The sequence below is a fragment of the Streptomyces sp. LE64 genome (assembly GCF_052606915.1).
Map to the genome: position 1 here is coordinate 2,238,290 of NZ_CP199708.1, position 51,841 is coordinate 2,290,130.

At 72.1% G+C, this 51,841-nt stretch carries 68 protein-coding genes and 1 pseudogene (2 of these 69 cut by a window edge); 15 read left to right on the plus strand and 54 right to left on the minus strand.

Annotated elements, in window-relative coordinates:
* From guaB to ACSMX9_RS09890, 3 genes are all read right to left on the minus strand, one after another.
* Positions 1–905: the 5' portion of an IMP dehydrogenase gene (gene guaB / locus ACSMX9_RS09880; protein ID WP_445401699.1), read on the minus strand. Its footprint begins 601 nt before the window's first position; 905 of the gene's 1,506 nt are visible here — the first part of the coding sequence; its start codon is at positions 903–905; its stop codon lies beyond the left edge, outside the window.
* A gap of 128 nt (positions 906–1,033) precedes the next feature.
* Positions 1,034–1,609 (minus strand): sigma-70 family RNA polymerase sigma factor, encoded by a 576-nt coding sequence (locus tag ACSMX9_RS09885; protein WP_351244396.1) that lies wholly within the window; start codon positions 1,607–1,609, stop codon positions 1,034–1,036.
* A gap of 406 nt (positions 1,610–2,015) precedes the next feature.
* Positions 2,016–2,627 carry a response regulator transcription factor gene (locus tag ACSMX9_RS09890; protein WP_003948568.1) on the minus strand — a complete coding sequence of 204 codons (612 nt, stop codon included), beginning with the start codon at positions 2,625–2,627 and terminating at the stop codon, positions 2,016–2,018.
* A 398-nt stretch (positions 2,628–3,025) separates the two neighbouring features.
* Here ACSMX9_RS09890 and ACSMX9_RS09895 point away from each other — a divergent pair, with 398 nt between their 5' ends.
* The gene (locus ACSMX9_RS09895; protein ID WP_445401701.1) at positions 3,026–3,370 is read left to right on the plus strand and encodes a WhiB family transcriptional regulator; all 345 of its coding nucleotides are present in this window, start codon (positions 3,026–3,028) and stop codon (positions 3,368–3,370) included.
* Positions 3,371–3,426: 56 nt separating this feature from the next.
* On the opposite strand, the gene ACSMX9_RS09900 is transcribed toward ACSMX9_RS09895, so the two are convergent.
* On the minus strand, positions 3,427–4,341 hold the full coding sequence (locus tag ACSMX9_RS09900; RefSeq protein WP_445401703.1) for a LysR family transcriptional regulator: 915 nt from the start codon (positions 4,339–4,341) through the stop codon (positions 3,427–3,429).
* 115 nt (positions 4,342–4,456) lie between these two features.
* Between ACSMX9_RS09900 and ACSMX9_RS09905 the strand changes: the two genes are divergently transcribed.
* On the plus strand, positions 4,457–5,230 hold the full coding sequence (locus ACSMX9_RS09905) for an SDR family NAD(P)-dependent oxidoreductase (protein ID WP_445401705.1): 774 nt from the start codon (positions 4,457–4,459) through the stop codon (positions 5,228–5,230).
* 89 nt (positions 5,231–5,319) lie between these two features.
* Here ACSMX9_RS09905 and groL read toward each other — a convergent pair whose 3' ends face one another.
* From groL to ACSMX9_RS09920, 3 genes are all read right to left on the minus strand, one after another.
* Positions 5,320–6,945 (minus strand): chaperonin GroEL, encoded by a 1,626-nt coding sequence (gene groL / locus ACSMX9_RS09910; RefSeq protein WP_445401707.1) that lies wholly within the window; start codon positions 6,943–6,945, stop codon positions 5,320–5,322.
* Positions 6,946–7,070: 125 nt separating this feature from the next.
* Complete coding sequence (gene groES, locus ACSMX9_RS09915; RefSeq protein WP_351244406.1) at positions 7,071–7,379, minus strand: co-chaperone GroES; 309 nt, start codon at positions 7,377–7,379, stop codon at positions 7,071–7,073.
* Positions 7,380–7,649: 270 nt separating this feature from the next.
* Positions 7,650–8,633 (minus strand): polysaccharide deacetylase family protein, encoded by a 984-nt coding sequence (locus ACSMX9_RS09920; protein WP_445401709.1) that lies wholly within the window; start codon positions 8,631–8,633, stop codon positions 7,650–7,652.
* A 195-nt stretch (positions 8,634–8,828) separates the two neighbouring features.
* Between ACSMX9_RS09920 and ACSMX9_RS09925 the strand changes: the two genes are divergently transcribed.
* Positions 8,829–10,037, plus strand: coding sequence for a THUMP-like domain-containing protein (locus ACSMX9_RS09925; protein WP_445401711.1), 1,209 nt, complete (start codon positions 8,829–8,831; stop codon positions 10,035–10,037).
* A gap of 150 nt (positions 10,038–10,187) precedes the next feature.
* Here the strand turns inward: ACSMX9_RS09925 and ACSMX9_RS09930 are convergent, their stop codons facing one another.
* The 3 genes from ACSMX9_RS09930 to ACSMX9_RS09940 form a co-directional block, all read right to left on the minus strand.
* Positions 10,188–10,619 (minus strand): hypothetical protein, encoded by a 432-nt coding sequence (locus ACSMX9_RS09930; RefSeq protein WP_445401713.1) that lies wholly within the window; start codon positions 10,617–10,619, stop codon positions 10,188–10,190.
* Positions 10,616–10,747 carry a hypothetical protein gene (locus ACSMX9_RS09935; protein ID WP_445401715.1) on the minus strand — a complete coding sequence of 44 codons (132 nt, stop codon included), beginning with the start codon at positions 10,745–10,747 and terminating at the stop codon, positions 10,616–10,618. Before ACSMX9_RS09935 ends, ACSMX9_RS09930 begins: the two co-directional genes overlap by 4 nt.
* Before the next feature lie 143 nt (positions 10,748–10,890).
* Positions 10,891–11,205 (minus strand): hypothetical protein, encoded by a 315-nt coding sequence (locus ACSMX9_RS09940; protein WP_445401717.1) that lies wholly within the window; start codon positions 11,203–11,205, stop codon positions 10,891–10,893.
* A gap of 771 nt (positions 11,206–11,976) precedes the next feature.
* On the opposite strand from ACSMX9_RS09940, the gene ACSMX9_RS09945 reads away from it, so the two are divergent.
* Genes ACSMX9_RS09945 through ACSMX9_RS09955 form a run of 3 tightly spaced genes read left to right on the plus strand, consistent with a single transcriptional unit; the run spans position 11,977 to position 13,150 of the window.
* On the plus strand, positions 11,977–12,651 hold the full coding sequence (locus ACSMX9_RS09945) for a hypothetical protein (RefSeq protein WP_445401719.1): 675 nt from the start codon (positions 11,977–11,979) through the stop codon (positions 12,649–12,651).
* Positions 12,651–12,995 (plus strand): 4a-hydroxytetrahydrobiopterin dehydratase, encoded by a 345-nt coding sequence (locus ACSMX9_RS09950; RefSeq protein ID WP_445401721.1) that lies wholly within the window; start codon positions 12,651–12,653, stop codon positions 12,993–12,995. The genes ACSMX9_RS09945 and ACSMX9_RS09950 overlap by 1 nt, the downstream gene beginning before the upstream one ends.
* A gap of 8 nt (positions 12,996–13,003) precedes the next feature.
* Positions 13,004–13,150 (plus strand): hypothetical protein, encoded by a 147-nt coding sequence (locus tag ACSMX9_RS09955; RefSeq protein WP_445401723.1) that lies wholly within the window; start codon positions 13,004–13,006, stop codon positions 13,148–13,150.
* A gap of 311 nt (positions 13,151–13,461) precedes the next feature.
* Here the strand turns inward: ACSMX9_RS09955 and ACSMX9_RS09960 are convergent, their stop codons facing one another.
* Positions 13,462–13,884: a hypothetical protein gene (locus ACSMX9_RS09960; RefSeq protein WP_445401725.1), complete on the minus strand. Its 423-nt coding sequence runs from the start codon at positions 13,882–13,884 to the stop codon at positions 13,462–13,464.
* 155 nt (positions 13,885–14,039) lie between these two features.
* On the opposite strand from ACSMX9_RS09960, the gene ACSMX9_RS09965 reads away from it, so the two are divergent.
* Both ACSMX9_RS09965 and ACSMX9_RS09970 read left to right on the plus strand, forming a co-directional pair.
* Positions 14,040–14,960, plus strand: coding sequence for an FAD-dependent oxidoreductase (locus ACSMX9_RS09965; protein WP_445401727.1), 921 nt, complete (start codon positions 14,040–14,042; stop codon positions 14,958–14,960).
* A gap of 64 nt (positions 14,961–15,024) precedes the next feature.
* The gene (locus ACSMX9_RS09970; protein ID WP_445401729.1) at positions 15,025–15,531 is read left to right on the plus strand and encodes a DinB family protein; all 507 of its coding nucleotides are present in this window, start codon (positions 15,025–15,027) and stop codon (positions 15,529–15,531) included.
* A 195-nt stretch (positions 15,532–15,726) separates the two neighbouring features.
* On the opposite strand, the gene cutA is transcribed toward ACSMX9_RS09970, so the two are convergent.
* Entirely contained in the window at positions 15,727–16,062 is a 336-nt protein-coding gene (cutA, locus tag ACSMX9_RS09975) for a divalent-cation tolerance protein CutA (RefSeq protein ID WP_445401731.1), read from the minus strand.
* A 31-nt stretch (positions 16,063–16,093) separates the two neighbouring features.
* Entirely contained in the window at positions 16,094–16,519 is a 426-nt protein-coding gene (locus ACSMX9_RS09980) for a CGNR zinc finger domain-containing protein (protein WP_445401733.1), read from the minus strand.
* Positions 16,520–16,584: 65 nt separating this feature from the next.
* Here ACSMX9_RS09980 and ACSMX9_RS09985 point away from each other — a divergent pair.
* Positions 16,585–17,178 (plus strand): annotated as a pseudogene (locus ACSMX9_RS09985) (MFS transporter); the annotation flags it as partial.
* 35 nt (positions 17,179–17,213) lie between these two features.
* Positions 17,214–17,528, plus strand: coding sequence for a hypothetical protein (locus ACSMX9_RS09990; RefSeq protein ID WP_445401735.1), 315 nt, complete (start codon positions 17,214–17,216; stop codon positions 17,526–17,528).
* Positions 17,529–17,553: 25 nt separating this feature from the next.
* Here ACSMX9_RS09990 and ACSMX9_RS09995 read toward each other — a convergent pair whose 3' ends face one another.
* From ACSMX9_RS09995 to tsaB, 5 genes are all read right to left on the minus strand, one after another.
* The gene (locus ACSMX9_RS09995; RefSeq protein ID WP_445401737.1) at positions 17,554–18,186 is read right to left on the minus strand and encodes an ATP-binding protein; all 633 of its coding nucleotides are present in this window, start codon (positions 18,184–18,186) and stop codon (positions 17,554–17,556) included.
* Between the two features lie 274 nt (positions 18,187–18,460).
* Positions 18,461–18,724, minus strand: coding sequence for a hypothetical protein (locus ACSMX9_RS10000; RefSeq protein WP_445401739.1), 264 nt, complete (start codon positions 18,722–18,724; stop codon positions 18,461–18,463).
* Positions 18,721–19,878 (minus strand): tRNA (adenosine(37)-N6)-threonylcarbamoyltransferase complex transferase subunit TsaD, encoded by a 1,158-nt coding sequence (gene tsaD / locus ACSMX9_RS10005; protein WP_445401741.1) that lies wholly within the window; start codon positions 19,876–19,878, stop codon positions 18,721–18,723. The genes ACSMX9_RS10000 and tsaD overlap by 4 nt, the downstream gene beginning before the upstream one ends.
* Positions 19,871–20,437, minus strand: a complete 567-nt coding sequence (gene rimI / locus ACSMX9_RS10010; RefSeq protein ID WP_445402948.1) for a ribosomal protein S18-alanine N-acetyltransferase — start codon at positions 20,435–20,437, stop codon at positions 19,871–19,873. The genes tsaD and rimI overlap by 8 nt, the downstream gene beginning before the upstream one ends.
* Positions 20,438–20,454: 17 nt before the next feature.
* A complete protein-coding gene (gene tsaB / locus ACSMX9_RS10015) occupies positions 20,455–21,108 on the minus strand; it encodes a tRNA (adenosine(37)-N6)-threonylcarbamoyltransferase complex dimerization subunit type 1 TsaB (protein ID WP_445401743.1) in 654 nt (217 codons plus the stop codon).
* Positions 21,109–21,245: 137 nt separating this feature from the next.
* On the opposite strand from tsaB, the gene ACSMX9_RS10020 reads away from it, so the two are divergent.
* Positions 21,246–21,800: a L,D-transpeptidase gene (locus tag ACSMX9_RS10020; protein ID WP_445401744.1), complete on the plus strand. Its 555-nt coding sequence runs from the start codon at positions 21,246–21,248 to the stop codon at positions 21,798–21,800.
* Positions 21,801–21,844: 44 nt separating this feature from the next.
* Here the strand turns inward: ACSMX9_RS10020 and ACSMX9_RS10025 are convergent, their stop codons facing one another.
* On the minus strand, positions 21,845–23,224 hold the full coding sequence (locus ACSMX9_RS10025; RefSeq protein ID WP_445401746.1) for an FAD-binding oxidoreductase: 1,380 nt from the start codon (positions 23,222–23,224) through the stop codon (positions 21,845–21,847).
* 87 nt (positions 23,225–23,311) lie between these two features.
* On the opposite strand from ACSMX9_RS10025, the gene ACSMX9_RS10030 reads away from it, so the two are divergent.
* A complete protein-coding gene (locus ACSMX9_RS10030; RefSeq protein ID WP_445401748.1) occupies positions 23,312–24,304 on the plus strand; it encodes a helix-turn-helix transcriptional regulator in 993 nt (330 codons plus the stop codon).
* Positions 24,305–24,361: 57 nt separating this feature from the next.
* Here ACSMX9_RS10030 and ACSMX9_RS10035 read toward each other — a convergent pair whose 3' ends face one another.
* The 6 genes from ACSMX9_RS10035 to ACSMX9_RS10060 form a co-directional block, all read right to left on the minus strand.
* Positions 24,362–24,529, minus strand: a complete 168-nt coding sequence (locus ACSMX9_RS10035) for a hypothetical protein (RefSeq protein ID WP_445401750.1) — start codon at positions 24,527–24,529, stop codon at positions 24,362–24,364.
* A 132-nt stretch (positions 24,530–24,661) separates the two neighbouring features.
* A complete protein-coding gene (tsaE, locus tag ACSMX9_RS10040; RefSeq protein WP_445401752.1) occupies positions 24,662–25,204 on the minus strand; it encodes a tRNA (adenosine(37)-N6)-threonylcarbamoyltransferase complex ATPase subunit type 1 TsaE in 543 nt (180 codons plus the stop codon).
* Positions 25,158–26,369: an alpha/beta fold hydrolase gene (locus ACSMX9_RS10045; RefSeq protein WP_445401754.1), complete on the minus strand. Its 1,212-nt coding sequence runs from the start codon at positions 26,367–26,369 to the stop codon at positions 25,158–25,160. The genes tsaE and ACSMX9_RS10045 overlap by 47 nt, the downstream gene beginning before the upstream one ends.
* A complete protein-coding gene (gene alr, locus ACSMX9_RS10050) occupies positions 26,366–27,517 on the minus strand; it encodes an alanine racemase (protein ID WP_445401756.1) in 1,152 nt (383 codons plus the stop codon). The genes ACSMX9_RS10045 and alr overlap by 4 nt, the downstream gene beginning before the upstream one ends.
* A 72-nt stretch (positions 27,518–27,589) precedes the next feature.
* Positions 27,590–29,050: an NAD(P)H-hydrate dehydratase gene (locus tag ACSMX9_RS10055; RefSeq protein WP_445401758.1), complete on the minus strand. Its 1,461-nt coding sequence runs from the start codon at positions 29,048–29,050 to the stop codon at positions 27,590–27,592.
* Between the two features lie 76 nt (positions 29,051–29,126).
* Positions 29,127–29,495, minus strand: a complete 369-nt coding sequence (locus ACSMX9_RS10060; RefSeq protein ID WP_351244472.1) for a holo-ACP synthase — start codon at positions 29,493–29,495, stop codon at positions 29,127–29,129.
* A gap of 197 nt (positions 29,496–29,692) precedes the next feature.
* Here ACSMX9_RS10060 and coaA point away from each other — a divergent pair, with 197 nt between their 5' ends.
* Both coaA and ACSMX9_RS10070 read left to right on the plus strand, forming a co-directional pair.
* Positions 29,693–30,682 (plus strand): type I pantothenate kinase, encoded by a 990-nt coding sequence (gene coaA / locus ACSMX9_RS10065; protein WP_351244474.1) that lies wholly within the window; start codon positions 29,693–29,695, stop codon positions 30,680–30,682.
* 42 nt (positions 30,683–30,724) lie between these two features.
* Positions 30,725–31,669 carry a DUF389 domain-containing protein gene (locus ACSMX9_RS10070; protein ID WP_445401760.1) on the plus strand — a complete coding sequence of 315 codons (945 nt, stop codon included), beginning with the start codon at positions 30,725–30,727 and terminating at the stop codon, positions 31,667–31,669.
* A 52-nt stretch (positions 31,670–31,721) separates the two neighbouring features.
* Here the strand turns inward: ACSMX9_RS10070 and ACSMX9_RS10075 are convergent, their stop codons facing one another.
* The 4 genes from ACSMX9_RS10075 to rplM form a co-directional block, all read right to left on the minus strand.
* Positions 31,722–33,635 carry a protein-arginine deiminase domain-containing protein gene (locus ACSMX9_RS10075; RefSeq protein WP_445401762.1) on the minus strand — a complete coding sequence of 638 codons (1,914 nt, stop codon included), beginning with the start codon at positions 33,633–33,635 and terminating at the stop codon, positions 31,722–31,724.
* A gap of 133 nt (positions 33,636–33,768) precedes the next feature.
* Entirely contained in the window at positions 33,769–35,118 is a 1,350-nt protein-coding gene (gene glmM / locus ACSMX9_RS10080) for a phosphoglucosamine mutase (protein ID WP_445401764.1), read from the minus strand.
* A gap of 292 nt (positions 35,119–35,410) precedes the next feature.
* Entirely contained in the window at positions 35,411–35,932 is a 522-nt protein-coding gene (gene rpsI, locus ACSMX9_RS10085) for a 30S ribosomal protein S9 (protein WP_351244482.1), read from the minus strand.
* Between the two features lie 44 nt (positions 35,933–35,976).
* Entirely contained in the window at positions 35,977–36,420 is a 444-nt protein-coding gene (gene rplM, locus ACSMX9_RS10090; protein WP_351244484.1) for a 50S ribosomal protein L13, read from the minus strand.
* A 305-nt stretch (positions 36,421–36,725) separates the two neighbouring features.
* Between rplM and ACSMX9_RS10095 the strand changes: the two genes are divergently transcribed.
* Positions 36,726–37,646, plus strand: coding sequence for a hypothetical protein (locus ACSMX9_RS10095; RefSeq protein WP_445401766.1), 921 nt, complete (start codon positions 36,726–36,728; stop codon positions 37,644–37,646).
* Between the two features lie 19 nt (positions 37,647–37,665).
* Here the strand turns inward: ACSMX9_RS10095 and truA are convergent, their stop codons facing one another.
* From truA to rplV, 25 genes are all read right to left on the minus strand, one after another.
* Positions 37,666–38,532: a tRNA pseudouridine(38-40) synthase TruA gene (gene truA / locus ACSMX9_RS10100; protein WP_445401768.1), complete on the minus strand. Its 867-nt coding sequence runs from the start codon at positions 38,530–38,532 to the stop codon at positions 37,666–37,668.
* A 103-nt stretch (positions 38,533–38,635) separates the two neighbouring features.
* Complete coding sequence (rplQ, locus tag ACSMX9_RS10105; protein ID WP_445401770.1) at positions 38,636–39,142, minus strand: 50S ribosomal protein L17; 507 nt, start codon at positions 39,140–39,142, stop codon at positions 38,636–38,638.
* A gap of 134 nt (positions 39,143–39,276) precedes the next feature.
* Positions 39,277–40,299, minus strand: coding sequence for a DNA-directed RNA polymerase subunit alpha (locus tag ACSMX9_RS10110; protein ID WP_073792859.1), 1,023 nt, complete (start codon positions 40,297–40,299; stop codon positions 39,277–39,279).
* A 148-nt stretch (positions 40,300–40,447) separates the two neighbouring features.
* Complete coding sequence (gene rpsK / locus ACSMX9_RS10115) at positions 40,448–40,852, minus strand: 30S ribosomal protein S11 (protein WP_003948617.1); 405 nt, start codon at positions 40,850–40,852, stop codon at positions 40,448–40,450.
* 64 nt (positions 40,853–40,916) lie between these two features.
* A complete protein-coding gene (rpsM, locus tag ACSMX9_RS10120) occupies positions 40,917–41,297 on the minus strand; it encodes a 30S ribosomal protein S13 (protein ID WP_351244492.1) in 381 nt (126 codons plus the stop codon).
* A gap of 192 nt (positions 41,298–41,489) precedes the next feature.
* Positions 41,490–41,603, minus strand: coding sequence for a 50S ribosomal protein L36 (gene rpmJ / locus ACSMX9_RS10125; protein WP_003974245.1), 114 nt, complete (start codon positions 41,601–41,603; stop codon positions 41,490–41,492).
* Positions 41,604–41,681: 78 nt separating this feature from the next.
* Positions 41,682–41,903, minus strand: coding sequence for a translation initiation factor IF-1 (gene infA / locus ACSMX9_RS10130; RefSeq protein ID WP_003948620.1), 222 nt, complete (start codon positions 41,901–41,903; stop codon positions 41,682–41,684).
* A 213-nt stretch (positions 41,904–42,116) separates the two neighbouring features.
* A complete protein-coding gene (gene map, locus ACSMX9_RS10135) occupies positions 42,117–42,953 on the minus strand; it encodes a type I methionyl aminopeptidase (RefSeq protein ID WP_351244494.1) in 837 nt (278 codons plus the stop codon).
* 213 nt (positions 42,954–43,166) lie between these two features.
* Positions 43,167–43,820 (minus strand): adenylate kinase, encoded by a 654-nt coding sequence (locus tag ACSMX9_RS10140; protein WP_445401772.1) that lies wholly within the window; start codon positions 43,818–43,820, stop codon positions 43,167–43,169.
* Positions 43,820–45,133 (minus strand): preprotein translocase subunit SecY, encoded by a 1,314-nt coding sequence (gene secY, locus ACSMX9_RS10145; RefSeq protein ID WP_445401774.1) that lies wholly within the window; start codon positions 45,131–45,133, stop codon positions 43,820–43,822. Before secY ends, ACSMX9_RS10140 begins: the two co-directional genes overlap by 1 nt.
* A 188-nt stretch (positions 45,134–45,321) precedes the next feature.
* On the minus strand, positions 45,322–45,777 hold the full coding sequence (gene rplO / locus ACSMX9_RS10150; RefSeq protein WP_351244500.1) for a 50S ribosomal protein L15: 456 nt from the start codon (positions 45,775–45,777) through the stop codon (positions 45,322–45,324).
* Positions 45,778–45,779: 2 nt separating this feature from the next.
* On the minus strand, positions 45,780–45,962 hold the full coding sequence (gene rpmD, locus ACSMX9_RS10155; RefSeq protein ID WP_005313525.1) for a 50S ribosomal protein L30: 183 nt from the start codon (positions 45,960–45,962) through the stop codon (positions 45,780–45,782).
* Entirely contained in the window at positions 45,962–46,567 is a 606-nt protein-coding gene (rpsE, locus tag ACSMX9_RS10160) for a 30S ribosomal protein S5 (protein WP_016645168.1), read from the minus strand. Before rpsE ends, rpmD begins: the two co-directional genes overlap by 1 nt.
* Positions 46,568–46,607: 40 nt before the next feature.
* Positions 46,608–46,991 (minus strand): 50S ribosomal protein L18, encoded by a 384-nt coding sequence (gene rplR / locus ACSMX9_RS10165; RefSeq protein ID WP_351244503.1) that lies wholly within the window; start codon positions 46,989–46,991, stop codon positions 46,608–46,610.
* Between the two features lie 3 nt (positions 46,992–46,994).
* Positions 46,995–47,534, minus strand: coding sequence for a 50S ribosomal protein L6 (gene rplF, locus ACSMX9_RS10170; RefSeq protein ID WP_351244505.1), 540 nt, complete (start codon positions 47,532–47,534; stop codon positions 46,995–46,997).
* A 24-nt stretch (positions 47,535–47,558) separates the two neighbouring features.
* Positions 47,559–47,957, minus strand: a complete 399-nt coding sequence (rpsH, locus tag ACSMX9_RS10175) for a 30S ribosomal protein S8 (RefSeq protein ID WP_043443042.1) — start codon at positions 47,955–47,957, stop codon at positions 47,559–47,561.
* A gap of 240 nt (positions 47,958–48,197) precedes the next feature.
* Positions 48,198–48,383, minus strand: coding sequence for a type Z 30S ribosomal protein S14 (locus ACSMX9_RS10180; protein ID WP_003956452.1), 186 nt, complete (start codon positions 48,381–48,383; stop codon positions 48,198–48,200).
* A gap of 5 nt (positions 48,384–48,388) precedes the next feature.
* On the minus strand, positions 48,389–48,946 hold the full coding sequence (gene rplE / locus ACSMX9_RS10185; protein WP_351244573.1) for a 50S ribosomal protein L5: 558 nt from the start codon (positions 48,944–48,946) through the stop codon (positions 48,389–48,391).
* Positions 48,943–49,266 carry a 50S ribosomal protein L24 gene (gene rplX, locus ACSMX9_RS10190; RefSeq protein ID WP_010036713.1) on the minus strand — a complete coding sequence of 108 codons (324 nt, stop codon included), beginning with the start codon at positions 49,264–49,266 and terminating at the stop codon, positions 48,943–48,945. The genes rplE and rplX overlap by 4 nt, the downstream gene beginning before the upstream one ends.
* A gap of 2 nt (positions 49,267–49,268) precedes the next feature.
* Positions 49,269–49,637 (minus strand): 50S ribosomal protein L14, encoded by a 369-nt coding sequence (rplN, locus tag ACSMX9_RS10195; RefSeq protein WP_003998823.1) that lies wholly within the window; start codon positions 49,635–49,637, stop codon positions 49,269–49,271.
* A gap of 98 nt (positions 49,638–49,735) precedes the next feature.
* The gene (rpsQ, locus tag ACSMX9_RS10200; protein ID WP_156722919.1) at positions 49,736–50,020 is read right to left on the minus strand and encodes a 30S ribosomal protein S17; all 285 of its coding nucleotides are present in this window, start codon (positions 50,018–50,020) and stop codon (positions 49,736–49,738) included.
* Positions 50,020–50,244, minus strand: a complete 225-nt coding sequence (rpmC, locus tag ACSMX9_RS10205; protein WP_059079052.1) for a 50S ribosomal protein L29 — start codon at positions 50,242–50,244, stop codon at positions 50,020–50,022. Before rpmC ends, rpsQ begins: the two co-directional genes overlap by 1 nt.
* Positions 50,244–50,663: a 50S ribosomal protein L16 gene (rplP, locus tag ACSMX9_RS10210; RefSeq protein ID WP_033319640.1), complete on the minus strand. Its 420-nt coding sequence runs from the start codon at positions 50,661–50,663 to the stop codon at positions 50,244–50,246. Before rplP ends, rpmC begins: the two co-directional genes overlap by 1 nt.
* Before the next feature lie 3 nt (positions 50,664–50,666).
* Complete coding sequence (gene rpsC, locus ACSMX9_RS10215) at positions 50,667–51,524, minus strand: 30S ribosomal protein S3 (RefSeq protein ID WP_445401776.1); 858 nt, start codon at positions 51,522–51,524, stop codon at positions 50,667–50,669.
* On the minus strand, positions 51,524–51,841 hold the 3' portion of the coding sequence (gene rplV / locus ACSMX9_RS10220) for a 50S ribosomal protein L22 (RefSeq protein ID WP_351244511.1). The gene runs 30 nt beyond the window's last position; the window shows 318 of its 348 coding nt (coding positions 31–348); its start codon lies off the right edge, out of view; the stop codon is at positions 51,524–51,526. Before rplV ends, rpsC begins: the two co-directional genes overlap by 1 nt.

A 51,841-nucleotide genomic window follows, 5' to 3' on the forward strand; every position in this document is an offset into this window, starting at 1 on the left:
ATGCCGTCCGCGCCGGCGTCGACCAGGGCCTGCGCCCCGTCGCGGGTGGCCACGTTGCCGCCGATCACGTCCACCCCGGAGGAGTTGGACTTGATCTTGGCGATCATGTCGCCGACCAGTCGGGAGTGACCGTGCGCGGTGTCCACCACGATGAAGTCCACGCCGACCTCGATGAGGGCCTGGGCGCGTTCGAAGGCGTCGCCGGCGACGCCCACCGCGGCACCGACGATGAGCCGGCCCTCGGCGTCCTTGGCGGCGTTCGGGTACTTCTCGGCCTTGACGAAGTCCTTGACGGTGATGAGTCCCTTGAGGACCCCGGCGTCGTCGACGAGCGGCAGCTTCTCGATCTTGTGGCGGCGCAGCAGCTCCATCGCGTCGGAGCCGGAGATGCCGACCTTGCCGGTGACCAGCGGCATCGGGGTCATGACCTCGCGCACCTGACGCGCGCGGTCCGACTCGAAGGCCATGTCACGGTTGGTGACGATGCCGAGCAGCTTGCCGCCGCCGTCGGTGACCGGGACGCCGCTGATCCGGAACTTGGCGCAGATCGCGTCGGCCTCGGCGAGGGTGGCGTCCGGGTGGACGGTGATCGGGTCGGTGACCATGCCCGACTCGGAGCGCTTCACCAGGTCCACCTGGTTGGCCTGGTCGGCGATCGACAGGTTGCGGTGCAGCACGCCGACGCCGCCCTGGCGAGCCATGGCGATGGCCATCCGGGACTCGGTGACCTTGTCCATCGCCGCGGAGAGCAGCGGGATGTTCACCCGTACGTTCTTGGAGACGTACGACGCGGTGTCGATCTGGTCGGGGGCCATGTCCGAGGCGCCTGGGAGCAGCAGCACATCGTCGTAGGTCAGCCCGAGCGTCGCGAACTTCTCGGGTACTCCGTCGACGTTGGCAGTCATGACACCTTCCAGATGGCCTTGTCCGTGCGGGGTGTCCATGCTAACGGGAAGCGGACGGCTCCCATTCCCCGTTCGCTCCCGGGCGACGCACCGCCGACGGAGGGTGACGGCCGGCGGGGGCTCGGACGCTACTGCTCGGCGAGGGCCCGCAGCCGGCTGAGCGCCCGGTGCTGGGCGACCCGGACCGCGCCCGGGGACATGCCCAGCATCTGTCCGGTCTCCTCCGCGGTGAGCCCCACGGCGATCCGCAGCAGCAGCAGCTCGCGCTGGTTCTCCGGGAGGTTGGCCAGCAACTGCTTGGCCCAGGCGGCGTCGCTGCTGAGCAGGGCGCGCTCCTCGGGGCCGAGGGAGTCGTCGGGCCGCTCGGGCATCTCGTCGGAGGGGACGGCGGTGGAGCCGGGGTGGCGCATCGCGGCGCGCTGGAGGTCGGCGACCTTGTGCGCGGCGATCGCGAAGACGAACGCCTCGAAGGGCCGTCCGGTGTCCTTGTAGCGGGGCAGGGCCAGCAGCACCGCGACGCAGACCTCCTGGGCGAGGTCCTCCACGAAGTGCCGGGCGTCGCCGGGCAGTCGGGACAGCCGGGTGCGGCAGTAGCGCAGGGCGAGCGGATGCACCCGGGCGAGCAGGTCGTGCGTGGCCTGCGCGTCTCCGTCGACGGCACGGTGGACGAGCGCACCGATCACCGTGGTCTCGTCTTCGCGCATCGGTCCATGGTGCCTTGCCGCCCGTTCGTCCGTGGCACCACGTCCGTCGTTGTGCGTCGAAGCGTTATGAGTAGGTGCGCCGGCACTCATACCCCGGTCCCTCCCCTTCCGCTGGGATTCCGCTCGGACCCGTCCCCGAGGAACTCCACACCCCCAAGGATGCGGCATCGGCCGGGAAACGCGGGAACCCGCGGTGTGCGAGGGGCCGCCGAACGGCACGGGACCTGCGGGGAACGACCGCTCGGAAGCGACGCGGGGACGGCCGTCGGGGGCGGGCCGGGGATGCACCGGGGGGCGTGCGGCACGCCCCCGGGCAACGGGGGTCGCCGCCCGTGCGCACGGCGCCCGCCCCGCCCGCCGCCGGCGGGCGGGGGTCGCCGTACCCCTGGGGCGGCACCCGGCGTTCCTAGCGGACCAGGCCCCACCGGAAGCCGAGCGCCACGGCGTGCGCGCGGTCCGAGGCGCCGAGCTTCTTGAACAGCCGCCGGGCGTGGGTCTTCACGGTGTCCTCGGAGAGGAAGAGTTCACGGCCGATCTCGGCGTTGGAGCGGCCGTGGCTCATGCCTTCGAGCACCTGGATCTCGCGGGCGGTGAGGGTGGGCGCGGCGCCCATCTCGGCCGACCGCAGGCGCCGGGGGGCCAGTCGCCAGGTGGGGTCGGCGAGCGCCTGGGTCACCGTGGCCCGCAGTTCGGCGCGCGAGGCGTCCTTGTGCAGGTATCCGCGGGCCCCGGCGGCGACCGCGAGGGCGACCCCGTCGAGGTCCTCCGCCACCGTGAGCATGATGATCCGGGCGCCGGGGTCCGCGGAAAGCAGTCGGCGGACGGTTTCCACGCCGCCCAAGCCGGGCATGCGCACGTCCATCAAAATCAAATCGGAGCGGTCGGCGCCCCAGCGGCGCAGGACCTCCTCGCCGTTGGCCGCCGTCGTGACCCGCTCGACGCCGGGCACGGTCGCGACCGCGCGGCGGAGCGCTTCTCGGGCAAGCGGGGAGTCGTCACAGACGAGGACGGACGTCATGACCGTCCTCCGCAACTGATGCGCGTCACCTTGAGCCTCCAGGCTGGTACGAATCGTCACCTGTGCGGTTGACGCTCCCGGACGTGTGCCCGAGTGCGCGTTTCCTCAACCGCTTCCGGACCTCTCAACGACGGTCACCCGAAAGAGTTACGGGTCGCTCAGGCACCTTCGGCACTCTATGTGAGGGGCCCGGCACTCGACCGCCACTCCGGGTCATCAGAAAGCTTTCGCCAAGATCCGTGCCCCATTTAGCGGCTTTTCTTCACTTTCGCCGGTGTCTGGAGCTAGATTCGCAAAGAGTCATATTTTCATCTTCTTCGACAGTATTTCCGAGCGTCGTGGGCACCGTCCGCGCCAGCACGTCCACCAGCCGTACGCACGCCGTAAGGGGACACGCAATGGCAGACTTCTCCCGCCTTCCCGGACCCAACGCCGACCTGTGGGACTGGCAGCTCCTCGCGGCCTGCCGCGGGGTGGACAGTTCGCTCTTCTTCCACCCGGAGGGGGAGCGCGGCGCGGCGCGCAGCGCACGCGAGCACTCCGCCAAGGAGGTCTGCATGCGGTGCCCGGTGCGGGCCGAGTGCGCCGCCCACGCCCTCCAGGTGCGCGAGCCCTACGGGGTGTGGGGCGGACTCACCGAGGACGAACGCGAGGAACTGATGGGGCGCGCCCGCAACCGGCTGGTCCCCGCGAACGCCGCGGCGGCTCCGACCCCGCCGGAGCGCCCCGACGCACCGCACTGAACCCGGATCACGGCCAGGAGGAACGTTTCGCCCCCGTATGCCCGCGGGCCGGGGCCTCAGCGGGCGGCGACCAGCGCCAGGTGCTCCAGGGTGGCCGCGACCGCCGGGACCCGGGCCAGGTCCGGCAGGGTGAGGGCGACGATCCGGCGCCGCACCGCGGGTTCCACCACCACGGTCCGCACCCCCTTGGGGCGGACCGACTCCAGCGCCAGCTCCGGCAGCACCGCCACCCCGAGCCCCGCCCCGACCAGGCCCGTCACCGCCGGGTAGTCGTCGGTGGCGAAGTCGATCCGGGGGGTGAACCCGGCGGAGGCGCAGACGTCCACCAGTTGGCGCCGGCAGCGCGGGCAGCCCGCGATCCAGGGGTCGTCGGCGAGGTCGTCGATCCGCACCGTCCCCGCGTCGGCCAGCGGATGGTCCTCGGGAACCAGACCGACCAGCCGGTCCGCGCAGAGCGACCGCACGGTCAGGTCGGACCACTCCTCGGGCACCCGCTCCTCCCCCGGCCCGGCGGGGTCGGCGTAGGAGAAGGCCAGCGCCACGTCGCAGTCGCCCTCGCGGAGCATCTCCACCGAGCGCGGCGGTTCGGCCTCCACCAGCGAGACCCGGGTGCCGGGGTGCGCGGAGCGCAGCGCGGCCAGGGCCGCGGGCACCAGGGTGGAACTACCGCTCGGGAAGGACACCAGCCGGACCCGGCCGGCGCGCAGCCCCGCGATCGCGGCGACCTCCTCCTCCGCGGCGGTGAGCCCGGCGAGGATGCCGGCGGCGTGCCGGACCAGGGCCCCGCCGGCCTGGGTCAGTCGCATCTCCCGACCGGCACGCACGATCAGCGGGGTGCCCGCGGAGGTCTCCAGCGCCTTCATCTGCTGGCTGACCGCGGGCTGGGTGCAGCCCAGTTCACGGGCCGCGGCGGAGAAGGAGCCGGTGGCGGCGACCGCGCGCAGGACGCGGAGATGGCGGGCTTCGATCACCCCACCATCGTACGGGAACATAAGATTTCCTTGGATATCGAGTGAAATGACCCCAGACGGCTTTGGTCCCGGGCAGCGGGACGTCCGGGCACCGACCGCGCCGTAACCTGACCCCATGACTACGGCTCTGATCACGGGTGCGACCGCCGGCATCGGGGCGGCCTTCGCCCGGCGCCTCGCCGCGGACGGCCACGACCTGGTGTTGGTGGCGCGCGACGCCGAGCGGCTGCGGGACCAGGCCACCGAACTGCACGACCGGCACGGGGTGGAGGCCGAGGTGCTCCGCGCGGACCTGGCCACCGACGAGGGGATCGAGGCGGTGGCCGCCCGGTTGGGCAACCGGCGCCGTCCGGTCGACCTGCTGGTCAACAACGCGGGGTTCGGGAACCGGGGCCGGTACCTGGAGGTGCCGCTCGCCGACGAGTTGACGATGCTGAAGGTGCACTGCGAAGCGGTGCTGCGGCTCACCTCGGCCGGCACGGAGGCGATGCGGGAGCGGGGCCGCGGGGGCGTGGTGAACGTGGCCTCCGTCGCCGCTTTCCTGCCGCGCGGGACCTACGGGGCGTCCAAGGCGTGGGTGGTGCAGTTCACCCAGGGCGTGGCCCGGGACCTGGCCGGCTCGGGGGTGCGGCTGATGGCGTTGTGCCCCGGGTTCGTGCGCACCGAGTTCCACGAGCGGGCCGGGATGGGCACCGACAACATCCCCGGGTGGATGTGGCTGGACGCGGACAAGGTGGTCGCCACCGGGCTGACCGACCTGAGCCGGGGGCGCACGGTCTCGGTCCCCGATCCCCGGTACAAGGCACTGATGGGGCTCGCCAAGCTGGCCCCGCGGCAGTTGCTGGGCGGGGTGACGTCCACCACCGGCCGCAAGTACGGGCCGCAGTAGCGCCTCCGACGACGCGGGCCCCGGCCCGGCCCCCGCGACGGGGGCCGGGCCGGGGCCCGTTCTTCAGCGCGTGCGCGCCGGTCGTCGGCTCAGTGCGAGTGACCGTGGCCGTGACCGGCCTCGGCGGCCTCCTCCTCGGCCGGCTTCTCGACGACGAGGGTCTCCGTCGTGAGCAGCAGGGAGGCGATGGAGGCGGCGTTCTCCAGCGCGGAGCGGGTCACCTTGACCGGGTCGATGACGCCGGCCTTGACCAGGTCGCCGTACTCCTCGGTGGCGGCGTTGTAGCCGTGGCCGGCCTCCAGGTCGGCGACCTTGGAGACGATGACGTAGCCCTCCAGGCCGGCGTTCTCGGCGATCCAGCGCAGCGGCTCGACCGCGGCGCGGCGGACCACGGAGACACCGGTGGCCTCGTCGCCCTCCTTGCCGAGGTTGCCCTCCAGCACCTTGGCGGCGTGCACCAGGGCGGAACCGCCACCGGAGACGATGCCCTCCTCGACCGCGGCGCGGGTCGCGGAGATGGCGTCCTCCAGACGGTGCTTCTTCTCCTTGAGCTCGACCTCGGTCGCGGCACCGACCTTGATCACGCAGACGCCGCCGGCGAGCTTGGCGAGGCGCTCCTGGAGCTTCTCGCGGTCCCAGTCGGAGTCGGTGTTCTCGATCTCGGCCTTGATCTGCGCCACGCGGCCGACGACGTCCTCGGAGTTGCCGGCGCCGTCGACGATGGTGGTGTCGTCCTTGGAGACGGTCACCCGGCGGGCGGAACCCAGCACCTCCAGGCCGACCTGGTCGAGCTTGAGGCCGACCTCCTCGGCGATGACCTGGGCACCGGTGAGGGTGGCCATGTCGCCGAGCATCGCCTTGCGGCGGTCACCGAAACCGGGGGCCTTCACCGCGACGGCGTTGAAGGTGCCGCGGATCTTGTTGACGACCAGGGTCGACAGGGCCTCGCCCTCGACGTCCTCGGCGATGATCAGCAGCGGCTTGGAGCCACCCGCCTGGATGACCTTCTCCAGCAGCGGCAGCAGGTCCTGGATGGAGGAGATCTTGCCCTGGTGGATGAGGATGTACGGGTCCTCCAGGACGGCTTCCATGCGCTCCTGGTCCGTCACGAAGTACGGCGACAGGTAGCCCTTGTCGAAGGCCATGCCCTCGGTGAAGTCCAGTTCGAGGCCGAAGGTGTTCGACTCCTCGACGGTGATGACACCGTCCTTGCCGACCTTGTCCATGGCCTCGGCGATCAGCTCGCCGACCTGCGGGTCCTGGGCGGAGAGACCGGCGACGGCGGCGATGTCCGACTTCTCGTCGATCGGGCGCGCGGTGGCGAGGAGCTCGTCCGAGACGGCCTTGACGGCGGCGTCGATGCCCTTCTTCAGGGCGGCCGGGGAGGCGCCGGCGGCCACGTTGCGCAGACCCTCCTTGACCAGGGCCTGGGCCAGCACGGTGGCGGTGGTGGTGCCGTCGCCCGCGATGTCGTTGGTCTTGGTCGCCACCTCCTTGACGAGCTGGGCGCCGAGGTTCTCGTACGGGTCCTCGACCTCTACCTCACGGGCGATGGTGACGCCGTCGTTGGTGATGGTCGGCGCGCCGAACTTCTTGTCGATGACGACGTTGCGCCCGCGGGGGCCGATCGTCACCTTGACGGTGTCGGCAAGCTTGTTGACGCCGCGCTCAAGGGCGCGACGGGCGTCTTCGTCGAACTTCAGGATCTTCGCCATGGGAGCGGTTCAGCCCTCTCAGAAACTGCTGGAAGCGGTGAAACGGAACGCGCCCCCGGCACCCGGCTTCGCGCGGGGCCAGGGGCACGTTCCACGAGCACGGGGCGTTTCGGGACGCCCGGTGACTACTTCTCGATGATCGCGAGCACGTCGCGGGCCGAGAGGACGAGGTACTCCTCGTTGTTGTACTTCACCTCGGTGCCGCCGTACTTGCTGTAGAGGACGACGTCGCCGACGGCGACGTCGAGCTCGACGCGCTTGCCGTCCTCGACCCGGCCCGGGCCCACGGCCAGGACGACGCCCTCCTGGGGCTTCTCCTTGGCGGTGTCCGGAATGACCAGGCCGGAGGCCGTGGTCTGCTCGGCGTCGAGCGGCTGGACCACGATGCGGTCCTCAAGCGGCTTGATGGCAACCTTGGAGCTGGTGGTCGTCACGATCCGACCTCCCCCTTCGGAGATCTCACGGGGTCAATTGTCTGGGGTGGCGACCGGGTCGATCCGTCGTCGCGGGTGCCGGACCTGCCTGTCGCATTGGCACTCGCCGGTGGAGAGTGCCAGGGCCGAGACTATGACCGGGATTAGCACTCGGTCAAGCGGAGTGCCAACGCGCCGTCCGTTCGGGCTCCGCCGCACGCTCCCCGCGCGGGGGCGGGCGGCCCGCTCGGCCGCGAGCGGGAGCCTCCTGGGGCCGGCGGTCCCGCCCCGTCAGAGGTAGTCCTCCAGCTTGGCCACGGCGTAGCCCTGGTCGGTGACGTGCTTCAGGAAGCGGCGCATGGCGTCGGGCATGCTGCCGCCCCAGTCCCCGCGGCCCCGGAAGTGGGTGAGCACGATGTCGCCGGGGTGCAGGCTGCGGTCCCACTCGCGGTACTCCCAGCGGTCGGCGAAGACCTCCTCGTTCCAGAGCGGCACGTGTCGGATGCCGCAGGACTCGGCGGCGCGCAGGGTGTCGGCGTTGTAGTTCCCGTACGGCGGCCGGAAGACGGTGGGCCGGGTCCCGTACTGCTTCTGGATCACGTCCTGCATGCCGCAGATCTGCTGCTTCTGCTGGGCGTAGGACAGGCCCGGCAGGTAGGGGTGGGTCAGGGTGTGGTTGTTGAGGGTGACCCCGGCGTCGCGCATGGCGCGGAAGTAGCCGTAGTCCTCCTTGACCAGGTAGTCGCTGAGGAACGCGGTGTACGGGACCTGGAGTTCCTCCATCATCCTGATCAGCGCCGGGTCCTTGTCGGCGCCGTCGTCGATGGTGAGGAAGACGACCTTGTCCCTGGTGGGGATGGTGGTGAAGACCGGCGGCAGGCCCTCCTGCCCCTCGACCTCGAACCCGTCCCGGGTGGTGATCCTCGGCTTCACCGCGGGCGGCGGCGGGGCGAGGAGCGGCGGCTTGGCGAGCCCCCAGCGCTTGGCGGTGGCGAGCCGGGCCGCCTCGACGGTGCGCTTGCGGACGACGGCGGGGTCCTCGACGGCCTCCTTCGCGCCCTTCGCGCCCTTCGCGCCGGGGGCGCCGCCCGGCTGCCCGGAGGCGGAGGCGGCGGGCTTCGCCGGCTCGGCCGGTCCCGTGCCGCAACCCGCGACGGTGGTGGCGGTGACGCCGAGGGCGAGGACGGCGACGAGCGCTCGGGCGAGCGCCCGGGGGCGAATCCGCCGGGGTGCGCCCGAGCCGGCGCGCGGGGACGCTTCCGGGCGCGGGGACACTTCGGCTCGGGCAGGCGCTTCGGGGCGCAGGGACCGGCGCTCCGCGCGACCGATGCGCCCGCGCATCTCGCGGGTAATTTGTTCGTTTTGTCTTACTAGTCGCATGGGGCCGCATCCTGTCAGCGGCCCCGGCGCACCCCGGGTCGACACCGCCACCGCCCCCGGACCATCCACCGACTGGCCCACAATGGCCCGGTGAGCACCACCGACCCCTGCCCCGCGCCCGAGGCGCAGTTCGCCGCGCTCCTCACCGACGAGGGCCGCGCCCTGCTGGACGAGGTCCGCGACACCGACCCCGCCCGGGAACTCGCCGTCGCCACCCGGCTGCGCCGCGACCACCCCGCCGAACTGGTGAACGCCGCACTCGCGCAGGCCCGGCTGCGGCAACGGGCGGTGGCCAAGTTCGGGGCCGAGGACGCGGCCCGGATGTTCTTCACCCCGGACGGGGTGGAACAGGCCACCCGCACCAGCGTGGCCGCCTACCGCGCCGGGCGGATGCGGGCCCTGGGCGTCACCTCAGTGGCCGACCTGTGCTGCGGCATCGGCGGCGACGCCCTGGCCCTGGCCCGGGCCGGCATCCGGGTGCTGGCCGTCGACCGATCCGCGCTGACCTGCGCAGTCGCCCGCGCCAACGCCCGCGCCCTGGGCCTCGCGGACCTCATCGAGGTCCGCGAGGCCGATGTGACCGAGGTGGCCGTGGACGGCTACGACGCGGTGTTCGTGGACCCGGCCCGCCGCGGCGGCCGTGGCCGGATCTTCGACCCCGAGGCGTACTCCCCGCCGCTGAGCCTGGCCGTCGACGCGGTGCGCAAGGCGGGCCGCGGAGCGCTGAAGATCGCCCCGGGCGTGCCGCACGAGGCGGTGCCCGAAGGCGTCGAGACGGAGTGGATCTCGGACCGGGGCGACCTCAAGGAGGCGGTGCTGTGGTTCGGCACCGACGCCCCCGACTCCCGCCGCTCCACCCTGCTGCCCGGCGGCGCCACCCTCACCGCCGCCCTGGACCGACTCCCCCCGGACCCCCCGGTGCGCCCGGTCGGCCGGTACCTGTACGAGCCCGATCCGGCGGTGATCCGGGCCCGTTTGGTGGCTTCGGTGGCCGAACGGGTCTCGGGCGGGCTGCTCGACGCGACCATCGCCTACGTCACCTCCGACGAACTGCGCCCCACCCCGTTCGCCACCGCCTACGAGGTGACCGACCACCTCCCCTTCCACGTCAAGCGGTTGAAGGCGCTGCTGCGGGAGCGCGGGGTGGGCACGCTCACCGTCAAGAAGCGGGGCTCCGCCGTGGAGCCCGAGGAGTTGCGGCGCAAGGTCCAGCCCCTCAAGGGTCCGCACGCGGCGACGGTGTTCCTGACCCGGGTGGCCGGCGCCCCCGCCATGCTGATCGGCCACCCGGTCGCCTGACCCCCGCTGCCCCCTTGTCACTCTCTCTGACGGCCAGCCGGCGGTGGGAGGGCTCGGCCCTGGTGGCTCAGTGACGGGCTGCTCCGAGGGCGAGTGCGGTGAGGAGTGCGGCGACGGTGAGCATGCAGAGGAGTTGGTCGGTGCGGGGATTCATCCCGCAGCCTTGAGAAGCAGCGCCGAGACCGCTTCGGGTGGGCAGAGTTGTTGGCCGTTCGGAGGGATGATCCAGTGGCAGCGGTGGTGGGTGGTGGGGTGGGTGAGGTCGGGGCGAGGGAGGCCGAGGTAGGCGTTGGTGCCGAGGTAGCGGGTGTGGGGGTGGCTTTCGATGGGTGGGGTGTGGGGTGGGACGAGGGCGTAGTGGTGGTGGGTGGTGCGGTCGGTGAGGACGGGGCCGTGGAGGGTGTGGGTGAGGTAGATGCGGACCTGTTCGGGTTCGCGGGTGCGGGCGGCGGTGTGGACGAGGTCGGTGGGCATCCGGATCGCGGCGAACGCGTGGCCGCAGGGCACCAGGGCGATGCTCCGCCGCAACCACTGCTCCTGCACCTCCCACGCCGACAACACCGCCGAGAGGGGGTGGTTCATGGGGTGGGGTGCTCCAGGGTGGCGAAGTGGGCCCGGTCCGCGGTCTTCCACTCCCGCCGCAGCCGCTTGCCCTCCGGGCAGCCGATCGGCTCCGGGAGACAGTCGTCACACGTCCCGACGTGACTCAAGTACGCACGCCAGGCTGCCCGTTCCACCGCTTCGGCGGCCCGGGCGGGCTCGGTGCACCGCCGATGGACCACCCCACCTCCCGGGCCCTCGTCGGAGAACTCCCGCACCCCGATCGGCCCACCACATCGGACGCAGGGGTTCATCACGCGCCCGCCCCCACCGACACCGTCACCGTGTCCGCCCCGGCCAGCGCGGCCAACGCCCGCAACACCACCACCAACCGCCGCACACCCAGATGCTCCACCTGCCACAACGGCACCAACCGCGGAAAGCTCACCGCCACCACGAAGTCCAGGAACGCCCGCTCACCCGCGTCCAACACCAACGAGTTGCGGTAACGGGCCTCGAACCGCGGCCAATCGCAGGAAGCTACCGCCCCGGTGTCCACGACGAGAAGGTCCCGCACGTCCTCCCGCGCCAGAACGTCACCCTCCTCCACCAACGCCGCGACCGCCACCCGCTCCGTGACGCCACGGGTGCTGGCCCAGACGGCGAGACGATCGGAGAGAAGCTGAGGCCCTGATGGAGGGGCAGATCTCGGGTTCTCTGTGTTTTCCATAGCCATGTATGGATGATGGAACCCACTTCGGACAGTAACCAGGCCATCGCGCGGCCACCTTCGGCCATCAGACGGCCATGCACGAGGACGGGCAATGCCCCAACGCAATGACGCACTGCGAGCAGCTCGACTCCGCGTGGGCTGGCGTACTGTGGAACAAGCGGCCGATCGGATCACAGCCCATGGCCAAGAGTTTCTGAGTGACCGCCAGTTCGCCGTCTCGTCGCGAACATGGAGGCGTTGGGAAGGGACCCATCCGGGTTGGCCACCCGAGGAGACGGCCATGGTTCTTCATGACGCACTCAGCCTCTGGCCGGAGGACCTCGGCTTCACCACTCCAGCAGGTTGGATCAGGCCCGAGCACCACGTGGAGGCGGACATGCGCCGTAGGGCCTTCAACTCCGTCACGGCACCAGCGCTCGTTCCCGGCCCTACTGCCTCCCAGCACGTGGACCCTCCTTGATCACCTACTTTCAAGAACAGTTGGAGGGACACTACCGAGCGGACATGTTCCTCGGTCCGCATGACCTGATCGGGTCGGTGTCGGCGCAGTAGCAACTCATCGACAAGCTCGTTCGTTCAGCCAAAGACGAGACGAGGCGTGGTCTTCTGCGTGTTGGCGCTGCGTACGCTGCACTTGTCGGGTGGCTCTACCAAGATGCCGGTGACATGGAGGGGGCATCCTTCTGGCGCGGCATGACTCAAGAGATGGCCATGCGCGCACGGGATCCTCACCTGATTGCCTACAGTCTCGTGAACCAGGCACAGGTCAGGACTGATCTGGGCGACGGGTGTGCGGTGATCGATCTTTGCGAGGCCGCCTTGGAGAACTCCGGGCGGCTGACTCCCAAGGTTCGGATCATGGCCATGCAACAACAAGCGCATGGAGCCAGCCTCACCAAGGACCGCGGAGCAGTGGACCGACTCCTGGACCACGCCACTGGCCTGCTAGTTCAGGTCGATGATGACCTGCCCTGGGGGAACGCCTGCCGGAGGACTCCTGGTTACCTGGAGGTGCAGCGTGCCACCTGCTACGGACGGCTTGGGCTCGGTTCCGAAGCAGTATCCCTGTGGGAGCAAGTACTTGAGGCTGTGCCAGAGACCGCGCGTCGAGACCGGGGCGTCTACCTTGCTCGACATGCAACCGCTGCGGCTCGCTCAGGAGACCCCGATCATGCCCTGGAGATTGCGCAGAACGCAGTGAACATCGCGGTGGAAACACAATCTGCTCGTATGGAGGCAGAGTTGCGGCAACTGACACGCGCGATGACGCCTTGGAAAGACGCGCCAGTGGGCCTTACTCTCACCCAGATTTTGTCCCCTGTTTGTGGAGAGGAACGATGATGGCGCAGGCCCCGGTACGTCTGACCGAGGACGAGATCGAAGCCGCTCTGCGGGCGGCCCCGGGCTGGCGGCGGGAGGGCCACGAGATCAGCCGCACCTTCCGCATCCGCTACCACGGCGGGGTGGCCCTCATCGTGCACGTCGCCGACGTCGAGCGGCTCATCGGTCACCACGCGGACATCGACCTGCGCTGGGACACCGTCCGCTTCGCCGTCACCACCCACGACGCCGGACACCGACTCACCGCCGCGGACTTCGACCTCGCCCACCGCATCGACGCCCTCGCCACCGCCCACGACGCCCAGCCCGTCGACACCGGCCCCCGTCCCCCGGCACGGCCATGAGTCGGGCCATGCGTCGGCTCGACTACTGGCAGGACCCGGGTGCCCCGAAGCCGACCAGCCGCACGACGTCCGCCGCGATGTTCGTGAGGGATGACCCGGGCCGTCTGCTCCTGCTGAAGCGGGTGGGCAACGGGCTGTGGACCTACCTGAAGTAGGGGCGGGACGGTGGGCCAGGCGGGGGTGCGGAAGGGCCGTGAAGAGACCGGGCTCGACGTCGAGGTGACCGGACTCGTGGGAGTGTTCTCCACCCCGGACCGCGTGATCGTCTCCTGCACGGAGACCGGGTGGACGAGGTCGGGCAGCGCGTCAACGTCGCCTGTGCGCCCGGGTGATCGGAGGAAAGTCGTCCCGGAGCCGTCCGGGGCGAGGGACGTGCGTCCCGTCGCGCCGAATCCCTGAAGCGGTACCCCGCCCATCCGGCCGGAACGGTTGGGCGGGGGCGAGCACGGCGGGGGCCCGGGGGTCCTCAGACACCGATGCGACGCATCCACCAGGGGAGGTCCGGGTGGGCCGAGGGGTTGTTGAGCGTGCGCCGGAGGACCCGTTCGTCCACGGGGTCGATCGCGGTGCGCAGTTCGCGGCGCGCCCTGGTGCGCAGGGCGTGGAGCGCGGCTTCCAGCAGGGTGCGGACGTGATACGAGTCGTGGTGGAAGTCCGCGTCCTCGCACGCGTAGAAGAGTTCGACGTTCCCACCACCCCGTCGAGCGGTGTCACTCCAGCGCCGGAACGCGTGCGCGACCTCGCCGGGCGGAAGACCACGGCGGCGCTCGAAGAGGGCGATCTGCCCGTTCGCGGAGGGGGACAGGCCGCGGATCACGGGGGGCCGCCGACGAAGCCGGCGGCGCAGCGGCAACTGCGCTCTGATCTCGCCCGGTGACCGGCGAGGCATGAACACTTCCGGAAGGAAGACGGCGGGACGCATCGGCCGGAGAGCTCGGCCACGGCCGGGACCACGTTACGTCGGAACCGGCCGACCCGTCACCGTCGACCGCGCGGTGGGAGGAATCGCCGCCCGCACCAGGGCTCCGGTGCTGGAATGGCCCCATGGCCGACACGACCACACCCCACGACACCGACCTGATCGTCATCGGGGGCGGGCCCGCCGGCTGCGCCGCCGCGCGGATGGCCGCGAGCGTCGGCATGCGCTCCGTCCTGGTCGAGCCCGAGGCGCTGTGCCGCAACCTGTACCGCGTTCCGGCCCTGAACAACGTCCTCGGCGGGCACACCGGCGGCCCCGAACTCGCCGAAGCCATCACCACGGAGCTGAGGGGCACCGCCCTCTGCCGCATCGAACTCGGCCGGCGCGTCACCGTCCTCCGCGCCGCCGAGGACCGCGTCACCGTCGTCCTCGACTCCGGCGCCCGTCTCACCGCCCCCTTCGCGGTCGTGGCCACCGGGGTCGGGCCCCTCCAGCCCGCCGCCGTCGCCTGGGTCACCGTCCCCGACTCCACCGTCCTGCCCCCGCTGTGGCGGGCCGGCGCGGAGGACACGGCGGGCCGGACCCTGCTCGTCCTCGGCGGCGACCGCCCCATCGGCACCTTCCTGCGCGCCCACCCCACCCTCGACACCCGCCTCCTCGTGGCGTACCCGGAGGCCGACGCCTACAAGGTCGAGGAGATCCGCGAAGACCCCCGGGTCGTGCTCCTCCCCGTCCGACACCTCACCCTGACCGGACGCCGGGGAGCCGCCCCGGCCGGGGAGGCCGTGGGGCCGGACGGCACCCGGCACCCGGTCACGGCGGACGCCGCCTACCTCAGCCTCGGCAACGCGCCCACCGCTCCGCCCGGCGACCTCGTCCGGTCCGCCGACGGCTACTGCCCGCCGACCGACCAGCACCCCCGGGTCATGGTGGCCGGCGACCTGCGGTCCGCCCGCTTCCAACGGATCATGACCGCGATGGGTTCGGGCAGCGAGGCCGCGCTCCGGGCGTACTACGCGTCCAGGGAACTGCCGCCCGGGGGGTGAGGTCGGCCGTGGCGCTCGACAAACCACTCGACGCGGCTCGTGGTCGTCGGGGAGGCTTCGCGCGATGACCAGAACCGATGACACCCCGCCCGCGTGGGACGAGCGCACCCAGCTCACCACCTTCCTCGACTACGCCCGGGACACCACCCGCGCCAAGTGCGACGGCGTCTTGGCGGAGGACGCGCGCAGGGCGCTCCTGCCCGGCTCGCCGCTGATGACGATGAGCGGGCTGGTCAACCACCTCCGCTGGGTCGAGTACCACTGGTTCCAGGTGGTCTTCCTCGGCGAGGAGGACCAGGGCCCCTGGACGGAGGAGGACCCCGACCGGGAGATGCGCATCGCCGTCGACTTCCCGCTGCCCCGGTTGCTCGACGAGTACGCCGAACAGAGCGCCCGCTACCGCGAACTGGTCGCCGGGCACGACTTGGACGAACGCGCCCGGCGCGCGGTCCGCGGAGGTCTCCACGTCGACCTGCGCTGGATCCTCCTGCACCTCGTCGAGGAGACGGCCCGTCACAACGGCCACCTGGACATCCTGCGCGAGATGCTCGACGGCACGACCGGGGACTGACCGGGGGGACGTGATCGCCCGACCCACCTCCTGGCCGGGTTCCGGCGGTGACGAGTCGGGCCGTGGGCCCTGGCGGCTTCCGCGGCGACCTGGGCCGCCGTCCGCGGGGAGCCCGCCCCGTAGCCGCCGCCCTACCGCCCGCTCCGCTCGGCGGGCGGGGGGCGGGGGGCGGGGGGCGGGGGGCGGGGCCGCGTCCTACGACGGGGACACCGGCGCGGTCTCCTCGGCCACCCACGCGAGGTACGCGTCCGAACCGCCCTCCACCGGGAGGACGATCCACTCCGGCACCTCGTAGGCGTGGGCGGTCGCCACCCAGGCCGCGAGCTCGGAGAGGCGGGCGCGGGTCGTCTTGTACGAGATCCGCCACTCCCGCTCCCGCACCACCTCCCCCTTCCACCGGTACACCGCGGTGAACAGCGCGTCGACGTGGGCGCACGCCGCCAGCCGCGCGTCCACGGCGCCCCGCGCCAACTCCTCGGCCCTGGCCTCGTCGTCGATCGTCGTCTGCGCGATCACCACATCGGTCGGCACGCCGTCTCCTTGCTCGGTCGGGACCGTGACCCTACCCGCGCCCGCTCCGCCCCGAACCGGGCGCGGGGTCCGGTGCGGCCTCCGCGGCACGGGAGCGCCGGTGGGCGGCGACCCGTTCGCGGGTGGCGCACCGGCGGGAGCAGTAGCGGCGTTCGGGGCCGCTGCCCCGGGTGAGGAAGACGTTCCGGCAGGAGGCCGAGGCGCAGATGCCGCCGGGCGGGCGTTGGCGGTCCCAGACCAGGACGGTCAACGCCATGCAGGACGAGGCGAGGAACCACTCGGCCCAGGGGGCGTCGTCGTCCCGGTCGAGGTGGGGGTGCCAGGGGGTGCCGTCGCCGTGCGCGGTCAGTCGGAGGGGGCCGGTGTGCTCCCTCAGCAGGCCGTTGAGGGCCGCCGCGGCGTCGTCGGTGTGCTCGGCGGCGAAGACGTGCCGCAGCAGGGCGGCGGCGGAGCGCATCGCGGCGATGTCGTGGCGGGAGAGGGCGTCTCCTCGCCGCGGCCCTCGCCCTGTACGCCGCGGGCCTGGGCGCGGTCCTCGCCGGACTGGGTCGGCTGCCGTTCGTCGTGACCCTCGTGATCGCGGTGCTGACCGGACTGGTGGGCCCCGCCCTGTCGGGCGGATGGACCGCCCGGCTTCCGGACGTGGTGCCGGACGACCGCCTGCCCCGGGCGAACGCGCTGGACGCCATGACCTTCGGCGTGGCGGCCCTCGCCGGTCCCGCTCTCGCGGGCGGCGTGGCGGAGGCGGCAGGGGCCCCGGCGGCCGTGGTGGTCTCCGTGGCGCTGGTCGTCCTGGCGCTGCCGGCCGCTTGGCGGTCGCCGGTCCGCCCCGGCCGGGTGCGGCCGGGACGGACGACTCCGGTGGTCGAGGACCTCGCCGCCGGAGTGCGGGTCGTCGTCGGACGGCCGGCGCTGGCCCGGGCGACCGTCACCTCGGTCGTCTCCTGCGTCGCACAGGGCATGCTGGCGGCGTGCGTCCCGCTCCTGGGCGAGCGGGTCCTGGGCGGGGCGGGCCACGGCGTGGTGCTGCTCTCCTGCGCGGCGGCCGCCGCCCTGGCCGCCACCGCGGTGCTCGCGCGGTTTCCGCGCGTGCTCGCCGCCGACACGTTCCTCTGGGCCGGTGCACTCGTGCAGGCCGGCGCGTTGGCCTGGTGTGGGGTCAACCCGCCGTGCTGGTGGCGGCCTTGTTCCTGGCGGGGTTCGGGGAGGGCCCCCAGTTGGCCGCCCTGTTCGCGATCCGCCACCGGGAGGCCCCCGAGCGCCTGCGGAGTCAGGTCTTCACCACCGGCGCCAGCCTGAAGGTCACCGGATTCGCCCTGGGGGCCGCGGCGGCCGGGCCGGTCGCGGCCTGGTCCCTGCCGGGCGCCCTGGCGCTCGCCGCGGCCACGGCGTTCCTCGCGGCCGGGCTCTTCTTCGCCGTCCCGTCGACGGGCACCGACCCCTCCGACCGCCCGTTGCCGACCTGAACGACGGGCAGCGGGCTGCGGGGGGTCAACGGGTGCGCAGATCGTGGACGTCGAGGACGAGGTGGGGCCAGACCGTCCCGCACCGGGCCAGGGCGTCGGCGAGCGGGGCGCCGGCGGTGCGCAGCGGGGCGAGGGGGAGGAAGTCGACGGTGGTTCCGGTGGTTCCGTCGTGGGGGATCGGGACCAGGCCCGTCACCGGGACGCCGTGTGCGTACCGTTGGGTCCACGCTCCGTCGCGACGGCGGTTGGTGTGGGTCAGTCGGCTGCTGAGCGCGGCCACGGTGGACATGCCGCGGCGGGGGTGTCCGTCCGGCAGTCGCTGCGCTTCGGGACGGTCGAAGAAGCGCAGGTCCTTGGTGGCCATGACCGGCTTCCTCACCGGTTCGCCCCGGTCGTCGAGGCGGGTGTCGGTGCCTCGCCCGTCGTCGGCGACCGTGAGCGAGCCGTCCGGGTGCAGGGTGACGCGGCAGCGTCCACCGCCCTGCGCGCACTCGGCTTCGTCCGCCGCGTAGGCGAGCACTTCGAGGACCAGGTGCGGGAGGCCGCCGGGGGCGAACAGGTCCGGGTTCCGGCGGATGTGTTCGAGGTGGCCGTGGTCGACCGTGCCCGCCCAGTCGTGCGTGGTGTTCCGCCACGTGCCGCTCGCGCGCTTCTCCATCCACGCAGTATCCGGGCCGGACCGCCCCGGAGGGACCGGCTGCCGGGCTCTCGGGAACCCGTGCCGGCGGTGCTCGGGTGCCGGGCGGCCGGCCTCCTGCGTACGTTCGAGTGGACTGCGGGGAGCCGGGCCGGCGGGAGGGGGCGGGACGGCGGGTTCCCAGCCCTACGTGGTCTGTGTGGACCAGTAGGGGCCGGTAACGATCGGTGGGGGCCGGCCCGGTGCGACCGGGGTCGCCCGCGACGGCTCCACCGCACCGCGGTTCACCGGAGGGTCAGTCGACGCCGACCGAGGTGAACCGCCAGCGGTGGACGGGCCGGCGGACCAGGTCGGCCGGCGGGTCGGGGAGTTCCGGGGGCGGCGGGGTGGAGCCGGAGTCGGCGGGCCACCAGGTGATGACCAGGACCCGGTCCCCGGGTGCGGTGAAGGTCTCCCGGCGCAGCGGCCGCCCGGTGGGCGACTGCTGCCGGGCCCAGGCGAGGAGGTCCTCGCCCCGGCCGGCGACGGCCGCCGCCTCCCACATCAGGGCGAGGCTCATGAGTACAGGTTGTCCTTCGCCAGTTCGTGCACGTGGTCGTGGTCGTGGGCGCCGTGCGCGTGGCCGTGACCGCCGTGCGCGTGCGGCTCCGGTGCGGCGGGGTCGTGGTCCCGGCCGGGCACGTGCGGGTCGGTGACGGGCAGCGAGGAGTCGGCGGAGAGGTCCCAGTCGGAGGTGGCCCGGCCGCGGGCGACCATCTCGGCGCCGAGGGCCGCGACCATCGCCCCGTTGTCGGTGCACAGTCCCGGGCGGGGCACCCGCAGGCGGATGCCCGCGGCCTCGCAGCGCTCGGCGGCGAGCGCCCGCAGCCGCGAGTTGGCGGCCACTCCCCCGCCGATCATGAGGTGGTCCACGCCCTGTTCCTTGCAGGCGCGCACCGCCTTGCGGGTCAACACGTCGACCACCGCTTCCTGGAAGGAGGCGGCCACGTCCCGGACCGGCACCTCCTCGCCGGCGGCCCGCTTGGCCTCGATCCAGCGGGCGACCGCGGTCTTCAGCCCGGAGAACGAGAAGTCGTAGGCGGGGTCGCGGGGGCCGGTGAGCCCGCGGGGGAAGGCGATGGCGTTCGGGTCGCCCTCGCGGGCGTAGCGGTCGATGACGGGGCCGCCGGGAAAGCCGAGGTTCAGCACCCGGGCGATCTTGTCGAACGCCTCGCCGGCGGCGTCGTCGATGGTGGCGCCCATCGGCCGGACGTCGGCGGTGATGTCCGCGGAGAGCAGCAGCGAGGAGTGGCCGCCGCTGACCAGCAGCGCCATCGTGGGCTCCGGCAGCGGACCGTGTTCGAGCTGGTCGACGCAGATGTGCGAGGCGAGGTGGTTGACCCCGTACAGCGGCTTGCCGAGGGCGTAGGCGTACGCCTTGGCGGCGGAGACGCCGACCAGCAGCGCGCCGGCGAGGCCCGGGCCTGCGGTGACCGCGATGCCGTCCAGGTCGGAGGCGGCGACGCCGGCCTCCTTCAGGGCCCGTTCGATGGTGGGGACCATGGCCTCCAGGTGGGCGCGGGAGGCGACCTCCGGGACGACCCCGCCGAACCGGGCGTGTTCGTCGACGCTGGAGGCGACGGCGTCCGCGAGCAGCGTGGTGCCCCGCACCACGCCCACCCCGGTCTCGTCGCAGGACGTCTCGATGCCGAGGACGAGGGGTTCGTCAGCCATGGGTGGTTCCGGTTTCCTTGGGTTCTGCCGTCGTGTCCGGTGCGCCCGGCGCGGCGGTGGTGTCGGTGGTGTCGGTGCCGTTCACGGCGAGCCGCATGACCAGGGCGTCGACGTTGCCCGGCTGGTAGTAGCCGCGGCGGAAGCCGATCGGGACGAAGCCGAAGCGCTCGTACAGCTTCTGGGCCCGTTCGTTGTCGACCCGGACCTCCAGCATCACCTCCCGGCACTCGAAGGCGGTGGCGTGCTTCAGCAGGTCGGTGAGGAGGCGGGCGCCGAGTCCGGTGCCCCACTGGTCGCGGGACACGGCGATGGTCTGCACGTCCCCGGTGGCCCCGGCGGGTCCCTCGGGCTCCTCGGCGCCCGGCTCGGTGCCGCCGGCGGCGGCGAGGCCCGCGTAGCCGACGAGGCGGCCCCCGTCCTCGGCGACCACGTAGCGGCGGGTGGCGCCGGGGCCCCGGGCGTGGGCCAGCTCGGACCAGAACATCCCCCGGGACCAGGCGTCGTCGGGGAACAGCTCCCGTTCGAGCAGGAGCACCGGGTCGATGTCCCACCAGCGCATCTCGCGCAGTTCGGCCGTCACCGGGGGGTGACCACCTTGTAGTTCTTGGGCACCTGCGCGTCGGGGCGGCGCAGGTAGCGGGGGCGGGGCTCGTCGAGGGGTAGTCCCGCGGCGAGCCGTTCGGCGGCCACCGCGGCGAGCGCCCCGGCGGCCACGTGCTCGGGGTCGCGGGCGTCCGGGAAGGCGTCCGGGTACAGCCGGGCGCCGGCGCCGACCACGGGCAGTCCGGCGAGTTCCCCGGCGATGTCGGCGGGCCGGTCGACGGCGGGCCCGGAGGTGCGGGTGCGGGGGTCGGCGTACCGGGCCCAGTAGACCTCCTTGCGGCGGGCGTCGGTGGCCACCGCGAAGGGGCCGTCGAGACCGGAGGCGCGGGCGAGCCCGTCGAGGGTGCACACCCCGTGCACGGGGACCCCGAGGGCCAGGCCCAGGGTGTCGGCGGTCATCAGTCCGACGCGGAGCCCGGTGTACGGGCCGGGGCCGGTGCCGACGACGATCGCGGTCACGGCCGCGAGGTCCGTTCCGGCGTCGGCAAGCACCCGGTCGACCGCGGGAAGCAGCAGTTCGCCGTGGCGGCGGGCGTCGACCCGGCCGGCGGAGGCGAGCACGCGGTCGCCGTCGTGCAGGGCGACCGTGACGGCGGGGGTGGCGGTATCGAGAGCGAGCAGCAGCACACAAACAGCCTACGGCTCCGACGACCGGCGCACGGTCGCCCCGGCTGGCCGGCCGCTTGCTGCTACGGTCGGCCGAGGACCCGTCACTCAGGGTGATCGGGCGGCCGGGTCGACGACGGCGACGAGAGGCGGGCGTGGTGGCGAGCAGCAGCGCGGGGATGGTGGCGGGGCTCACCGGGGCGGCGCTCACCGCCGTCGGGTTCCTCGCCTATCAGGCGTACGCGGGGGTGGCGGACGGCGCCGCCGACCGGGCGGCGGGCCGGGCGGCCACCACGGTCGTGTCGGCCGCGCCGCGCGACCCGGACCGGCCGACGGAGCTGCCTCGGGGCGCGGGCGCCGGGCCGCGGGTGGTCTACGCCCTGTCGGACCACCGGGTGTGGCTGGTGGGCGAACGGGACCGGGTGCGCCGCACGTACCGGGTGACGCCCAGCACGGTGGACCCGACGCCGGGCGCGTACCTGGTCACCTCCCGCACCGGGCACACCGCCGGCTCGGACGGGGTGGGCGTGGAGCACGTGGTGCGGTTCGCCTCGGAGGAGGGCGTGAGCATCGGGTTCAGCGCCGCCGTCGACGGTTCCACCGCCCCGCCCGACCCGCGGAAGCGGACCGGTGGCATCCGGTCCAGCCGGGCGGACGGGAACGCGCTCTGGGAGTTCGCGGTGATCAACACCCCGGTGGTGGTCATCGACTGACGGCACCGGGGGCGCGACCGGCGCCGCGCCCCGCGGAGCGCCGGTCAGCGGGGGGCGGCCGGCGGGATGTTGTAGTTGAGGCGGAAGACGTTCTGCGGGTCGTACACCGCCTTCAGACGTGTCAGGCGCTCCAGGTCGGCCGGCTCGTAGGCCGCGCGGACCCGCTCCGGCCCGGCCTGGGTGCCGAAGCCCAGGAAGTTGAGGGCGGCACCGGACGAGTAGGGCGCCAGGTCGGCGAAGAGCTTCTCGTACACCGGGCGGGTGTCCTCGGCGGTGACGCCGTACAGCGGGGCGACCACGGCCAGCAGGTAGGGCGCGTCCCGCAGCCCCACCGAGTTCCGGCGCTCCCCGGCCGCGTCCCCGGCGCCGGCCAGGTGCCGCAGCTCCACCACGCACGGCAGCGGCGCGCCGGGGCCGGTGTGCTCCGCGAGCAGCCGCAGCACCTCCTGGTCCACCTCCCGCAGCAGGGCGGTCTCGCGCTGGAAGGGCACCGGGAACCGCGGTTCGTCGTGGATGGTGCCGCACTCGGTGTACGGCATGTCCCGCAGCGACTCGCTCAGCACGGGCGCGGCCTCCCGCAGCGGTGCCACCAGGCGCTCGCCCTCGGCGGGGTCGCCGGTGTAGGCGACGCAGACGTGGTGGACGTGCCGTCCCCGGATCGGCGCGGGCACCTTCGGGTCGTCGGGCATGGGCAGGGAGGCGATCGTGGAGTTCATCTCCCGGGGCATGGCGTCGGCCCACCGCACGTAGGCCCCCAGCAGGTCGGGGGCGGCCTCGACGTCGTAGAAGAACCCACCGCCGTACACCCGTGACAGCGGAATCAGGTCCATTTCCAGTCGTGTCACGATCCCGAAGTTGTCACGACCGCCCACGACCGCCCAGAACAGGTCGGGGTCGCTCTCGGGGGTGACGGTGCGCGCTCGACCGTCCGCGGTCACCAGCTCCAGGGTGCGCACCCGGTCGGCCGCGTACCCGTGGGTGCGCACCAGCAGGCCCACGCCGCCGCCGAGGACGTAGGAGACGACGCCCACGTGCGGCGCCGACCCGTTGAGGGGCGCCAGTCCGTGGGCCGCCGCCACGGGGATCACGTCCTCGAAGCGGGCGCCCGCCGCCACCCAGGCCGTGCGCCGGTCCGGGTCCACCTCGACGTCCCGCATCTGGCCGGTGGTGACCAGGAGCCCGCCGCGGGACGCGGCGGCGAAGCCGTGTCCGGTGCACTGCACGGCGACGGGCAACCCGTGCCGGGCGGCGAAGGCGACCGCCTCCCGGACGTCCTCCGCCCGCGCGGCGCCGACGATCGCGTCGGGTTCGTGCCGGACGGCCAGATTGGCCCCGCTGCGCTCCTCGTCGTACCCCTCGTCCCCGGGGACGAGGACGGGTCCGGCCACTCGGGAGGCGAGCGACTGGATGTCGGCGTGGTTCACGGTCTCTCCCAACGATTGCGTACGGCGTGACGCCATCGTCCGTCCGAAACCTGACAGCGGCCGACAGGTATGGGAAAGACTCGTCGGGTGAAGTTCGACCGACTCCTGGCCATCCTCCTCCTGCTGCAACAGCGGGAGCGGGTCCCCGCGACGGAGTTGGCCCGGCGGCTGGAGGTCTCGGTGCGCACGGTCTACCGGGACGTGGAGAGCCTGTCGGCGGCCGGGGTGCCCGTCTACGCCGAACGCGGACGGTACGGCGGGGTCCGGCTGCTGTCCGGGTTCCGCACCGATGTGACGGGGTTGACCCGGGACGAGGCGCGGGCGCTGTTCGTGCTGGTGGAGCGGAGCGCGCACTCGGCGCTCGGGCTCGACCGGGCGCTGCGTTCGGCACTGCGCAAGATCATGGCCGCCCTGCCGGCACCGCACCGCCCGGCCGCCGAGCTGACGAGCCGGCGACTGCTGATCGACCCCGGCGGCTGGTTCCGCGGGCGGGGCGAGTGGCGCGGGCTGGACCAGCTGTACGACGCGGTGCTGAGCGACCGCCGGCTGCGCATCGCCTACCGGCACGGCGGTTCCACCACCGTCGCCGTGCACGCGGTGGACGCCTACGGCCTCGTGGCCGAGGCCGGGGTCTGGTACCTGGTGGCCGACCGGGCGGGGCGCCCGGGGCTCTTCCGCGCCGACCGCCTGCACGAGGTCGCCGTCACGCCGGAACCGGCGCGCCGGCGCGCGGGGGTCGAGCTCACCGAGGTGTGGGAGGAGTTGCGCCGCGGGGTGGAGTCGCGCGCCGCGGGGGTCCTGGTGCGGGCCCGGGTGCGCCCGCACCGGCTGGACGCGCTCCGCAGGATCGTCGGTCCGCGGGTGCGCGAGGCGGACGGGACGGACGGCGCGGGAGCCGGACCCTGGCGGACGGTCGTGGTGGAGTACCCGGCGCCGGCCGCGGCCTGCCAGTTGCTCCAGTTCGGCACGGACGTCGAGGTGGTCGACCCGCCGGAGGCGGTCCGGGCGGTCGCCCGCGCCGCCGCCGACCTGGCGGCGCTCTACGCCGGGCGGGCCGGGGTGGGGCCGGGCCGGTGGTAGTCGGCCCGGCACGGGGCCGCTCGCCGGAACCCGACCGGCGGGTCCTCCGGGAGCGGGCTACGCCGCCCGGGGCCGTTCGTCCCGGGGTGCGGGGGGCGTGCGGGTGCCGCGGGCCTCGGGTTCGTCCGGGGGCGTGGAGACCGCCCGGGCCGCCGCGCCCGCGGCGAGCAGCACGCTCATCGGCACCGTCGTAGCGGACGTGGTGGGCCGCCGTGTCGCCGACATGGGCGCCTCCTGGGTGCTCCGGGGGCAGACCGGTTAGGCACACCTAACCTCTCCGTCCCATGTGACCACGGAGGAGCACCGTCGCGCAACAACTTCCCGACACCTTGTCGGAACGTGTTCCCGGGCGGGCGGTCAGGAACCGTCGGCGGCGAGCGCGGCCAGGTCCACCGCGGCCCACCGCCTCCCGTGGCCGCGCAGGGTCACCGTGCGGACCTCGACCGTGGTGTCGCCCACCGCCCGGTCGATCAGCACGTGCAGCCGGTCCTCCGACAGCTCCTCCACCTTGCCGTCGCCCCACTCCACGACGACCACCGACTCGGGCAGCGACACGTCGAGGTCCAGGTCCTCCATCTCGTCCAGCCCGCCGCCCAGCCGGTAGGCGTCCACGTGGACCAGCGCCGGCCCCCCGACCAGGCTCGGGTGCACCCGGGCGATCACGAAGGTCGGCGAGGTCACCGCGCCCCGCACCCCGAGGCCCTCGCCGACGCCCCGGGTCAGGGTGGTCTTGCCGGCGCCCAGCTCGCCGGTGAGCATCACCAGGTCGCCCGGGGCGAGCAGCGCGGCGAGGCGCAGGCCCAGCTCCCGCATCCGCTCGGGGGAGGTGACGGTGATCGACGCGGTGACCGGCTCAGCCGTCGTCGCCCGCGGTTCCGCTCGCTGCGCGCTTGGTTCCATAGCCGTCCACGGTAGTCGCTGCGGGGACCGCCCCGGCCCGGGCGAGCAGCTCCAGGAGCCGGTCGGTGACCGCGTCCGGGTGCTCCAGCATCACCAGGTGGCCGGCCTCGGGCAGCAGGACCAGCGCGGCGTCCGGGAGCGCCTCGGCGACGGCCTCGCTGTGCCCCGGGGGCGTGATGAGGTCCTGCTCGCCAGCGAGCACCAGCACCGGCAGCCCGGCGAACCGGGCCAGCGCCGCCGTCTTGTCGTGCGCGGCGAACGCCGGGTGGAACTCGGCGACCACCTCGAAGGGGGTGGCCTCGATCATCCGCTCCGCGAACCGGGCCACCGCCGGGTCCACCTCGCGGCCGGCGAAGGAGTACCGCTTGATGACCCCGGTGAACAGGTCGGCGGTGGCCCGGCGGCCCCGCTCCACCAGCTCCGTCAGCTCGGCCCGACCGCCCAGCACCCGCAGCGCCCCGGGCAGCACCCGGTGCACCGCGTACGCGCCGGCCGCCGGCAGGCCGTAGTCGACCTCGGCCAGCCGCCCGGCGGAGGTCCCCACCAGGGCGACCCCGAGGACCCGGTCCCGGACCAGCTCCGGGTACTGCTCGGCGAGGGCCATCACCGTCATGCCGCCCGTCGAGTGCCCCACCAGGACCAGCGGCCCCTCGGGGGCCGCCGCGTCGACGACCGCCTTCAGGTCCCGGCCGAGCCGGTCGATGGTGACCGGCTCGCCGGGCGCCCCGCGCCCCGAACGGCCGTGCCCGCGCAGGTCCCAGTGGACGGTGCGGACCGCGCCGCGCAGCGCGGCCCGCTGGAAGTGCCAGGAGTCCTGGTTCAGGCAGAAGCCGTGGCTGAACACCACCGTGACCCCGGCCGCCGCGGCGGCCGGCTCCGGCTCGTCGACCTCGTAGTACAGGGCGGTGCCGTCCTCGGCGAGGGCCGTGCCCGGGGTGCCGCGCAGGGTGCCGTACGGGCCGGCCGCGTCGAGCGCGAGCCGTGCCTCCCGGCGCACCCCGCGGCTGACGGTCAGCCGCTCGATCGCCACGCCCGCCACGCCGGCCGCCGCGACCACCCCGAGGGCGATGCCCGCGCCCCGGCGCCAGCCGCCGCCCGCCCGCGCGGCGACGCTCGCCACCGTCCGGGCCGCGGCGTCGGCGGGCCCGACGGCCTCCCCGCTCACGCGGACGCCCCCCGGTACACCCGGGGCACCCGGGAGCCGATCCGGGTGACGATCTCGTAGGCGATGGTGTCCGCGGCCTCGGCCCAGTCCTGGACGGTGGGCTCGCCCCGGTCGCCCGGGCCGAACAGCACCGCCTCCGCACCCTCCTGGACCTTCTGCCCGTCGAGGTCCACCACGAACTGGTCCATCGCGATCCGGCCCGCGACCCGCCGCCACTCCCCGCCGACCAGCACCGGGCCCCGCCCCGAGGCGTGCCGCGGAACGCCGTCGCCGTAGCCGACCGGGACCAGCCCGAGCACCGTCTCCCGTCCCGTGACGTACCGGTGGCCGTAACTGACGCCGTGTCCGGCCGGCGCCCGCTTGACCAGGGCCAGCGAGGCGCTGAGCGTCATCACCGGCCGCAGCCCCAGCTCGGCGGCGGTGCCCAACTCCGGGGCGGGCGACACCCCGTACATCGCGATGCCGGTGCGCACCAGGTCGAAGTGGGTGTCCGGCAGGGTCAGCACGGCCGGCGAGTTGGCCAGGTGCCGCACCTCGGGGCGCACCCCCTCGCCCTCCGCGTGGGCCACCATCCGGCGGAACGTCGCCAACTGGTCGGCGACCGAGGCGTGGCCGGGCTCGTCGGCACAGGCCAGGTGCGACCACAGGCCGACCACCCGCAGGTCCCCGGCGGCCTCGCCGGCGAGCGCCGCGGACACCAACTCGGGCCAGTCGGCGGGGAGGCAGCCGTTGCGGCCCAGACCGGTGTCCGCCTTCAGGTGGACCCGGGCGGGCCGGCCCGCCTCCCGGGCCGCGGCGGTCACCTCGGCCAGCGCCCACATCCCGCTCACCGACACGTCCAGGTCCGCCTCCACGGCCTCCCGCCACGGGTCGCCCGGCGTCCACAACCAGCACATGATCCGGCCGCCGACGCCCGCCGCCCGCAACGCCAGCGCCTCCTGCGGGGTGGCGGTGCCCAACCACTCGGCGCCCGCCTCGATCGCGGCCCGCGCACAGGGCAGCGCCCCGTGCCCGTAGCCGTCGGACTTCACGACGGCCATCAGGGCCGAGCGGGGCGCCCGGGCCCGCAGGGCGCGGACGTTGGCGCGCAGCGCGTCCAGGTCGATCTCGGCGCGGACGCGGCTGGGCTGCGGTGGTGTCTGGCTCATCGCGCCGATTGTCTCAGAGACCCCGCTTCCCGCCCCTGCACCGGTCCCCCGCCCGCCCGGGTGTGGGGCGCGTCACCCACCGGAGGCGGCGTCGAGCAGCGAGGCCCAGGCTGCGGGGAGCGCCCCGGCGACCTCGTCCGCGGTCAACGGCACCCCGCGCTCCGCCGCGCTCCGCGCCGCCAGGCCGTGCAGGTACGCGGCGACCGAGGCCGCGTCCAGCGGGGCGACCCCGGCCGCCAGCAGCGAGCCGGCGAGCCCCGACAGCACGTCCCCGCTGCCGGCGGTGGCCAACCACGGCGTGCCCATCGGGTTCGCCCGCACCGGCTGCGCCGGGTCCGGGGACGCCACCAGGGTGGTGGAGCCCTTCAAGAGCACCGTGGCCCCGAACCGGGCCGCCAACTCCCGCACGGAGGTGAGCCGGGCCGCCTCCACCCGCCCCCGCGACACCCCGAGCAGCGCCGCCGCCTCCCCGGCGTGCGGGGTGAGCAGGGTGGGCGCCCCCCGGTCCCGGACCCGGGCCGGGTCCAGCGGGCGCAACCCGTCCGCGTCCACCAGGACCGGCACGTCCGCGTCGAGGACCTCCTGCACCGCGCCGACCGTGTCGCCGCCCTCGCCGATGCCGGGGCCCACCACCCACGCCTGCACCCGGCCGGCCCGGGTCGGCGGCCCCTCGTGCACCAGCGCCTCCGGGAACCGGGCGATCACCGCGTCGGCGGCCCGCCCCACGTACCGCACGGCCCCGGCACCGCCGCGCAGGGCGCCCGCCACCGCGAGCACCGCCGCCCCCGGGTAACGGGCGGAGCCGGCGACCACCCCGACCACCCCGCGCCGGTACTTGTCGCTCTCCCCGGTCGGCACCGGCAGCAGCCGCGCCACGTCCCGGTGGTGCAGCGACTCCACCGCCGGGACGGACGGCAGGTGCGGGCCCAGGCCGATGTCGACCAGCCGCACGGTGCCCGCGTACTCCCGGGCCGGGTCGATCAGCAGCGCCGGCTTGTGGGTGCCGAAGGTGACGGTCGCGTCGGCGCGCAGCGCCTCCCCGCGCACCTCGCCGCTGTCGGCCTCGGTGCCGCTCGGCAGGTCCACCGCCACCACCACCGCGTTCGCCCCGCGCGCCGCCCGGGCCAGCGGCACCGCGTCCGGGCGCAGCCCGCCCCGGCCGCCGATGCCGGTGATGCCGTCCAGCACCAGATCGGCGTCGGCCAGCGCGGCGAACGGGTCGGCCGCGATCCGGCCGCCGGCCCCGGTGAACGCGGCGAGCCCCCCGGCGTGGGTGCGGTCCGGGGCGAGGAGCACCGCGCCGACCCCGGCGCCCCGGCGGGCCAGGCGGGCGCCCGCGTACAGGGCGTCACCGCCGTTGTCACCGCTGCCGACGAGCAGCACCACCCGGGCCCCGTACACCCGGCCCAGCAGATCGGCACAGGCGGCGGCCAGCCCGGCGGCGGCCCGCCGCATCAACTCCCCTTCCGGGAGCCGCGCCATCAGCGCGGCCTCGGCGTTCCGGACGGTCTCCACGTGGTGAGCGGTGCGCATGGGACGAGTCTGCCGCAGCGGGCGGCCCCGGACCCCGGGGAATGCGCCGGCTGGCCCCCCGCCCGGTGACGGCGGCTCAGCCCTCGGCGACGACCACCGCGGAGGCCACCCCCGCGTCATGGCTCAGGGACACGTGCCAGGAGCGGACGCCCAGGGCCTCGGCGCGGGCGGCGACCGTGCCGCGCACCCGCAGCCGGGGCTGCCCGTTCTCCTCCACCCACACCTCGGCATCGGTCCAGATCAGCCCGGGCGGCGCCCCCAGCGCCTTGGCCAGCGCCTCCTTGGCCGCGAACCGGGCGGCCAGCGAGGCGACCCCGCGCCGCTCCCCGTCCGGCAGGCAGAGCTCCGCCGGGACGAACAGCCGCTCGGCGAGGTGCGGCGTCCGCTCCAGCGCGGCGGCGAACCGCTCGATCTCGGCCACGTCGATGCCCACCCCGATGATCACCCGGTCACCGTACCCCCGTCCGGTGCGCCCCGCGCGCCCCGCGGTCCCGTCCGTGCGGCGCGGCCCACGCGCGGCGGCCCGCCCGCCGGCGGCCGTGCTCGCCCGCCCGGGTGCACCGCGCCCGGTGCGCCGGGCGACGCGCCCCGGGTGACGTACCCCACCTCCCGTCCGGGTCGCACAGCCGCGACAATGACCAGGTGATCTCCCCGGTGTCCCTGCCGCCCCACCCGGCCCCCCGCTCCCGGCCGGACGCCACGCCGTACCTCGACCTCACCCGGGCCGAGTGGAGCGCCCTGCGCGACAAGACCCCGCTGCCGCTCTCCGCGGCCGAGGTCGAGGAGCTGCGCGGCCTCGGGGACGTCATCGACCTGGACGAGGTCCGGGACATCTACCTTCCGCTGTCGCGGCTGCTGAACCTGTACGTGGGCGCCACCGACGGGCTGCGGAGCGCGCTCAACACCTTCCTCGGGGAACAGGGCTCCCAGTCGGGGACGCCGTTCGTGATAGGGATCGCCGGTTCGGTGGCGGTCGGCAAGTCCACGGTCGCCCGGCTGCTGAAGGCGCTGCTGGCCCGCTGGCCCGAGCACCCGCGGGTGGAGCTGGTCACCACCGACGGCTTCCTGTTGCCGATGCGTGAACTGGAGGCCCGCGGGCTGACCTCCCGCAAGGGCTTCCCCGAGTCCTACGACCGCCGGGCGCTGACCCGGTTCGTCGCCGACGTGAAGGCCGGCAAGGACGAGGTGAGCGCGCCGGTCTACTCCCACCTGATCTACGACATCGTGCCCGGTGAACGGCTCACCGTCCGCCGGCCCGACATCCTGATCGTGGAGGGCCTCAACGTCCTCCAGCCGGCGCTGCCCGGCCGGGACGGGCGCACCCGGGTGGGCCTCGCCGACTACTTCGACTTCAGCGTGTACGTGGACGCCCGGGTGGAGGACGTCGAACGCTGGTACCTGAGCCGCTTCCGCAAGCTGCGGGAGACCGCCTTCCAGGACCCGAACTCGTACTTCCGCCGCTACACCCAGGTCTCCGAGGAGGAGGCCCTCGCCTACGCGGCCACCACCTGGCGGACCATCAACAAGCCCAACCTGGTGGAGAACGTGGCGCCCACCCGGGGGCGGGCCACCCTGATCCTGCGCAAGGGCCCGGACCACAAGGTGCAGCGGCTGAGCCTGCGCAAGCTCTGACGGAGCGCTGGTTGCCCGTGTGACGCGTGGTTAGGGTGAGGCATGCTGCATCTGCGTCTGATCACCCCGGCGGACCGCACCGACGAGGTGGTCCGGCTGATCGAGGGCACGGTGGGCACCACCCATCTGGCCGTGCTGACCGGCGCGGCCCGCGACCCCGAGGGCGACGTGGTGATGTGCGACGTCGCCCGGGAGGCCGGCGACGACCTGATCGCGGCGCTGCGCAAGGCCGGGATCGACGAGTGCGGGTCGATCGCCGTGGAGAACATCGACCTGTCCCTGTCCCAGCGGGCCGACCGGGCCGAGGAGGACGCCCCCGGCGAGGGCGCCGACGCCGTGCTGTGGGAGCAGCTCACCGACCTGACCCACGAGGAGTCCACGCTCACCGTCACCTACGTGGCGTTCCTGTCAGTGGCGACGATGCTCGCGGCCTGCGGGGTGATGCTGGACAACGCCATCCTCATCGTGGGCGCCATGGCCGTGGGGCCCGAGTTCGGGCCGCTGGCCGGCATCTCCACCGCCCTGGTGCACCGGGCGCCCGGGCTGGTGGGACGGTCCCTGTGGGCGCTGCTCGCCGGCTTCGTGCTGGCGATGACCGCCACCGCCGGCTTCGCCTGGCTGATGGACGCGGTGGGGCTGTTCACCACGGAGATGATCGAGGCGGACCGGCCCAACACCGCGTTCATCTGGCAGCCCGACTGGATGTCCTTCGTGGTCGCGTTCCTCGCCGGGGTCGCCGGCACCCTCTCGCTGACCTCGGCCAAGTCGGGGGCGCTGATCGGGGTGGCCATCTCCGTCACCACGGTGCCCGCCGCCGCCAACGCGGCCGTCGCCTTCAGCTACCGCGACTACGCCCAGACCACCGGGTCGACCCTGCAACTCCTCGCCAACCTCGGCGGGATCGTCCTCGCCGGGACGCTCACCCTGATCGCCCAGAAGTGGTTCTGGGGCCGCCGCCGCGGGCCCGCGCCGAAGGCCGCCCGCTGACGGGTGCGCGGGGCCCCGGTCGGGACCCCGCGCGCTCCGGTACCGCTACCGGCTACGAGCGCCACCACGGACGGGAGGTGTCCCGCAGGACGTTCGTCCCGCAGTGCACCTCACCGCCGCCGAGGTGGTACGAGTAGTAGTCGTCCAGGTAGGCGGTGGTGAACCCGGCGCGGGCGTACGCCTTCCGCACCGCCTCGCCGAAGACGTCCTTGCCGCCGATCACCGGGCCCCACTGCTTGGGCGCCAGGTACCGCGAGTCGCTGAGCACGATCCCGTTGACGGCGCCCGGCACGTAGGCGATGGTGCGCGGCGCGGTCGGGGCGGGTGCCGCCGAGCGCTCGGCGGCGTCGGCGAGCCCGGGCCGCACCGTGGACCAGGCGTCGGCGTTCAGCCGGCCGAGTCGCCCGGACCGGGCGAGGCCGGTCGGCATCTCGTACTGGGCGAACAGCGCCGGCACCCGCACGACCTCGGCGTCGGTGAGGCCCGTCTCGCGCTGGAGGACGCGCAGATTGGCCTCGATCTTGTCGGCGGCCCGCTGGTTGTCGGCGAGGAACGTCGGGTCGGCCAGCTTCTGGGCGATCGTGGTGCGCGGCACCGTGACGCCGAACTTGTCGGGCGCCGAGAACATCCGCTTGCCGCCGTTCCCCGCGGCCTGCGCGTCCTTCAACAGCTGGAGGCCGGCGGACGGGTCGGCGAGTCCCAGGCGCCAGCCGCGCGGGGTGTCCGCGGGCAGGAACTGGACGAACTCGTCGACGTGGCCCACCTCCAGCCAGGAGGTGTCCAGCAGCAGCGGCGACTGCGCCCCCTGCGAGGCCAGGAAGGTGGACATCGACTTCGCGGGGCGGATGCCCTCCCCGAGGCGCTCCCCCATGATGATCCGCCCGGCCGGGTACGACTTCCCGCCGTGCGCGTAGGGGGGAACGGTCTCCAGGTTCCCCATGGAGTTGAGGGTCTGCGACTCGTCGGACGGGTGGGGCCCCGCCAACTGGACCACGCCGATGTCCGGGCCGCGCAGCTTCGCGTACAACTGCCGTCCGCCCGGGCGGTCCTGGGCCGAGCGGATCATGACCCGCAGGGCGTGCGGCCGGCCGTCCGCGCCGGTCATGCTGACGTAGCCGGGCTCCACGAAGTCCTGCGCCCACACGTCGTTGGTGGCCAACTTGCGCACCGGCTTGGTGATCCCGGCCGCCTTGACCTCGCGCTCCAGGCCCCGGACGAAGCGGTGCTGGTCCTCGGACCACTCCGGGTAGTCCGGGTCCCGGGACACCTTGCTGACCAGCACCTCCTTGGCCCGCTGGAGGTGGTGGTGGGTCAGCACCGGCGCGGTGCGCAGGGTGACGTCGTCCCGGGTGGTGGCGGTGCCCTCGGTGACGGTCAGCCGGACCCGGACCGTGCCGTCCCAACGGGCCGCGTCGCGCACCACGTCGGTGGCCTCGACGCCGAGCTCCACCCCGCGGCGCAGCTCGGCGGCGGTGAGCCGGGTGGTGGGCTTCAGGTGCTTCCAACCGCCGGCCCGCTTCACGAAGATCCGGGCCTTCGCGGCGTCGCCCTGCACCCGGGCCGTGCCGTGGGCCCCGTCGGCGAGCGAGGGCAGCGGCACCGACCGCAGCCGGGCCAGGTCCTCGGCGTCGCGGGCACCGTTCAGCACATTGTCCGCGGCGTCGTGACAGCGGGCCAGCAACGCGTCGGAGAGCGGCCGGCCCCGGGCGTCGGTCATCGTGCAGCGGCGGCCGTCGTCGTCGACGTTCGGCAGGACCACCGCGCCGCGCCCGCGGGTCCAGGTGTCCTCGCCCGCCACGTCGGACGTGCCCCGCACGTCCACCCGGCCGTCCCGGTCGACGTCCGCCCGCAGATCGACCCGGGGCGCCGGGCCGGGGGCGGCCGTCGCCTGCACCGGTATCGCTCCCAACAGTGCCCCGACGACGCCGGTGGCGATCGCCGTGGTTCTCCAACTCCGCGTGTTCACCCGTGCCTCCTCGTTCCCTTCTCGCTCTTCGCAGGGAAAGAAGGGAACGGAGGGGGCGGGGTTGACAGCGGGGACCGCAAAGCGGCGGGGGCGGGGAAAAGCCGCCGGAAGTCGTCGCTCCGGCGGCTGAGATTCACCCCAAGGAGGACTTGACGGCGTCCGCGAGCCGGCCGGCCACCGAGCGGGCCTGGTCGATGTCGGCGGCCTCGACCATCACCCGCACCAGCGGCTCGGTGCCCGAGGAACGCAGCAGCACCCGGCCCGTCTCGCCCAGCTCCCGCTCGGCCTCGACGACCGCGGCGGCCAGCTCGGCGGAGGTCGCGACCCGGGACTTGTCCACGTCCGGCACGTTGACCAGGACCTGCGGCAACCGCTCCATCACGGAGGTCAGTTCGGCGAGGCTGCGGCCGGTGTCGGCGACCCGGGCGGCGAGCATCAGCCCGGTCAGGGTGCCGTCCCCGGTGGTGGCGTGGTCGAGGATGATCACGTGCCCGGACTGTTCGCCGCCGAGCGCGTAGCCGTGCTCCTTCATCGCCTCCAGGACGTAGCGGTCGCCCACCCCGGTCTGCACGAGCGCCAGGCCCTCGCGCTCCATGGCCAGTTTGAAGCCCAGGTTGGACATCACGGTGGCGACGACGGTGTCGGAGCGCAGCGCCCCCCGCTCCCGCAGCGCCAGCGCGAGGACGGCGAGGATCTGGTCCCCGTCCACCTCGGCGCCCGTGTGGTCGACGGCCAGGCAGCGGTCGGCGTCGCCGTCGTGGGCGATGCCGAGGTGCGCGCCGTGCTGGACCACGGCGGCCTTCAGCTGCTCCAGGTGGGTGGAGCCGCAGCCGTCGTTGATGTTGAGCCCGTCGGGTTCGGCGCCGATGGTGACGACCTCGGCACCGGCCCGGGCGAACGCCTCCGGGGAGACCCGGGCGGCGGCGCCGTGCGCCTCGTCCAGGACGACCTTCAGCCCGTCCAGCCGGTTGGGCAGCACCCCGATCAGATGGGCCACGTACTGGTCGAAGCCCTCGTCGTAGTCCCGGACCCGGCCGACGCCGGCCCCGGTGGGCCGCTGCCAGTCGGCACCGGCCGCGTACTGGGCCTCGATGCGGTCCTCCAGCTCGTCGGCGAGCTTGTGCCCGCCGCGGGCGAAGAACTTGATGCCGTTGTCCGGCATGGCGTTGTGGCTGGCGGAGAGCATCACGCCGAGGTCCGCGCCGAGCGCGCCCGTCAGGTACGCCACGGCCGGCGTGGGCAGCACCCCGACCCGCAGCACGTCGACGCCGGCGCTGGCGAGGCCCGCGACCACCGCGGCCTCCAGGAACTCCCCGGACGCCCGCGGGTCCCGGCCGACCACCGCGACCGGGCGATGGCCCTCGAAACTGCCCGCTTCGCCGAGCACGTGCGCCGCCGCGACGGAGAGGCCGAGCGCCAGCTCGGCCGTCAGATCCGCGTTGGCGACACCGCGCACGCCGTCCGTGCCGAAGAGTCGTCCCACTGGTGTCCTCCGAACATTCGCGCACCCCATCACGAGGCACCCCGAAGCTGTGAAACGGGTGCGGAGCCCCAGCGCTCCGCACCCCATGACCACGCGCACCCCGTCACCGCCGCCGGACGGACCGGGCGAGCGCGTACGCACATCCGAACACACCCGGCCGCCGGTACGGTTATCGGCCCGGTGTTCTCGACACCTGTATACGCCCCGCACCGCCCTCACACGAACGCCCCGGCTGCACAGGGGCGTGCCGCCGGGGCGAACGGGTGGTGCGAGCGGGCTGGTCCGCGGGGGACTAGCGCTTGCTGTACTGCGGAGCCTTGCGGGCCTTCTTCAGACCGGCCTTCTTGCGCTCGACCGCACGGTCGTCGCGGCGGAGGAAGCCGGCCTTCTTCAGCGCGCCGCGGTTGTTGTCCACGTCGGCCTCGTTCAGGGCGCGGGCCACGCCGAGGCGCAGGGCGCCGGCCTGACCGGAGACACCGCCACCGGCGATGCGGGCGACGACGTCGTAGCGACCGTCCAGCTCCAGCACCTTGAACGGCTCGTTGACTTCCTGCTGGTGCACCTTGTTCGGGAAGTAGTCCTCAAGGGTGCGACCGTTGATCTTCCACTTGCCGGTGCCCGGAACGATCCGGACGCGGGCGATGGCGTTCTTGCGACGGCCCAGGCCCGCGGCGGGCTGCGGGTCGCCGAAGTGCGACGCCAGGCTCTCGGACGTGTACTCGCCCTCCAGGGGGAGCTCCGTCTCGGTGGTGTACTGCTCGATGTCGACGGCCTCTGCGTCGTCCAGAGGCTGCTCAACGGTGGTCTCGGCCACGATTCTCCTCAGATTCTTTTCGGTCTTAGGGGGTGTGGCCGGACTTACTGCGCGACCTGGGTGAACTCGAACGGCACCGGCTGCTGCGCAGCGTGCGGGTGCTGGTCGCCCGAGTAGACCTTCAGCTTCGAGAGCATCTGACGGCCGAGGGTGTTCTTGGGCAGCATGCCCTTGACGGCCTTCTCGACGGCCTTCTCGGGGTTCTTGGCGAGCAGCTCGTCGTAACGGACGGAGCGCAGACCACCCGGGTAACCGGAGTGGCGGTACGCCATCTTCTGGGTCTTCTTGTTGCCGGACAGGTGCACCTTGTCCGCGTTGATGATGATGACGAAGTCACCGGTGTCAACGTGGGGGGCGTAGATCGGCTTGTGCTTGCCCCGCAGAAGGGTGGCGGCGGTCGACGCCAGACGGCCCAGGACGACGTCCCGGGCATCGATGACGTGCCACTGGCGGGTGACATCGCCGGGCTTGGGGCTGTACGTACGCACGGTTCGTAGCCTTCGCTTCTTCAGTGAATGGGTCCTGACAGGGCCACCCAAGACGATCACGACAGCCCTAGCCGCACATCAGTGACGCAAACCGAGTGCTTGCCGCTGGTCATCGGCCCGGTGGACCGGTGTAAGGGCCCCTCACGTGAGAATGAGCAAGCCAATACACACAACGAACCAGCAGGATACCCAGCACCGCCCGGACGGGTCAAAACGAGTCCCCGACACCGCGCGGGAACCCCCGTCGCCCGCGCTCCCCCGGTACGGGGAGTCACCCCGGCGGCCCCCTCAGTACACTGCCGCCCATGAGCTTCGGGCAGGGGGGACCCGCGCACGGCCCCGGGGGACCGCAGGGTCCGTGGGACGGCGCGCACCAGGGCCAGCACGGGCAGCACGGGCAGCACGGGCAGCACCAGGGGTTGGCGAACGCACCGGGCACCCCGGACTGGGCCGCCATGGCGGACGCCTCCGCCACCGACAACCGCCGCAAGCGGTTGCTGGTGGTCCTCGGCGCCGCCCTGGCCACCCTCGCGGTGGGCGCCGCGGTCGCCGTGGCGATCGTCACCACCGGCGAGGACTCCCCGGCCGCCGCCCCCGGCGCCACGGCCCCCTCCGGATACGCCAGCGAGTCCGGCGGGCCGGCCCCCTCCTTCGCGGCGACCACGCCGCCGCCCCCGCCGAACCCGAAGGACTTCGTCTCCAGCGCGGCCAAGGACAAGGCCCCGATCAGCGCCGAGAGCCTCTTCCCCGGCCCCGAGGTGACCCTCGGCGGCACCGTGTACCGCCGGGGCGCCACCGGCTCCACCACCGCGTGCGCCGGGGTGACCCGGGGGGACCTCGGCGAGGTCCTCACCCGCAACGGCTGCACCCGGCTGATGCGCGCCACCTACGGCAAGGACGGCATCGCGGTCACCGTCGGCGTGGCCCTGTTCGACACCGAGGCGCAGGCGACCCGGGCCAAGGACCAGACGGACCAGGGCAACCTGCTCTCCCTCAGCGGCGCGGGCGTGTCCGGCTTCTGCAACACCACGATCTGCCGCACCACCGCGAACTCCTACGGCCGCTACGCCTACTTCACCGTCGCCGGCCACACCAGCGGCAAGAACGTCACCCCCCAGGACCGTCCGGTCTACCGCACCGGCGACGACCTCGCCGAGTTCGCCTTCCGCCAGATCATCCGGCGCGGCGAGGCGCAGGCGGCGGCCGCCGCCGAGCAGCCCCTGTGAGCCGGGCGCCGGCGCCCGGTCAGCAGCACCCCGCGCCGGCGGCGCCGGGCAGGGTCCGCCGGTTGCGGGCCTCACGGCCCCGCGCGGCCAGCAGTTCGTCCGCGGGGTAGGCGACCTCCTCCAGGGTCAGCCCGTGCGGACGCACCACGTGCACCGCGGAGTCGCGCACCCCGGCGGCCAGCACCTTCGCGGGCCACTCGGGGCCGCGGTGCCCGTCGCCGACGAACAGCAGCGCCCCGATCAGCGAGCGCACCATGTTGTGGCAGAACGCGTCGGCCCGGACCGTGGCGGTGACGACGCCGTCGCCCCCGCGCTCCAGCCACAGCTCCTGGAGGGTGCGGATGGTGGTGGCGCCCTCCCGCTTCTTGCAGTACGCGGCGAAGTCGTGCTCCCCGACCAGCCCGCGCGCGGCCTCGTTCATGGCCTCGACGTCCAGCGGCCAGTCGTGCCACAGCACGTGCCCGCGCAGCAGCGGGTCGACCCCGCCCGGGTGGTCGGTGACCCGGTACGCGTAACGGCGCCAGATCGCCGAGAACCGGGCGTTGAACCCGGCCGGCGCCTCCTCGGCCCGCCACACCCGCACGTCCCTGGGGAGCCGTCCCGCGAGCCGCTTCAACAGCTTCTCCCGGTGCTCCTCCCACACCCCGGCCGGCAGGTCCACGTGCGCCACCTGGCCGCGGGCGTGCACCCCGGCGTCGGTGCGTCCGGCCACGGTCAGCTCGTAGGACGCCCCGCCGGACCGGGTCACGGTCCGCAGCGCGTCCTCCACCACGGCCTGCACGGTGCGCTGCCCCCGGGCCTGCTTGGCCCAGCCGGAGAACTCCGTCCCGTCGTACGACAGGTCCAGCCGCACCCGGACGTGCCCGGGCTCCACCTCGTCACTCACAGTTCCATCCTCCCAACCAACGACGACCCGCGGTCCCGCCCCGGCAGACGGAAGCGGGCCCGCCCCCGGAGGGACGGACCCGCTTCTGCACGGCGCGAAGGCGTCAGGCGTCCTTGGACTCGCCCTCGGCGGGCTTGGCGTCCTCGGCGACCTCGGCGACGGGGGCCTCGGCGGCCTCCTTCTTGAGGGCGTCTTCCTTGACGGCGCGCTTGGTGGCCGCCTCGGCCTCACCGGTGGCCTGCTGGGCCACGGTCAGGGCCTCGACCAGCTCGATGACCGCCATGGGCGCGTTGTCGCCGCGACGGTTGCCGATCTTGGTGATGCGGGTGTAGCCACCCGGGCGGTTCTCGTAGCGCGGGCCGATCTCCGTGAAGAGCGTGTGCACGACGCTCTTGTCGGTGATGACCTGGAGCACCTGACGGCGGTTGTGAAGGTCGCCCTTCTTCGCCTTGGTGACCAGACGCTCGGCGTAGGGCCGCAGACGGCGGGCCTTGGCCTCGGTGGTGGTGATGCGGCCGTGCTCGAAGAGCGACTTGGCGAGGTTCGCCAGCAGCAGCTTCTCGTGCGCGGCGCTGCCGCCCAGACGGGCACCCTTGGCGGGCTTCGGCATGGTGTTTCTCCTTGTGTGCTGCACCGGCCGTGTCAGGTACCGGTGACAGTTCCCGCGGGGCGGACGCCCCGCGGAAGGTCAGGGGTCGCCCACCGGTGGGGCACCGGACGGACCGGCGCCCCACCGGGCGGCGACTAGTACTGCTCGGTCTCGACGAAACCGGCGTCCGCGTCGTCGTCGGCGCCGAAGGCGTCGGCGGCGGCGGTCGGGTCGAATCCGGGCGGGCTGTCCTTGAGGGCCAGGCCCATGCCGGCCAGCTTCGCCTTGACCTCGTCGATGGACTTCGCACCGAAGTTGCGGATGTCCAGGAGGTCCGCCTCCGAGCGGGCGACGAGCTCGCCCACGGAGTGGATGCCCTCGCGCTTGAGGCAGTTGTAGGAGCGGACGGTGAGTTCCAGCTCCTCGATCGGCAGCGCCAGGTCGGCGGCGAGGGCGGCGTCCGTGGGGGACGGGCCCATGTCGATGCCCTCGGCGTCGATGTTCAGCTCGCGGGCCAGACCGAAGAGCTCGACCAGGGTCTTGCCGGCGGAGGCCATGGCGTCGCGCGGGCGCATGGCCTGCTTGGTCTCGACGTCGACGATCAGCTTGTCGAAGTCGGTGCGCTGCTCGACTCGGGTCGCCTCGACCTTGTAGGTGACCTTGAGGACCGGCGAGTAGATCGAGTCGACCGGGATGCGGCCGATCTCCTGGCCGACCTGCTTGTTCTGCACGGCGGAGACGTAGCCGCGACCGCGCTCGACGGTCAGCTCCATCTCCAGCTTGCCCTTGCCGTTGAGGGTGGCGAGGACCAGGTCGGGGTTGTGCACCTCGACACCGGCCGGCGGCGCGATGTCGGCGGCGGTGACCAGGCCGGGGCCCTGCTTGCGCAGGTACATCACGACCGGCTCGTCGTGCTCCGAGGAGACGACCAGCTGCTTGATGTTGAGGATCTGGTCGGTGACGTCCTCCTTGACGCCCGGCACGGTGGTGAACTCGTGCAGGACGCCGTCGACGCGGATCGACGTGACCGCCGCACCCGGGATCGAGGAGAGGAGCGTACGGCGCAGGGAGTTGCCGAGGGTGTAGCCGAAGCCCGGCTCCAGCGGCTCGATCACGAACCGGGAACGGAACTCGTCGACGACCTCTTCGGTCAACGAGGGACGCTGAGCGATCAGCATGTGTGGATCAGATCCTTCGGTCGTGGACGCCCGCTATTTGACGTCCGACGGGTGGTGCGTGGAACAAGGGTACGGGCGACATGCCCCGAGAAGGGGAGCATGTCGCCCGAGACACCGCATCGACCACGGGTGCGTGACGCACCTGGGGTCAGACACGCCTCCGCTTGGGCGGGCGGCAGCCGTTGTGCGGGGTGGGGGTGACGTCCTGGATCGAGCCGACCTCCAGGCCGGTGGCCTGGAGCGAACGGATCGCGGTCTCACGGCCGGAGCCGGGACCCTTGACGAAGACGTCGACCTTGCGCATGCCGTGCTCCTGCGCGCGGCGCGCGGCCGACTCGGCGGCCATCTGCGCGGCGAACGGGGTCGACTTGCGGGAGCCCTTGAAGCCGACGTGGCCGGCGGAGGCCCAGGAGATCACGTTGCCCGTGGGGTCCGTGATCGAGACGATCGTGTTGTTGAACGTGCTCTTGATGTGCGCGTGGCCGTGAGCGACGTTCTTCTTTTCCTTGCGGCGCACCTTCTTGGCGGCACCCTGACGACCCTTGGGGGGCATCTGCTTCTCCTACGGGAGGTGGTCGGTCCTACAGCGAAGACCGCTGACTAGCGTCCGCTGCGGACTACTTCTTGCCCGGCTTCTTCTTACCGGCGATGGCGCGACGCGGGCCCTTGCGGGTGCGGGCGTTGGTGCTGGTGCGCTGTCCGTGGACGGGCAGGCCGCGGCGGTGGCGCAGACCCTGGTAGCAGCCGATCTCGACCTTGCGGCGGATGTCCGCCTGGATCTCGCGACGGAGGTCACCCTCGGTCTTGAGGTTGTTGTCCACGTACTCGCGGATCTTGACCAGCTCCTCCTCGGAGAGGTCGCGAACGCGGGTGTTCGGGTTCACACCGGTCTCGGCCAGCGTCTGCTGGGAAAGGGTCCGGCCGATGCCGAACACGTAGGTGAGGGCGACCTCCACGCGCTTTTCGCGCGGGATGTCAACACCGGAAACGCGTGCCATTCAATGGCTCCAGTTTGATTCTTCGGAGGTCTTCCGCAGGACGATTCCCCTCCGCCGACCCTCGCGGGTGGTACGGAGCGGGTCCCCGGCCTCCGACCGGGGGTGTCGGACCGTTGCCGGCCCGGGTCCTGCGTATGTACACGTCGTGCTGCGTCGCGCGAGATCTGCGGGTGCAGAAGGTGCGGTCGTGCGTCAGCCCTGGCGCTGCTTGTGGCGCGGGTTGTCGCAGATGACCATGACCCGACCGTGACGGCGGATCACCCTGCACTTGTCGCAGATCTTCTTGACGCTCGGCTTGACCTTCATGGTTGTGAGGTTCTCCGGGTCAGTGCCATCGACCCCGGACGCGGACCGTACGGTCCGACCCCGGGGTGCGGGCAAGATCTACTTGTAGCGGTAGACGATCCGGCCACGCGTCAGGTCGTACGGAGACAGCTCCACCACGACCCGGTCGTCAGGGAGGATGCGGATGTAGTGCATGCGCATCTTGCCGCTGATGTGTGCCAGGACCTGGTGGCCGTTCTGGAGCTCGACCTTGAACATGGCGTTCGGAAGAGACTCGACGACAGTGCCCTCGATCTCGATGGCACCTTGCTTCTTGGCCACGCTTCGCCCTTCGAATCGACTACCTTGGCCGGCCCACGCTCAACCCCGCGCGTCCACATGAGGACACACGGGTACACGAGAGCCGACGAGTCAGTCTACGTCAGCGCACCAGGAAACACGAATCGAGGAATGATGCCCCATCCGCGAGATCCTTAAGCGGCCCGACACGCCCCCGCCGCCACGACGGACCCGCACGTCAGCGGGGTCCGGGGCTCAGCCCAGCGGGTCCGGGGCGGCCGTGACCCCGTACTCGGCGAGCCGCGCCCGACCGCAGTCCGGGGCGGTGAGCACCAGCGGGCCCTCCTCCGTCAGCGCCACCGAGTGCTCCCAGTGCGAGGACCAGCTGCCGTCCGTGCTGACCACGGTCCAGTCGTCCTCCAGCACCGCCGTCTTCGGGGTGCCCAGCGACACCATCGGCTCGATCGCCAGACAGAACCCGGGCACCAGCTTCGGCCCCTTGCCCCGACGCCGCTCCACGTAGTTCAGCAGGTGCGGCTCCATGTGCATCTCGGTGCCGATGCCGTGCCCGCCGTAGTCCTGGACGATCCCGTACTTACCGCCGCCGACCTTCGGCTGCCTGCGGATGTAGGTCTCGATCGCCCGGGAGACGTCCACCAGCCGGTTCCCCGCCTTCATCGCTGCGATGCCCGCCCACATCGACTCCTCGGTCACCCGGGACAGCTCCACCAGCTCCGGCGCGTGCCCCGAGCCCACGAACGCGGTGAACGCGGCGTCACCGTGCCAGCCGTCCACCACCGCGCCCGCGTCCACCGAGATCACGTCCCCGTCCTTGAGGACCACCTCGTCGCTGGGGATGCCGTGCACCACCACCTCGTTCACCGAGGTGCAGATGGTCGCGGGGAAGCCCCCGTACCCCAGGAAGTTCGACGTCGCCCCGTGCTCGGCGAGGACCTTCCGGGCGACCTGGTCCAGGTCCCTGGTCGTCGCCCCGGGCACCGCGGCCTCACGCGTGGCCGCGTGCACCGCGGCCACGACCAGCCCCGCCGCCCTCATCTTGGCGATCTGGTCGGGGGTCTTGATCTGCACCATGACGGCAGGGGCCTTTCTGCAACGGTTGACGGTCCACCCCCACGATATTCCCTGGGCGGGGGCCGCTCGCCCCGTTCCCCGCGCCCCCACCGCCCCCGGGCGCCCGGGCCCGGCCCCTGGGGAAGCGAACGGGCCCCGGGCCGGGAGCGGGGCACGGGGCCCCGGTCCCGGGCCGGGGCCCGGACGGAGTGGGTGTGGCGGTGAGGCCGGGTGCTACGCGTCGCGCTTCAGCGCGGCCATCGCCCGCGCGGTCACCTCGTCGACCTTGCCGAGCGCGGAGATGGTCACGACCAGCCCCTGCTCCCGGTAGTAGTCGATGATCGGCTCGGTCTGCGTGTGGTAGACCTCCAGCCGCTTGCGCACGGTGGTCTCGCTGTCGTCCTCGCGCTGGTACAGCTCCCCGCCGCAGACGTCGCAGACGCCTTCCACCGCGGGCTGCTTGTACACCACGTGGAACACGTGGCTGGAGTCCTTGCGGCAGATGCGCCGGCCGGCGATCCGCTTGACCACCTCGTCCTCGGGGACCTCGAGGTCGAGCACCGCGTCCAGCTTCATGGACTCGGCGGCGAGCGTCTCGTCCAGCGACTCGGCCTGCGAGACGTTGCGGGGGAACCCGTCGAGCAGGAACCCGCCCTCGGCGTCCGGCTGTTCCATGCGGTCCTTGGCCATCCCGATGGTGACCTCGTCCGGCACCAGGTTCCCGGCGTCCATGTACGCCTTGGCCTGCTTGCCGAGCTCCGTGCCCTGACTGATGTTGGCACGGAAGAGGTCGCCCGTGGAGATGTGCGGGATCGACAGGTTCTTGGCGAGGAACGCGGCCTGCGTACCCTTGCCCGCACCGGGCGGCCCGACGAGGACGATTCGCATCAGCGGAGGAACCCTTCGTAATTGCGCTGCTGGAGCTGGCTCTCGATCTGCTTCACCGTCTCCAGACCAACGCCGACGATGATGAGGATGCTGGTGCCACCGAACGGGAAGTTCTGGTTGGCTCCGAAACCCGCCAACGCCATTGTTGGCACCAGAGCGATCAGCCCCAGATACAGCGAACCCGGCCAGGTGATCCGGTTGAGTACGTAACTCAGGTACTCAGCCGTCGGTCGGCCAGCCCGGATGCCCGGGATGAACCCACCATACTTCTTCATGTTGTCCGCGACTTCCTCGGGGTTAAACGAGATCGCCACGTAGAAGAACGCGAAGAAGACGATCAGCAGGAAGTACGTGCTGATGTAGAACGGCGAGTCCATGTCCGTCAGGTTGCGCTCGATCCAGGTCTTCCAGCCGGAAGTGCCGCCCGCGAACTGTGCCACGAGTGCCGGGATGTACAGCAGTGAAGAGGCGAAGATGACCGGGATCACACCCGCCTGGTTGACCTTCAGCGGAATGTAGGTGGAGGTGCCGCCGTAGGAACGGCGACCGATCATCCGCTTCGCGTACTGGACCGGAATGCGGCGCTGGGCCTGCTCGACGAAGACCACGAGGGCGACCATCACCAGGCCGACCAGGATGACGATGCCGAATTCGATCCAGCCGTCGGCCAGCTTGCCCTCTTCCTTGATCGCCCAGAGCGAGGCGGGGAAGGTCGCGGCGATCGAGATGAACATCAGGATCGACATTCCGTTGCCGATGCCGCGGTCGGTGATCAGCTCGCCGAGCCACATCACGACGGCCGCACCGGTCGTCATCACGATGACCATCGTGATGGTGGCGAAGATCGACTGGTCCGGCACGATCTCGCCGGCGCGCGAGCAGCCCTGGAACAGGGTGCCGGTGCGGGCGGTGGCGGCCAGGGCGGTGCCCTGGAGGATGGCCAGCGCCATGGTCAGGTACCGGGTGTACTGGGTGATCTTCGCGGTGCCGGACTGGCCCTCCTTCTTGAGGGCTTCCAGCCGGGGGATGACCACCGTCAGCAACTGGAGAATGATGCTCGCCGTGATGTACGGCATGATGCCGAGCGCGAAGACCGTGATCTGGAGCAACGCCCCACCACTGAGCATGTTGACCAGACCGAACAGACCCTGGCTCGACTTCGCCTGGTCCACACAGAACTGGACATTCTCGTAGTTGACGCCGGGAATCGGCACATGCGTGCCGATCCGGTAGATCACGATGATGCCGAGAGTGAACAGCAGCTTCTTGCGCAGGTCGGGCGTCTTGAACGCCCGGGAGAACGCGCTGAGCACGGTGCCTCCTGCGACCCCCGCGCACGTGCGTCAGAGGTGACGGTCTTGAGGTTTCGACAAAGGAGTGGAGTTACAGCTAGACAACAACGCTCGCCACCTTACCGGCGCGCGTATGCCCCGTGGAACGACCAACCGGGGATACCCCTTTTGTGGGGTATCCCCGGTGGGATCGCTCAGTTCACCGTGACTCAGACGAGCTCGGTGACGGTACCGCCGGCAGCGGTGATCTTCTCCTTGGCGGAGCCGGAGACGGCATCGACCGTCACCGTCAGCGCCACGGAGACCTCACCCTGTCCGAGGACCTTGACGAGGCTGTTCTTGCGGACGGCACCCTTGGCGACCAGGTCGGCAACGGTGACCTCCCCACCCTCGGGGTAGAGGGCGGCGAGCTTGTCCAGGTTCACGACCTGGTACTCGGTCCGGAAGGGGTTCTTGAAGCCCTTGAGCTTCGGGAGACGCATGTGGAGGGGCATCTGCCCACCCTCGAAGCGCTCCGGAACCTGGTAACGGGCCTTGGTGCCCTTGGTGCCACGACCGGCCGTCTTACCCTTCGACGCCTCACCACGACCGACACGGGTCTTCGCGGTCTTGGCACCGGGGGCGGGACGGAGGTTGTGCACCCGCAGCGGGTTCTGCTCCGCCATGATTAGTCGACCTCCTCGACCGTCACGAGGTGGCGGACGGTGTGCACCATGCCGCGGAACTCGGGACGGTCCTCCTTGACGACCACGTCGTTCAGGCGCTTGAGCCCGAGCGAACGCAGGGTGTCACGGTGGTTCTGCTTGCTGCCGATGTACGACTTCGTCTGCGTGATCTTGAGGCGAGCCATTACGCACCCGCCCCGGCACGCGCACGGAGCAGGGCCGCGGGGGCCACGTCCTCAAGGGGCAGACCGCGGCGGGCCGCGATCTCCTCGGGACGCTGGAGGCCCTTCAGGGCCGCCACGGTCGCGTGCACGATGTTGATCGCGTTGTCGGAGCCGAGCGACTTCGACAGGATGTCGTGGACGCCGGCGCACTCCAGGACGGCGCGCACCGGACCACCGGCGATCACACCCGTACCGGGGGAAGCCGGCTTGAGCAGGACGACGCCCGCAGCCTTCTCGCCCTGGATCGGGTGGGGGATGGTGCCCTGGATGCGGGGGACCTTGAAGAAGTGCTTCTTGGCCTCCTCAACGCCCTTGGCGATGGCGGCCGGCACCTCCTTGGCCTTGCCGTATCCGACACCCACGGTGCCGTCACCGTCGCCCACCACGACCAACGCGGTGAAGCTGAAGCGACGACCACCCTTCACAACCTTGGCGACGCGGTTGATCGCGACGACGCGCTCAACGTACGCGGTCTTCTCGGCGGCAGCTGCGCCGCCGTCACGGCCCTTCCGGTCCCGCCGCTCGCCGCCACCGGCACCGCCACCGCGGCGCTGGGGTCCAGCCATGGGAATTACCTCTCTCTGTTTCCGCTAGCTACGAGCCGGCTTAGAACTTGAGCCCGGCCTCGCGGGCGGCGTCGGCCAGGGCGGCGATGCGCCCGGCGTACTGGTTGCCACCGCGGTCGAACACGACGGTCTCGACACCGGCGGCCTTCGCACGCTCGGCGACCAGGGCGCCGACCTGCTTGGCCTGCGCCGACTTGTCGCCCTCGCCACCGCGGATGCTGGTGTCCAGGGTCGACGCGGACGCAAGGGTGTGACCCTTGAGGTCGTCGATGACCTGGGCAACGATGTGACGGTTCGAACGCGTCACGACCAGACGGGGACGCTCGGCCGTACCGGAGACCTTCTTGCGGATCCGGATGTGGCGGCGCTTGATGGCGGCGCGCTTGTACGCGTCGCCCTTGGCGATCTTCGTGCCGTATGCCATGGCTTACTTACCCGCCTTTCCGACCTTGCGGCGGATGACTTCGCCCTCGTACTTGACGCCCTTGGCCTTGTACGGGTCGGGCTTGCGAAGCTTGCGGATGTTGGCCGCGACCTCGCCGACCTTCTGCTTGTCGATGCCCTCGACCGAGAGACGGGTCGGGGACTCCACCTTGAAGGCGATGCCCTCGGGCGCCTCGACCGTGATCGGGTGGCTGTAGCCCAGCGCGAACTCCAGGTTGGAGCCCTTCGCCTGGACGCGGTAGCCGACACCGCTGATCTCGAGCTTCTTCACGTAACCCTCGGTCACGCCGGTGATCATGTTCGCCACCAGCGTGCGGGACAGGCCGTGCAGGGCCTTGTTCTGCCGCTCGTCGTTGGGGCGGGTCACCTGGAGGGTGCCGTTCTCGCCCTTCTCGATCGCGATCGGGGCCACGATCGTGTGGGTCAGGGAGCCCTTGGGGCCCTTCACCTGGACCGTACGGCCGTCGATGGTGACGTCCACGCCGGCGGGAACCGTGATGGGGAGCTTGCCAATGCGCGACATAGCTGTTTCCTCCGTTCCCTTCCGCTACCAGACGTAGGCGAGGACTTCCCCACCCACGCCCTTCTTGCCGGCCTGCTTGTCGGTGAGGAGCCCGTGCGACGTGGAGATGATGGCCACGCCCAGGCCGCCGAGCACCTTCGGCAGGTTGGTGGACTTCGCGTACACCCGGAGACCGGGCTTGGAGATCCGCTTGATGCCCGCGATGGAGCGCTCACGGTTGGGGCCGAACTTCAGCTCCAGGACGAGGTTCTTGCCGACCTCGGCGTCCTCGACCTTCCAGCCCGTGATGAAGCCCTCCTGCTGGAGGATCTCCGCGATGTGCGACTTGATCTTGCTGTGCGGCATGCCCACGGAGTCGTGGTACGCCGAGTTCGCGTTCCGCAGACGCGTCAGCATGTCTGCGATCGGATCAGTCATGGTCATGAATTGGCCTTCGGCCTCTCTCGCCGGGGTTTCCTGTATGCGCCATCCCTCTCCCCACACAGGGGCGGGACGGGTGCGGCGCGGGGACCTACGGCGTAGTAAGCGTTGTCAGCGGGCCGCGAGGGCCCGCGTGCTTGACGGGCGGCAGACGCCCAACCCTCCCAGCCTAAGCCATGGAGGGTCGGGCCCCTACCGAACCGATGCCTACCGAGAGCGTCCGGTGGTTCCCGAAAGGGGGAACTACCAGCTGCTCTTGGTCACGCCCGGCAGCTCGCCGCGGTGAGCCATCTCACGGAGGCACACGCGGCACAGGCCGAACTTGCGGTAGACGGAGTGCGGACGGCCGCAGCGCTGGCAGCGGGTGTACGCGCGCACACCGAACTTGGGCTTGCGGGCGGCCTTGGCAATCAGAGCCTTCTTCGCCATCTCGCTCACGCCTCCTTGAAGGGGAAGCCGAGGTGACGAAGGAGCGCACGGCCCTCAGCGTCGTTGGTCGCCGTGGTCACCACGGTGATGTCCATACCCCGGACGCGGTCGATCTTGTCCTGGTCGATCTCGTGGAACATGACCTGCTCCGTGAGACCGAAGGTGTAGTTGCCACGGCCGTCGAACTGCTTGGGCGACAGGCCGCGGAAGTCGCGGATGCGCGGCAGCGCGAGCGACAGGGTGCGGTCCAGGAACTCCCACATGCGGTCACCGCGGAGGGTGACGTGGGCGCCGATCGGCTGGCCCTCGCGCAGCTTGAACTGCGCGATGGACTTGCGGGCCTTGGTGACGGCGGGCTTCTGACCCGTGATCGTGGTGAGGTCCTTGATGGCGCCCTCGATCAGCTTGGAGTCGCGGGCGGCGTCGCCCACACCCATGTTGACCACGATCTTGACGAGGCCCGGCACCTGCATGATGTTCTCGTGCGAGAACTCCTCACGCAGCTTGCCGATGATCTCCTCGCGGTACTTCGTCTTGAGGCGCGGAATGGTGGTCGTCATCAGATGTCCTCACCCGTCCGCTTGGCAACGCGGATCTTGTTGCCCTCGTCGTCGAAGCGGTAACCGACGCGGGTGACGACCTTCTTGCCGTCCTTCTCCACGACGAGCTGGACGTTGCTCACGTGGATCGGCGCCTCGGTGGTCACGATGCCGCCGGCCTGCGAGCCGCGCGCCGTCGGACCGGCCTTGGTGTGCTTCTTGACCCGGTTGACACCCTCGACCAGGACGCGGTCCTCACGGGGGAAGGCCGCGATGACCTTGCCCTGCTTGCCCTTGTCCTTGCCGGTGATGACCTGTACCAGGTCGCCCTTCTTGATCTTCATGCTTACAGCACCTCCGGCGCGAGCGAGATGATCTTCATGAACTTCTTCTCGCGCAGCTCACGGCCGACCGGGCCGAAGATACGGGTGCCGCGGGGGTCGCCGTCGTTCTTCAGAATGACGGCGGCGTTCTCGTCGAAGCGGATGTACGAGCCGTCGGGACGGCGGCGCTCCTTGACGGTGCGAACGATGACGGCCTTGACGACGTCACCCTTCTTCACGTTGCCACCGGGGATCGCGTCCTTGACGGTGGCGACGATGACGTCACCGATGCCCGCGTAGCGACGACCGGAGCCACCGAGAACACGGATGCAAAGGATCTCCTTCGCGCCCGTGTTGTCGGCGACGCGCAGTCGCGACTCCTGCTGGATCACGTCTATCTCCTGTTTGTCTGCCGGTTCCCCGGGGGCCGCTTGCGGCGGCCCCCGGAGCCTGGCGGAACGGGACTCGAAGGGTTACCCCTTCGAGCTGATTACTTGGCCTTCTCGAGGATCTCGACGATGCGCCAGCGCTTCGTCGCGGACAGCGGCCGGGTCTCCATCAGGAGGACGCGGTCGCCGACGCCCGCGGCGTTCTGCTCGTCGTGCGCCTTGAGCTTGTTGGTACGGCGGATGACCTTGCCGTACAGGGCGTGCTTGACGCGGTCCTCGACGGCGACGACGACGGTCTTGTCCATCTTGTCGCTGACGACAAGACCCTCGCGGGTCTTGCGGAAGCCGCGGGCGGCGGTCTCTTCAGTCACGTTCTTCTCGCTCATCAGGCGTTCTCCACCGTCTCGATGCCGAGCTCACGCTCACGCATGAGGGTGTAGATCCGGGCGATGTCCTTGCGGACGGCCTTGAGCCGACCGTGGTTCTCAAGCTGGCCCGTCGCCGCCTGGAAGCGGAGGTTGAACAGCTCTTCCTTGGCCTCGCGGAGCTTGTTGAGGAGCTCCTCGTTGCCCAGCTCGCGCAGCTCGGACGCCTTGGTACCGGCCGACATCACGCTTCACCTGCCTCGCGCCGGACAATGCGGCACTTCATCGGAAGCTTGTGAGCAGCGCGGGTAAGCGCCTCACGCGCAATCTTCTCGTTCGGGTAGGACAGCTCGAACATCACCCGGCCCGGGTGGACGTTCGCGACCCACCACTCCGGCGAACCCTTACCGGAACCCATGCGGGTCTCGGCGGGCTTCTTCGTGAGCGGACGGTCCGGGTAGATGTTGATCCAGACCTTGCCGCCACGCTTGATGTGACGGGTCATCGCGATACGAGCGGCCTCGATCTGACGGTTCGTCACGTACGCCGGCGTGAGGGCCTGGATGCCGTACTCGCCGAACGCGACGGTCGTGCCGCCCTTGGCCTGACCACGCCGCTTGGGGTGGTGCTGCTTGCGGTGCTTGACCCTACGGGGGATCAGCATGGGTCAGCTCTCCGTTCCGCCACTAGTAGTCGACGCGGACTCAGCGGCCGGAGCGGCGGTCTCGGCGGGAGCCTCGGCCTTGGGGGCCTCGGCGCCGGCGGACTGCTGCTGCGGCCGACGGCCGCGGCCACCGCGCTCGCCACCGCGGCCACCACGGCCGGCGGGACGGTCGGCGCCACCACGGGCCGGACGGTTGCCGGCACGGGCGGCGGCGTTCTCGGCGCGGACCTCGGCGATGTTCTTGACGTCGCCCTTGTAGATCCACACCTTGACGCCGATGCGGCCGAAGGTGGTCTTGGCCTCGAAGAAGCCGTAGTCCACGTTGGCGCGGAGCGTGTGCAGGGGCACACGGCCCTCGCGGTAGAACTCCGAGCGGGACATCTCGGCGCCGCCGAGACGGCCACCGCACTGGATCTTGATGCCCTTGGCGCCGGCCTTCATCGCCGACTGCATGCTCTTGCGCATGGCACGGCGGAAGGAGACGCGGGAGGACAGCTGCTCGGCGACGGCCTGGGCCACGAGCTGAGCGTCCGTCTCCGGGTTCTTGACCTCGAGGATGTTCAGCTGGACCTGCTTGCCGGTCAGCTTCTCCAGGTCACCGCGGATGCGGTCGGCCTCGGCGCCGCGGCGGCCGATGACGATGCCCGGACGCGCGGTGTGGATGTCCACGCGGACGCGGTCACGGGTGCGCTCGATCTCCACCTTGGAGATGCCGGCGCGCTCCATGCCGGACGTCATCATCCGACGGATGGCGACGTCTTCCTTGACGTAGTCCTTGTACAGCTTGTCGGCATACCAGCGGGACTTGAAGTCCGTGGTGACGCCGAGCCGGAACCCATGCGGGTTAACCTTCTGGCCCATTACCGGGTTCCTTCCTTGCTGCTGACGACCACGGTGATGTGGCTGGTCCGCTTGCGGATCCGGTAGGCGCGGCCCTGGGCGCGCGGACGGAACCGCTTCAGGGTCGGGCCCTCGTCGACGAACGCCTCGCTCACGAAGAGCGAAGAGGCGTCCGTGTGGTCGTAGTTGTGCGCGGCGTTGGCGATGGCGCTGTCCAGCACCTTGCCGACCGGCACGCTCGCGGCCTGCGGGGCGAAACGCAGGACCGCCTGAGCCTCCGTGGCGTCCATGCCACGGATCAGGTCCACCACGCGGCGGGCCTTCATGGGCGTGACGCG

Coding starts and splice junctions, on each gene's coding strand:
- rplF (WP_351244505.1), bottom strand. CDS start 47,534: ATGTCGCGCATTGGCAAGCTCCCCATCACGGTTCCCGCCGGCGTGGAC.
- ACSMX9_RS10110 (WP_073792859.1), bottom strand. CDS start 40,299: ATGCTGATCGCTCAGCGTCCCTCGTTGACCGAAGAGGTCGTCGACGAG.
- tsaD (WP_445401741.1), bottom strand. CDS start 19,878: ATGGCTGACGAACCCCTCGTCCTCGGCATCGAGACGTCCTGCGACGAG.
- rpsQ (WP_156722919.1), bottom strand. CDS start 50,020: ATGAGCGAGAAGAACGTGACTGAAGAGACCGCCGCCCGCGGCTTCCGC.
- rplP (WP_033319640.1), bottom strand. CDS start 50,663: ATGCTGATCCCCCGTAGGGTCAAGCACCGCAAGCAGCACCACCCCAAG.
- rplR (WP_351244503.1), bottom strand. CDS start 46,991: ATGGCATACGGCACGAAGATCGCCAAGGGCGACGCGTACAAGCGCGCC.
- ACSMX9_RS09970 (WP_445401729.1), top strand. CDS start 15,025: ATGACCAGAACCGATGACACCCCGCCCGCGTGGGACGAGCGCACCCAG.
- rplX (WP_010036713.1), bottom strand. CDS start 49,266: ATGAAGATCAAGAAGGGCGACCTGGTACAGGTCATCACCGGCAAGGAC.
- ACSMX9_RS09965 (WP_445401727.1), top strand. CDS start 14,040: ATGGCCGACACGACCACACCCCACGACACCGACCTGATCGTCATCGGG.
- ACSMX9_RS10140 (WP_445401772.1), bottom strand. CDS start 43,820: ATGCGAATCGTCCTCGTCGGGCCGCCCGGTGCGGGCAAGGGTACGCAG.
- ACSMX9_RS09950 (WP_445401721.1), top strand. CDS start 12,651: ATGGCGCAGGCCCCGGTACGTCTGACCGAGGACGAGATCGAAGCCGCT.
- ACSMX9_RS09890 (WP_003948568.1), bottom strand. CDS start 2,627: ATGACGTCCGTCCTCGTCTGTGACGACTCCCCGCTTGCCCGAGAAGCG.
- ACSMX9_RS09960 (WP_445401725.1), bottom strand. CDS start 13,884: ATGCCTCGCCGGTCACCGGGCGAGATCAGAGCGCAGTTGCCGCTGCGC.
- rpmJ (WP_003974245.1), bottom strand. CDS start 41,603: ATGAAGGTCAAGCCGAGCGTCAAGAAGATCTGCGACAAGTGCAGGGTG.
- alr (WP_445401756.1), bottom strand. CDS start 27,517: ATGAGCCAGACACCACCGCAGCCCAGCCGCGTCCGCGCCGAGATCGAC.
- ACSMX9_RS09945 (WP_445401719.1), top strand. CDS start 11,977: ATGGAGGGGGCATCCTTCTGGCGCGGCATGACTCAAGAGATGGCCATG.
- rpmD (WP_005313525.1), bottom strand. CDS start 45,962: ATGGCTCGCCTCAAGATCACGCAGACGAAGTCGTACATCGGCAGCAAG.
- rpsM (WP_351244492.1), bottom strand. CDS start 41,297: ATGGCACGCGTTTCCGGTGTTGACATCCCGCGCGAAAAGCGCGTGGAG.
- rpsK (WP_003948617.1), bottom strand. CDS start 40,852: ATGCCCCCCAAGGGTCGTCAGGGTGCCGCCAAGAAGGTGCGCCGCAAG.
- ACSMX9_RS09955 (WP_445401723.1), top strand. CDS start 13,004: ATGCGTCGGCTCGACTACTGGCAGGACCCGGGTGCCCCGAAGCCGACC.
- ACSMX9_RS09895 (WP_445401701.1), top strand. CDS start 3,026: ATGGCAGACTTCTCCCGCCTTCCCGGACCCAACGCCGACCTGTGGGAC.
- ACSMX9_RS10000 (WP_445401739.1), bottom strand. CDS start 18,724: ATGAGCCTCGCCCTGATGTGGGAGGCGGCGGCCGTCGCCGGCCGGGGC.
- rpmC (WP_059079052.1), bottom strand. CDS start 50,244: ATGTCGGCCGGTACCAAGGCGTCCGAGCTGCGCGAGCTGGGCAACGAG.
- ACSMX9_RS09995 (WP_445401737.1), bottom strand. CDS start 18,186: ATGGAGAAGCGCGCGAGCGGCACGTGGCGGAACACCACGCACGACTGG.
- map (WP_351244494.1), bottom strand. CDS start 42,953: ATGGTGCAGATCAAGACCCCCGACCAGATCGCCAAGATGAGGGCGGCG.
- groL (WP_445401707.1), bottom strand. CDS start 6,945: ATGGCGAAGATCCTGAAGTTCGACGAAGACGCCCGTCGCGCCCTTGAG.
- ACSMX9_RS10095 (WP_445401766.1), top strand. CDS start 36,726: ATGAGCTTCGGGCAGGGGGGACCCGCGCACGGCCCCGGGGGACCGCAG.
- ACSMX9_RS10035 (WP_445401750.1), bottom strand. CDS start 24,529: ATGTCGGCGACACGGCGGCCCACCACGTCCGCTACGACGGTGCCGATG.
- ACSMX9_RS09980 (WP_445401733.1), bottom strand. CDS start 16,519: ATGCGCTCCGCCGCCGCCCTGCTGCGGCACGTCTTCGCCGCCGAGCAC.
- ACSMX9_RS09930 (WP_445401713.1), bottom strand. CDS start 10,619: ATGAACCACCCCCTCTCGGCGGTGTTGTCGGCGTGGGAGGTGCAGGAG.
- ACSMX9_RS10180 (WP_003956452.1), bottom strand. CDS start 48,383: ATGGCGAAGAAGGCTCTGATTGCCAAGGCCGCCCGCAAGCCCAAGTTC.
- ACSMX9_RS09905 (WP_445401705.1), top strand. CDS start 4,457: ATGACTACGGCTCTGATCACGGGTGCGACCGCCGGCATCGGGGCGGCC.
- rplO (WP_351244500.1), bottom strand. CDS start 45,777: ATGGCGGAGCAGAACCCGCTGCGGGTGCACAACCTCCGTCCCGCCCCC.
- rimI (WP_445402948.1), bottom strand. CDS start 20,437: ATGCGCTGGTGGGACATCGACCCGGTGCTCCTGCTCGAACGGGAGCTG.
- ACSMX9_RS10070 (WP_445401760.1), top strand. CDS start 30,725: ATGCTGCATCTGCGTCTGATCACCCCGGCGGACCGCACCGACGAGGTG.
- ACSMX9_RS09885 (WP_351244396.1), bottom strand. CDS start 1,609: ATGCGCGAAGACGAGACCACGGTGATCGGTGCGCTCGTCCACCGTGCC.
- rpsH (WP_043443042.1), bottom strand. CDS start 47,957: ATGACCATGACTGATCCGATCGCAGACATGCTGACGCGTCTGCGGAAC.
- tsaE (WP_445401752.1), bottom strand. CDS start 25,204: ATGGAACCAAGCGCGCAGCGAGCGGAACCGCGGGCGACGACGGCTGAG.
- rplQ (WP_445401770.1), bottom strand. CDS start 39,142: ATGCCGAAGCCCGCCAAGGGTGCCCGTCTGGGCGGCAGCGCCGCGCAC.
- ACSMX9_RS10055 (WP_445401758.1), bottom strand. CDS start 29,050: ATGCGCACCGCTCACCACGTGGAGACCGTCCGGAACGCCGAGGCCGCG.
- rpsC (WP_445401776.1), bottom strand. CDS start 51,524: ATGGGCCAGAAGGTTAACCCGCATGGGTTCCGGCTCGGCGTCACCACG.
- rpsE (WP_016645168.1), bottom strand. CDS start 46,567: ATGGCTGGACCCCAGCGCCGCGGTGGCGGTGCCGGTGGCGGCGAGCGG.